The organism is Methanosarcina sp. MSH10X1, assembly GCF_004099695.1.
Taxonomy (GTDB): domain Archaea; phylum Halobacteriota; class Methanosarcinia; order Methanosarcinales; family Methanosarcinaceae; genus Methanosarcina.
Genome location: NZ_SCHL01000005.1, coordinates 57,672 through 115,342, shown reverse-complemented (window position 1 = coordinate 115,342; position 57,671 = coordinate 57,672). Strand labels below are relative to the sequence as shown.

43 protein-coding genes, 3 tRNA genes, 1 pseudogene and 1 CRISPR repeat array (2 of these 48 cut by a window edge) are annotated in these 57,671 nt (G+C 42.1%); of the genes and pseudogenes, 28 read left to right on the top strand and 19 right to left on the bottom strand.

Annotated elements, in window-relative coordinates:
* The 11 genes from EQO05_RS06100 to EQO05_RS06050 form a co-directional block, all read left to right on the top strand.
* A protein-coding gene (locus tag EQO05_RS06100) for a molybdopterin-dependent oxidoreductase (protein ID WP_128504739.1) crosses the window boundary here: on the top strand, nt 1-267 show its final stretch. The gene continues 399 nt to the left of window position 1, outside the view; 267 of the gene's 666 nt are visible here — the last part of the coding sequence; its start codon lies beyond the left edge, outside the window; the stop codon is at nt 265-267.
* 187 nt (nt 268-454) lie between these two features.
* Nucleotides 455-1,402 carry a phosphotransferase gene (locus EQO05_RS06095; protein ID WP_128504737.1) on the top strand — a complete coding sequence of 316 codons (948 nt, stop codon included), beginning with the start codon at nt 455-457 and terminating at the stop codon, nt 1,400-1,402.
* A 120-nt stretch (nt 1,403-1,522) separates the two neighbouring features.
* The gene (locus tag EQO05_RS06090) at nt 1,523-2,287 is read left to right on the top strand and encodes an HAD family hydrolase (protein ID WP_128504735.1); all 765 of its coding nucleotides are present in this window, start codon (nt 1,523-1,525) and stop codon (nt 2,285-2,287) included.
* Between the two features lie 460 nt (nt 2,288-2,747).
* Nucleotides 2,748-3,401: an HAD family hydrolase gene (locus EQO05_RS06085; RefSeq protein ID WP_128504733.1), complete on the top strand. Its 654-nt coding sequence runs from the start codon at nt 2,748-2,750 to the stop codon at nt 3,399-3,401.
* 453 nt (nt 3,402-3,854) lie between these two features.
* The gene (locus EQO05_RS06080; RefSeq protein ID WP_128504731.1) at nt 3,855-6,464 is read left to right on the top strand and encodes a valine--tRNA ligase; all 2,610 of its coding nucleotides are present in this window, start codon (nt 3,855-3,857) and stop codon (nt 6,462-6,464) included.
* A gap of 592 nt (nt 6,465-7,056) precedes the next feature.
* Nucleotides 7,057-7,425 (top strand): DsrE family protein, encoded by a 369-nt coding sequence (locus EQO05_RS06075; RefSeq protein ID WP_128504730.1) that lies wholly within the window; start codon nt 7,057-7,059, stop codon nt 7,423-7,425.
* A 640-nt stretch (nt 7,426-8,065) separates the two neighbouring features.
* Nucleotides 8,066-9,322 carry a hydroxymethylglutaryl-CoA reductase (NADPH) gene (hmgA, locus tag EQO05_RS06070; RefSeq protein WP_128504728.1) on the top strand — a complete coding sequence of 419 codons (1,257 nt, stop codon included), beginning with the start codon at nt 8,066-8,068 and terminating at the stop codon, nt 9,320-9,322.
* A gap of 339 nt (nt 9,323-9,661) precedes the next feature.
* Nucleotides 9,662-9,919, top strand: coding sequence for a hypothetical protein (locus EQO05_RS06065; protein WP_128504726.1), 258 nt, complete (start codon nt 9,662-9,664; stop codon nt 9,917-9,919).
* A gap of 766 nt (nt 9,920-10,685) precedes the next feature.
* Nucleotides 10,686-12,425 carry a 2-oxoacid:acceptor oxidoreductase subunit alpha gene (locus EQO05_RS06060; RefSeq protein ID WP_128504724.1) on the top strand — a complete coding sequence of 580 codons (1,740 nt, stop codon included), beginning with the start codon at nt 10,686-10,688 and terminating at the stop codon, nt 12,423-12,425.
* Nucleotides 12,412-13,263 (top strand): 2-oxoacid:ferredoxin oxidoreductase subunit beta, encoded by an 852-nt coding sequence (locus EQO05_RS06055; protein WP_128504722.1) that lies wholly within the window; start codon nt 12,412-12,414, stop codon nt 13,261-13,263. The genes EQO05_RS06060 and EQO05_RS06055 overlap by 14 nt, the downstream gene beginning before the upstream one ends.
* A gap of 487 nt (nt 13,264-13,750) precedes the next feature.
* Nucleotides 13,751-14,344 carry a flagellin gene (locus EQO05_RS06050; RefSeq protein ID WP_128504720.1) on the top strand — a complete coding sequence of 198 codons (594 nt, stop codon included), beginning with the start codon at nt 13,751-13,753 and terminating at the stop codon, nt 14,342-14,344.
* A 195-nt stretch (nt 14,345-14,539) separates the two neighbouring features.
* Here the strand turns inward: EQO05_RS06050 and EQO05_RS06045 are convergent, their stop codons facing one another.
* The 3 genes from EQO05_RS06045 to EQO05_RS06035 form a co-directional block, all read right to left on the bottom strand.
* On the bottom strand, nt 14,540-14,722 hold the full coding sequence (locus EQO05_RS06045) for a hypothetical protein (protein ID WP_128504718.1): 183 nt from the start codon (nt 14,720-14,722) through the stop codon (nt 14,540-14,542).
* A gap of 336 nt (nt 14,723-15,058) precedes the next feature.
* On the bottom strand, nt 15,059-16,333 hold the full coding sequence (gene hacA, locus EQO05_RS06040) for a homoaconitase large subunit (RefSeq protein ID WP_240664383.1): 1,275 nt from the start codon (nt 16,331-16,333) through the stop codon (nt 15,059-15,061).
* A 557-nt stretch (nt 16,334-16,890) separates the two neighbouring features.
* Entirely contained in the window at nt 16,891-19,254 is a 2,364-nt protein-coding gene (locus EQO05_RS06035) for a disaggregatase related repeat-containing protein (protein ID WP_128504944.1), read from the bottom strand.
* A gap of 754 nt (nt 19,255-20,008) precedes the next feature.
* On the opposite strand from EQO05_RS06035, the gene EQO05_RS06030 reads away from it, so the two are divergent.
* Nucleotides 20,009-20,680 (top strand): hypothetical protein, encoded by a 672-nt coding sequence (locus EQO05_RS06030; protein WP_128504714.1) that lies wholly within the window; start codon nt 20,009-20,011, stop codon nt 20,678-20,680.
* Between the two features lie 453 nt (nt 20,681-21,133).
* On the opposite strand, the gene hdrB is transcribed toward EQO05_RS06030, so the two are convergent.
* The 3 genes from hdrB to hdrA are packed head-to-tail and all read right to left on the bottom strand — an operon-like array spanning nt 21,134 to nt 25,147.
* Complete coding sequence (gene hdrB, locus EQO05_RS06025; RefSeq protein WP_128504712.1) at nt 21,134-22,078, bottom strand: ferredoxin:CoB-CoM heterodisulfide reductase subunit HdrB; 945 nt, start codon at nt 22,076-22,078, stop codon at nt 21,134-21,136.
* A complete protein-coding gene (gene hdrC / locus EQO05_RS06020) occupies nt 22,032-22,742 on the bottom strand; it encodes a ferredoxin:CoB-CoM heterodisulfide reductase subunit HdrC (protein ID WP_128504711.1) in 711 nt (236 codons plus the stop codon). Before hdrC ends, hdrB begins: the two co-directional genes overlap by 47 nt.
* Entirely contained in the window at nt 22,739-25,147 is a 2,409-nt protein-coding gene (gene hdrA / locus EQO05_RS06015) for a ferredoxin:CoB-CoM heterodisulfide reductase subunit HdrA (protein WP_128504709.1), read from the bottom strand. Before hdrA ends, hdrC begins: the two co-directional genes overlap by 4 nt.
* Before the next feature lie 551 nt (nt 25,148-25,698).
* On the opposite strand from hdrA, the gene EQO05_RS06010 reads away from it, so the two are divergent.
* Both EQO05_RS06010 and EQO05_RS06005 read left to right on the top strand, forming a co-directional pair.
* The gene (locus tag EQO05_RS06010; protein ID WP_128504707.1) at nt 25,699-26,100 is read left to right on the top strand and encodes a transcriptional regulator; all 402 of its coding nucleotides are present in this window, start codon (nt 25,699-25,701) and stop codon (nt 26,098-26,100) included.
* A gap of 732 nt (nt 26,101-26,832) precedes the next feature.
* Complete coding sequence (locus EQO05_RS06005) at nt 26,833-27,246, top strand: transcriptional regulator (RefSeq protein WP_128504705.1); 414 nt, start codon at nt 26,833-26,835, stop codon at nt 27,244-27,246.
* 361 nt (nt 27,247-27,607) lie between these two features.
* Here the strand turns inward: EQO05_RS06005 and EQO05_RS06000 are convergent.
* Nucleotides 27,608-27,681 (bottom strand) — tRNA-Ile (locus EQO05_RS06000).
* Nucleotides 27,682-27,741: 60 nt separating this feature from the next.
* Nucleotides 27,742-27,818 (bottom strand) — tRNA-Ile (locus EQO05_RS05995).
* A 224-nt stretch (nt 27,819-28,042) separates the two neighbouring features.
* On the opposite strand from EQO05_RS05995, the gene EQO05_RS05990 reads away from it, so the two are divergent.
* Nucleotides 28,043-28,114 (top strand) — tRNA-Ala (locus EQO05_RS05990).
* Between the two features lie 282 nt (nt 28,115-28,396).
* Nucleotides 28,397-28,859, top strand: a pseudogene (gene tnpA, locus EQO05_RS05985) (IS200/IS605 family transposase).
* Between the two features lie 660 nt (nt 28,860-29,519).
* On the opposite strand, the gene EQO05_RS05980 reads toward tnpA, so the two are convergent.
* Nucleotides 29,520-30,848 (bottom strand): PGF-pre-PGF domain-containing protein, encoded by a 1,329-nt coding sequence (locus EQO05_RS05980; RefSeq protein ID WP_240664380.1) that lies wholly within the window; start codon nt 30,846-30,848, stop codon nt 29,520-29,522.
* Nucleotides 30,849-31,471: 623 nt separating this feature from the next.
* Between EQO05_RS05980 and EQO05_RS05975 the strand changes: the two genes are divergently transcribed.
* Complete coding sequence (locus EQO05_RS05975; RefSeq protein ID WP_164888480.1) at nt 31,472-32,455, top strand: glycosyltransferase family A protein; 984 nt, start codon at nt 31,472-31,474, stop codon at nt 32,453-32,455.
* Between the two features lie 146 nt (nt 32,456-32,601).
* Here EQO05_RS05975 and EQO05_RS05970 read toward each other — a convergent pair whose 3' ends face one another.
* Complete coding sequence (locus EQO05_RS05970; RefSeq protein WP_128504702.1) at nt 32,602-33,126, bottom strand: hypothetical protein; 525 nt, start codon at nt 33,124-33,126, stop codon at nt 32,602-32,604.
* Between the two features lie 258 nt (nt 33,127-33,384).
* Here EQO05_RS05970 and EQO05_RS05965 point away from each other — a divergent pair, with 258 nt between their 5' ends.
* From EQO05_RS05965 to EQO05_RS05930, 8 genes are all read left to right on the top strand, one after another.
* Entirely contained in the window at nt 33,385-33,864 is a 480-nt protein-coding gene (locus tag EQO05_RS05965; protein WP_128504700.1) for a hypothetical protein, read from the top strand.
* A gap of 242 nt (nt 33,865-34,106) precedes the next feature.
* Nucleotides 34,107-34,766 carry an SdpI family protein gene (locus tag EQO05_RS05960; RefSeq protein ID WP_128504699.1) on the top strand — a complete coding sequence of 220 codons (660 nt, stop codon included), beginning with the start codon at nt 34,107-34,109 and terminating at the stop codon, nt 34,764-34,766.
* A gap of 93 nt (nt 34,767-34,859) precedes the next feature.
* Nucleotides 34,860-35,378 carry a peptidylprolyl isomerase gene (locus EQO05_RS05955; RefSeq protein ID WP_128504697.1) on the top strand — a complete coding sequence of 173 codons (519 nt, stop codon included), beginning with the start codon at nt 34,860-34,862 and terminating at the stop codon, nt 35,376-35,378.
* Nucleotides 35,375-35,944 (top strand): peptidylprolyl isomerase, encoded by a 570-nt coding sequence (locus EQO05_RS05950; RefSeq protein ID WP_128504695.1) that lies wholly within the window; start codon nt 35,375-35,377, stop codon nt 35,942-35,944. Before EQO05_RS05955 ends, EQO05_RS05950 begins: the two co-directional genes overlap by 4 nt.
* Nucleotides 35,945-36,067: 123 nt before the next feature.
* Nucleotides 36,068-36,538 (top strand): peptidylprolyl isomerase, encoded by a 471-nt coding sequence (locus EQO05_RS05945; protein ID WP_128504693.1) that lies wholly within the window; start codon nt 36,068-36,070, stop codon nt 36,536-36,538.
* A gap of 27 nt (nt 36,539-36,565) precedes the next feature.
* The gene (locus EQO05_RS05940; protein ID WP_128504691.1) at nt 36,566-36,982 is read left to right on the top strand and encodes an OB-fold nucleic acid binding domain-containing protein; all 417 of its coding nucleotides are present in this window, start codon (nt 36,566-36,568) and stop codon (nt 36,980-36,982) included.
* 134 nt (nt 36,983-37,116) lie between these two features.
* On the top strand, nt 37,117-38,295 hold the full coding sequence (locus EQO05_RS05935; RefSeq protein WP_128504689.1) for a sugar phosphate nucleotidyltransferase: 1,179 nt from the start codon (nt 37,117-37,119) through the stop codon (nt 38,293-38,295).
* 251 nt (nt 38,296-38,546) lie between these two features.
* The gene (locus EQO05_RS05930; RefSeq protein ID WP_128504687.1) at nt 38,547-39,143 is read left to right on the top strand and encodes a diacylglycerol/polyprenol kinase family protein; all 597 of its coding nucleotides are present in this window, start codon (nt 38,547-38,549) and stop codon (nt 39,141-39,143) included.
* A gap of 202 nt (nt 39,144-39,345) precedes the next feature.
* Here EQO05_RS05930 and EQO05_RS05925 read toward each other — a convergent pair whose 3' ends face one another.
* The 7 genes from EQO05_RS05925 to EQO05_RS05895 form a co-directional block, all read right to left on the bottom strand.
* On the bottom strand, nt 39,346-41,829 hold the full coding sequence (locus EQO05_RS05925) for a VWA domain-containing protein (RefSeq protein WP_128504685.1): 2,484 nt from the start codon (nt 41,827-41,829) through the stop codon (nt 39,346-39,348).
* Nucleotides 41,826-43,706: a VWA domain-containing protein gene (locus tag EQO05_RS05920; RefSeq protein WP_128504683.1), complete on the bottom strand. Its 1,881-nt coding sequence runs from the start codon at nt 43,704-43,706 to the stop codon at nt 41,826-41,828. Before EQO05_RS05920 ends, EQO05_RS05925 begins: the two co-directional genes overlap by 4 nt.
* Before the next feature lie 3 nt (nt 43,707-43,709).
* Nucleotides 43,710-44,591 (bottom strand): DUF58 domain-containing protein, encoded by an 882-nt coding sequence (locus EQO05_RS05915; RefSeq protein WP_128504681.1) that lies wholly within the window; start codon nt 44,589-44,591, stop codon nt 43,710-43,712.
* A 114-nt stretch (nt 44,592-44,705) separates the two neighbouring features.
* Nucleotides 44,706-45,680, bottom strand: coding sequence for a MoxR family ATPase (locus EQO05_RS05910; protein ID WP_128504679.1), 975 nt, complete (start codon nt 45,678-45,680; stop codon nt 44,706-44,708).
* Nucleotides 45,681-45,855: 175 nt separating this feature from the next.
* The gene (locus EQO05_RS05905) at nt 45,856-46,821 is read right to left on the bottom strand and encodes a hypothetical protein (protein ID WP_240664379.1); all 966 of its coding nucleotides are present in this window, start codon (nt 46,819-46,821) and stop codon (nt 45,856-45,858) included.
* Nucleotides 46,822-47,083: 262 nt separating this feature from the next.
* Nucleotides 47,084-48,034 carry a prephenate dehydratase gene (locus EQO05_RS05900; RefSeq protein WP_240664378.1) on the bottom strand — a complete coding sequence of 317 codons (951 nt, stop codon included), beginning with the start codon at nt 48,032-48,034 and terminating at the stop codon, nt 47,084-47,086.
* Nucleotides 48,035-48,350: 316 nt separating this feature from the next.
* A complete protein-coding gene (locus EQO05_RS05895; RefSeq protein WP_240664377.1) occupies nt 48,351-49,826 on the bottom strand; it encodes a DUF4139 domain-containing protein in 1,476 nt (491 codons plus the stop codon).
* A 444-nt stretch (nt 49,827-50,270) separates the two neighbouring features.
* On the opposite strand from EQO05_RS05895, the gene EQO05_RS05890 reads away from it, so the two are divergent.
* Entirely contained in the window at nt 50,271-51,785 is a 1,515-nt protein-coding gene (locus EQO05_RS05890; RefSeq protein WP_128504675.1) for a PGF-pre-PGF domain-containing protein, read from the top strand.
* Between the two features lie 154 nt (nt 51,786-51,939).
* Here the strand turns inward: EQO05_RS05890 and EQO05_RS05885 are convergent, their stop codons facing one another.
* Nucleotides 51,940-52,881 (bottom strand): nucleotidyltransferase domain-containing protein, encoded by a 942-nt coding sequence (locus EQO05_RS05885; RefSeq protein WP_128504673.1) that lies wholly within the window; start codon nt 52,879-52,881, stop codon nt 51,940-51,942.
* 438 nt (nt 52,882-53,319) lie between these two features.
* Between EQO05_RS05885 and EQO05_RS05880 the strand changes: the two genes are divergently transcribed.
* Together EQO05_RS05880 and EQO05_RS05875 are read left to right on the top strand one after the other, a co-directional pair.
* The gene (locus EQO05_RS05880) at nt 53,320-54,597 is read left to right on the top strand and encodes a M20 family metallopeptidase (protein WP_128504671.1); all 1,278 of its coding nucleotides are present in this window, start codon (nt 53,320-53,322) and stop codon (nt 54,595-54,597) included.
* 36 nt (nt 54,598-54,633) lie between these two features.
* Nucleotides 54,634-55,092, top strand: a complete 459-nt coding sequence (locus tag EQO05_RS05875; protein WP_128504669.1) for a GNAT family N-acetyltransferase — start codon at nt 54,634-54,636, stop codon at nt 55,090-55,092.
* Between the two features lie 159 nt (nt 55,093-55,251).
* Here the strand turns inward: EQO05_RS05875 and EQO05_RS05870 are convergent, their stop codons facing one another.
* A complete protein-coding gene (locus EQO05_RS05870; RefSeq protein ID WP_128504668.1) occupies nt 55,252-55,518 on the bottom strand; it encodes a hypothetical protein in 267 nt (88 codons plus the stop codon).
* Between the two features lie 25 nt (nt 55,519-55,543).
* A CRISPR array of direct repeats spans nt 55,544-57,671; the repeat unit is 37 nt; unit sequence GTTTCAATCCTTGTTTTAATGGATCTTGCTCGCGAAT; it runs 1,537 nt beyond the window's last position.

Sequence of the window (57,671 nt, the reverse complement as noted above, 5' to 3'; positions counted from 1 at the left end):
AGCGCGGATGGGTATTCTACCTCTCTTGACAGGGATTACCTGCTAGAAAACGATATAATCCTTGCATACAGGCTCAACGATATAACCCTGCCTCCGGACAGGGGTTTTCCTCTTCAGCTCGTAGCCGAAGATAAGTACGGGTACAAATGGGCTAAATGGATTGTAAGAATCGAACTCCGAGATTCGCCTTACAGGGGATACTGGGAGGAAAGAGGGTACAATAACACGGCTGATGTCGGCGGTCCTGAGCTGGAAAGAGAGAAATAAACCCCTTACAGTCAAACACCAATAACAATATAATATATCCAAACTATAGTATACTGTTGCCAGTTTATGAAATTGAAACGTAGAACTGGAAGCTTCTTTGTTAGAAAACTCATTGAGATGAGAGCATACTGCGGGGAGAGAATATACAACATCGTGAATATTTCCGAAAAAGCGGGGGTAGTTTGAGTTGGCATCTCGCTATGTTAACACTTTAAAACCTGGAGATCCTTTCAGGGATTGGCTTGCTGAAGAAGTTGTGGAGCACAGGCTCCGAAATAAAAAATGTTCTGTTAACGTTTTTAAGTATGATTCCTCCCATACTGTCTGCAGGTATCAGTTTATGGGTGAAAACTTCAGCGTAATGGCAAAGTTTTTTGCCGAACCTACCGGCAGGATGAAAGATTATAACCCTTATAAAGGCATGATGAATGAATACAGGAACCTTAAAAAGGCTGCTTCCGTAATAAACGTTGCAAAGCCTCTTGCATTTAATAAGAAGTTCAATTGTGTCCTCGTAACCGAGCATATACCTGGAAAATCCCTGGCCTGGTACTTCAACCATGAAGAAAAACTTTACGAGAGGCTTTCTGCAGTTGCACACATGCTCCGAGAGCTCCATGAAAATACGAAATCCTCTTACAATAAGGAAAATGAGTTCAGAAACTACCATGAAGTACTGGACCACCTGAATCTGGATCATGAAACCAGAGAGGGTTTTAACAAACTGCTCGGACAATGGTGGTACAGTTCCCTGCTTAACAGGGAGCAAGGCTGCATGGTTCACAGAGATGCTACCCCCTCCAATTACATTTTTTGCAAAGGCAAGCCCTATGCCCTCGACTTTGAAAGTTCCTGGTACCAGGCGCACCCGGTAAGAGACCTGGGGATCCTTACTGCAGAACTTAAAAATGAATTCGAACTGCACCGGGGGGGAGGATGGAGAGCCGAACCGTATATAGGGAACTTTCTCTGGGAATATTGCACTGGTGAGAAGGATTTTAACTATGTTACCGGAGTATTGCCTTTTTTCATGAGCATAGGACTTATTCGTTCGGCCAGAGTCCATCAGGGCAACTATAGAAACTATTTGATTAAGGAGGCACATGAGTGCTTAAAAGCCATTAATAAAAAATAAAAGCCTATTAACTAAGAATTAAAGCCAATTAGTTGAAAACAAAAAATGATTAATTAAATAAAAAAGGGAATTGAGTGGAAATCAAAGCCAATTATGTAAGAAGGCTTTAAATGAAGGGATATAGGAGGAAGGAGCATCTCGGACGATTACAACCTCGAAAAGGATGAAGCCACGACCACATTTCTGAGCTATTCTCCAAGGAAGGGAGAGGAAGCATTTGAAAGCTGTCATATAAAAGGAGTTATTTTTGACTGCTACCAGACCCTAATCGATATCCATACTGATGAACATAACCTGCAAACTTATGAAGTTTTGAGCGCCTGGCTCGCCTACCAGGGGGTAAAAATTAGCCCTGAAAAGCTATGGGACACGTATATTTTTAAAGTAATGGAAAAAATGGAGAATTCAAGGGAAATATATCCCGAGATAAGGGTCGAAGAAATTTTTGCAGAAATTTGCAGGGAAAACTCGATCTGGAAAATTGACGAAAAAAGCCTCGGAATAGAAACCTCAAGGGTTTTTCGGTCAGCCTCAATACGGAAACTCCGTCCCTTCCCTCAGAGCATAAAACTTATTGAACATTGCATAAACACTCCCAAATGCATAATCTCCAACGGGCAGAGGGTTTTCTCCGAACTTGAACTACGGTTCCTGGGGCTTTACGATTATTTCGATTTTGTTATCTTCTCATCGGATGTGAGGTACAAGAAACCCGACCTCAGGCTTTTTATGACTGCACTTAAAAAGATGGGCCTTGAGCTTGAACCCAAATGTGTCATGTCAATAGGAGATTCTTACGAAAACGAAATAGCGCCTGCAAGAAAACTGGGAATGCGCGCCATGCGTATTGAGGAAGCCTGGGAAAAATTCGGCTTGGCGGACTAACTGGCGTAAAAAATATCACCCTCTCAGGACGGTAGTAAATCTCCAGAAGCCTTGCTTTAATCTTTTTTCTTTTTATGAGAATCCCTTACTTTTTTGAATTTAAATATGGATTAACTTTATACCGGTTATTTTACCAGGCGTCTCAGGAAGATGTTTTTCGCAAAAAGCATTTTAAGAGGGTGTTTGAGATTTCGGTTTTGAATATTACACTGCACCGGACTGATTTCTGCACTCAGCCAGTTACGGTCCGATCGGGATATTGATTGGTCAGGCATCGCCCGAAATAAAGTCTATATAAATTAAAACTATATATTGCTATTTGTGCAATATATAGATATTTACATAAAATCTATATATGATGGTTATCATTAAGCGACTAATTGAAGATAGGATTACGGAAATCAGAATGTAGGAACCCAAAAAATGTTAAAGGTTACGGAAAAAACGAAGGAGAAACCCTATGCTCCAGAACGGAAAAATAAAAGGTTTGATTTTTGACTGTTATAAAACCCTTATTGATATCAAGACTGACGAAAAAAGTAGGGAAACAAACGAAAGGCTGAGCAGGTGGCTGCTTTATCAGGGAGTGAAAATCGAACCTGACCGGCTCAGAGAGGAATACAGGTGGAAAGTAATAGACAGGCTCGGAAGTTCAGGTCAGCAGCACCCGGATATCCGCATAGAAGAAATCTTTGCGGAAATCTGTGCCGAGAATGCATACAGGGAAATCGATCCTTTCTGGCTTGGGATTGAAACGGCGAAAACCTTCAGGACTGCTTCCATAAAAAAGCTTGAAGCCTACCCCCGGAGCTTGCGCCTGCTTGAGAAATACCGAAATGTCCCGAAATGTATAGTTTCCAATGCCCAGAGGGTGTTTACTGAACAGGAACTTCGCTTCCTGAACTTATATGACCGTTTTAATTTCGTAATTATGTCTTCCGATCACCGTATCAAGAAACCTGACCCCCGGCTCTTTAAAATTGCACTTGACCGTCTCGGGCTTGAACCCTGGGAAGTGCTTTCAATCGGCGACACGCCTGAAAATGATATTTACCCGCCGCAGAGCCTCGGAATGAATGCAATGCATATCCGTGAGGCATGGAAATATGCATAACTATCACAGATTATATGAAGGAGAGAAATCAGAGCTTAAAATGAAGGAAGCTAACTTATTTAAGCTCAATTAAAGCTAAATCTGAGCCGGTTCCGAGCTGAATCCAGACTGGAATTCATTTATAAGTTTCGTCTCGAAACTGCCTCTTCACCCTTTTCTGCCATTTTAATGGATTTCATAATTTTCATGAAAACTAGAATCTTCTGACAGTACTACTGTACTTGATAACCTTTGGATTAGCAATGAACCGACAATAAATTTTCTTTTCTGTAAACTGGTTTCTTGGATTGAAAATGGAAGCATGAAACACGGATGTATATTCCTGACAAATCCGGGATGATTACTTAATAATAAGAAATTCCACTTCAATTAAAACCAGATATATTTAAATAATCGCAAGCACTCTAAAACCCCAAGAAATTCTTACACTATTCCCAATCATGGAGTGTCTTTATGACAGAATCAGAAATTCCGAAAGAATATAATGCAAACGAGGTTGAGGAAAAGTGGATGGAGAAATGGAACCTCTCCATGTACCACTTCAACTGGGGAGAGGATACCCGCCCCCAATATATTATTGACACCCCACCTCCCTATCCTACAGGAAATTTCCATATCGGAAACGCGCTTAACTGGTGCTATATTGACTTTGTTGCCCGATACAAACGTATGCGCGGGTACAATGTAATGTTCCCTCAGGGCTGGGACTGCCATGGCCTGCCAACCGAAGTTAAGGTTGAAGAGATTCACGGGATAACGAAAAACCAGGTTCCGCGTGCCGAGTTCCGCAGGTTGTGCAGGGAACTGACTATAGGGAACATTGACAGGATGCGCAAAACAATGCTGCGCCTGGGCTTTTCCGTGGACTGGAGCAACGAATTCGTTACCATGGAGCCCTCATACTTTGTAAAAACACAGAAATCCTTTGTCAGGATGTATAATGATGAACGCATCTATCACGAAGAACACCCTGTAAACTGGTGCCCCCGCTGTGAAACTGCCATCGCGTTTGCAGAGGTTGAGTACGAAACCAGGCAAACAAAGCTTAATTTCGTCCATTTTGACAAGGTAGACATTGCAACCACCAGACCGGAACTTATGGCAGCCTGTGTTGCAGTTGCAGTAAATCCCAAGGATAAGCGTTACAGCCAGTATATTGGCCAGGAGATTACAGTACCTATCTTTGAGCAGAAAGTGACTTTGATTGCCGATGAGGACGTTGAGCCTGAATTCGGTACAGGCGCTGTAATGATCTGTACTTTCGGAGATAAGCAGGATGTACGCTGGTGGGTGAAATACGGACTGCCGCTTATAAAAGCAATCGACAAGCAGGGAAAGATGACAAAAGCGGCAGGCAAATTTGAAGGCTTAAGCATTGCCGAGTGCAGGGAGGCTGTCATTGCTGACCTGAAAGCCGCAGGTTTCCTCTATGACCAGAAACCGCTGGAACAGAACGTCGGACTCTGCTGGCGCTGCGACACCCCCATAGAGATCCTTTCTGAACCCCAGTGGTTCGTAAAAATTGACAATGACGCTATTCTGAAAGCTGCAGACGAGATCAACTGGTATCCCGAATATATGAAAGTCAGGCTTCAGAATTGGACAGGCACCATGGAATGGGACTGGTGCATTTCCAGGCAGAGAATTTTCGCAACCCCTATCCCGATCTGGTACTGCAAGGATTGCGGGGAAGTCATGATTGCGGAAGAGAGCTGGCTCCCTATTGACCCGAATGAAGCCGTTCCGAAGAAGGCCTGCGTCTGCGGCTCAACTGAATTTGAACCTGAAACCGACGTGCTGGATACCTGGATGGACTCCTCAATTACGGCGTTACATGTGACGGGCTGGGAAAGCAAGCACGAGCTCCGCCTGCCCGCTCAGATCCGTCCACAGGGACATGATATTATAAGAACCTGGGCTTTTTATACGATCCTGCGGAGCCTTGCCCTGGAAGGCAAGAAACCCTGGGATTCCATAGTGATCAACGGCATGGTGCTCGGGACTGACGGGCATAAGATGAGTAAGTCCCTTGGAAACGTAATTTCCCCGGAAGAAGTGACCTCACAGTACAGTGCCGATGCTTTCAGGCAATGGGGTGCGGTTGGCGGCTCCACAGGTTCGGATGTAATGTTCCGCTGGAAAGATGTTGTCTCAGCTTCGCGCTTCCTTCAGAAAATGTGGAGTATCTACAGGTTTTCGATGTCTCACCTGAAGGGCTTTGGGTCTGAAGATGCAGAGAAAGTCCCACTTGATTCTCTCCTTATAATTGACAGGTGGCTGCTTAGCAAGCTTAACAGGCTTGTGGACACTGCTACAAAAGAGCTTGACGCGTATCAGTTTGACTCCACTTTCAAGGCCATAAGAGGCTTTGCCTGGGAAATCCTTGCTGACAACTATCTGGAACTCGTAAAAGGCCGGCTTTATGGCGATGAGCCTGAAGGCAGGAGAGCAGCCCAGTATGTACTCTACCGGACAATGAAAACGCTCTCACTTTTACTTGCACCCTTTATACCCTTCTTTGCGGAGGAACTGTATTCCAGATTTAGCGATGAAAGTGTCCATACACAATCCTGGCCGGCAGTCGATGAAAGCCTCATAAACGAGGAAGCCGAAGCTGCAGGAGAACTGATCAAGGATATCACAGGTGAGGTCCGCAGATACAAGTCCGACCTGGGAATGGCTCTTAATGCCCCCTTGAAAAAGCTTGAAATCTACAATTCGAATATCGATACCGGGGATATTGCAGGTGCTACGAACTCGGAAGTCGAGTTGATGGAAGGTACCCCTTCCTTTGAATATGTACCGGTGGAAGTTAAACCCAATATGGGTGTTCTGGGTCCCAGATTCAGAAAAGATGCAGGTGCTGTCGTGAAAGCTCTCAAGGCAGAGGACCCTGCTGCGGTTGAAGCCCAGGCAGCTTCGGGAAAAATAACCGTTATTGTAAACGGCGAGCCGATCGAACTTGAACCCGAAACCATAGAGATAAGGAAAGAAGTAATCTCAGGCGGCAGGGAAGTCGATGTGCTTGAAGTTAAAAGTGCGGTTGTTGTGATTGTAAGGTAAGCTTCTGCTTACCTTTTTTATTAAAGTCCGTTATTATCCGGATTATGCTTATTGAGGCTTTTTATGTAAGTCTGAAAACAGGACATCTTGAAATCAGATTTCGTAAGTTCAAACTTTAAATTAAACTCAGGTTTCAATCGGAATTCCGACTTCTCCTGCGAACCAGTTATAAAACCGATTATTCTGGCATTATTCTTCTCTTTATTGCCTGGCTGCTACTTTTAAGGATGGCAAACCGAACTCTCAGTTTACAACACTGATAAAATTTACAAATTACTCAGCCCGGAATGATCGTTTTTACAAAGCCGGGATCTTGAGAAACAAGCATTTAGAATTAGCCTCGAACTTTAAAAAATTTTTGCCATTACAAAAGCTCAGGTTAGCAGGGTAGCGGCAAAATAACTATCTAACTTTACACTTCGATAGAATTAGTTAACCATGTGTAAGTACCCGAATTTCACAAATTCCCTCATAGATGAGCAGAATTATTTAAATAAAGTGAAAAAATATTAACTCCCCTTTTCCAATGTGAAACTTTATATACATCTAGGTAATCTGTTTCAGAAATGTATTAATTAGACCTGGAGTTCTTATGACAAAAGTCGAAAAGGTACTACTGCTGCTTAAAAATATGGTATACGAAAGCACCAGCCCGCAGGAAACTCTCAAATTTGCGAAGTATTACCGGAGTAAAGGGCTCAATGTGCTGGTTATTCTATGGGGTCCTATGGGAGTGTTACTTGCAAAAAAGGATAAAACGAGAGGATCACCCAAATACGATGCTACAGTTAAGGAGTGCATCGAGATGGGAGTAGAGTTCCGATGCTGCCAGCTTGCCTCGGACATGATCGGCCTTAAGGAAGAAGAGTTAATTCCTGGAATCGAATTTATCTGCTCAAAAGACGTCGCCGAACTTTTTCTGAAATACACTGAAGAAAACCAGCTAATCATTAATTTCTGAGCCTGACGGATTTCTAAAAATTAAATCAGGCGTTTAAGATATAAGGGTTTTAAGTAATTAGATATGTATTACATAAGCTTTTTTTTAAGATGGTTTATTCAATCTGATTATACCCTTCCCAGCCTGTTCTTTAACCGGGAACATTTACCTGAGACCGGTCCGTAGAATCTCTGATCTACACCTCAACCCGATTTTAGCCACTTTATTAAGGATTCATTGAGTATTGGATGACTCTGAGAATCTTCCTGTAAATTTTGGTTTTATAAAAAATATTTATAAAATAGTTTTTAACGCTTGCGTAGGACCGACAGAGCCATTAATGCCTGGTGCAAATCATTTAGACAGTTTTGGATAACAAGAATATTATGTCGAGGAATGAATTATATGCCAATATGCACATAATTAGAATAAAATTATAAAAACGCGGATCAAACAGGCAAACATTTGAGCGGATCAAACGAGCGAACGTTTGTGAATTCTATACATATTAGCATACGCATATTAGCATATATTAGAATAAAAACGGATTTTAATACAGATATACAACTTTAAAGTAATGAATTAATATTGAATATTTCAGCCCTTCTGTCAATCAATTTAAAGATACGGAAATAAAATAATAATTTAAGCAGGTGATTTCATGTTTTTACAGGATTACGAATTAAGTGAGGAAGAGAAAATTCTTTTACAAAAGGTTCTGGATGGAGATGTGGCTCTTCGCAAGATTGAGGAGTTCGCAGACCCGCTAACTTCAGTAAAAATTAGAAGGCTTGCTATACAGGAGTTTGCAAAACTCGAGTTTGATCATATCCAGAATTTTTCCTTTGATGTGGAAGCCGTATCGAAAAAAAACATTGAAAACATGATAGGCGCAGTTCAGATCCCCCTCGGGGTTGCCGGGCTTCTGAAGGTAAACGGTGAGTATGCAAACTCTGATTACTATATCCCGCTTGCTACAACGGAAGGAGCCCTTGTTGCCAGTATAAATCGCGGCTGTTCCGTTATCACGAAATCGGGAGGAGCAAACGTCAGGATTTTTGAAGATGAGATGACCAGAGCGCCTGTTTTTAAACTTGATAGCCTTGAAAGAGCCAAGAAATTTTATGAATGGGTAAAATGTCCTGAAATCTTCGAACAAATGAAAGCCGTTGCCGAAAAAACGACACGGTTCGGAAAATTAATTTCCGTAAAGCCCTTCGTAACCGGGACGTATGTATATCTCAGGTTTTCATATGATACAAAAGATGCCATGGGTATGAATATGGTGACCATTGCTACTGAAGCAGTCACGCACCTGATAGAAGATGAATTCGGCGCACATCCCGTTACCCTTTCAGGAAATATGTGTACTGATAAGAAACCGGCTTCGATAAGCACAATTCTCGGAAGAGGAAAAACGGTTGTAGCCGAAGTTACTATTCCAAAAGAGATTGTCAAGGAAACCCTGAAATGTACGCCTGAGTCAATGTTTGAGGTAAACTATAGCAAAAACCTGCTTGGTTCAGCAAGAGCAGGAGCACTCGGCTTCAATGCACACGCTGCAAACGTTATTGCTGCTATGTACCTCGCCTGCGGGCAGGATGCGGCTCATGTTGTTGAAGGAAGCACTGCAATTACGAGTATGGAACTTACAAAATATGAGGAGATACACTGTTCTGTTACTCTGCCTGCCCTGCCTGTGGGAACCGTCGGTGGAGGCACTGGCCTTGGGACCCAGAGGGATTGCCTGAATCTTCTTGGCGTTACAGGCGCAGGTGATATTCCCGGAATAAACTCCAGGAAATTTGCAGAAATTGTAGCTTCTGCCGTACTTGCAGGAGAAGTTTCCCTTATAGGCGCCCAGGCTGCAGGACATCTGGCACGTGCCCATGCCCAGCTAGGCCGTGGAAAGTTCTAACGCAAGCCTTTTCAAAAAAGGCTTGAGCGAAAACCTTTTGAGAAAAGGTTTTATTGCAAACTTTTTCAAAAAAAGTTTGATCACAAGCCTTTTACAAAAAGGCTTGAGCGAAAATCCCCACGTAACGGCGTGATCAACCGGCGCAACGCAAACTTTTTCAAAAAAAGTTTGATCACAAGCCTTTTACAAAAAGGCTTGAGCGAAAATCCCCACGTAACGGCGTGATCAACCGGCGCAACGCAAACTTTTTCAAAAAAAGTTTGATCACAAGCCTTTTACAAAAAGGCTTGAGCGAAAATCCCCACGTAACGGCGTGATCAACCGGCGCAACGGTTGTGCTTGAGCGAAAACCTGTTCTCAAAAGGTTTTATCGCAAACTTTTTCAAAAAAAGTTTGATCAAAAATGCATGCTTTATCGAAAACAACGTAGCGGCGTGGTCAAGCGGCACTAAACAAGCCCTTTCAAAGAGGGCTTGTGGAGATCTTCGAGGGGAGGTACGACCTGAGGGTTTGTTAGTAAAAGCTGGATTTCACCTGATAGGTTTCACTTCAGGCAAGAGAGTCTGTAACCTTCTTGAGTGTGCAGGAATCGCCTGAGGAACTGAATCTCGGCTTATCCTTTTGCCGGAAGCTTATATTTTCATTTTTTATCCGGAGACTTATATCCTATTCTGCCAGAGAACTGCGTTTCGTATCTTTTATGGAAAATTCGTGTTTTCCTTTTACAGAGTTCAACATTATTTAAGTTCAGGCAGAATGGGAGATATATTGCCAGCTTTTTATATAATTTTCAAATAAATTAGAAACCCTTATTATGCGTATTTGTAAACTTAACTTAGAGACGGCATGAGCAATCCTGTAGATCTCCTGGCCTGTGCGATTACTTCATTGCTTTGCTTTTTAATAGTGTATACCGTGCTGCAGGCAGATATACTGATACTCAGCATTGCCCTCGTTGGTTGTATTCTTCTTGCAAAGATTCTATATTTATTTTGAAATCCAGATTTCCGGTTTGTTGAAGTGGTAAAATTATTCTGGCAAGGGGAGGAAGCAAGATTATTTAAAGTTTAATAATAATATTTCCTCGGGGAACTCAAAGGAAGGTAAGGATAACAGGGTCAGTGGCTACAGGATAAGGAAGATTGGCCAATAAAATTTCTATTTTGCTGTTATCGTTTAAAGCAGCTGCAAGCTCAAGTTTTAGAGTATTCCATCCATTTATAAATGTTCGTACAAAATACTTATACAATTAAGTCGGCACAGTTAAGGCTGGCGCAAATAAGATCCGACAATTAACACTCACTGAGAAAGTGAGGTTAAGCTTAGCAAGCCAAAGATTTGAAGATAGAAAGTAAGAAAAATATTGGGGGTTAGGTTTCTGGACTACACGCTTCGAATAGGAGGAGAGGCCGGGCAGGGGCTGCAAACAGTAGGAGGAGCTCTTGCAAAAGTTTTTTCCCGGATAGGATATCATGTATTTACGCACCAGGACTACATGTCCAGGATACGAGGGGGGCACAACTTTTACCAGATCCGGCTTTCTGACCAGAAAATATCAGCCTCAAGAGAGATGGCCGATATTCTTCTGGCTCTTGACCTTAACACTGTAGAGATCCACAGGAAGGATGTGAAAGACGGAGGATTTATTCTCTATGATTCCGAAGTTGCTAAAAAGAAGTTTGAAGAGCCGGAATTCATAGATATTCCTTTCCGAAAGATAGCAATGGATGTAGGAAAGAATAGTGTTATGGCAAATACCGTAGCAACCGGAGCGGCACTTGGGCTGCTTGATCTGGGACTGGAGGCCCTTAAACAAATCCTGAGAGAGACTTTCGGTAGAAAAGGGGAAGAAGTAGTCCAGAATAATATAGCCTGCGCAGAAGCGGGATATAAATACGCTCTTAAGAATTGCCCCAGATGCGAAGCTTTCGGAATCCGTGAGCCTGATAACGAAAAACTTATGCTTATAACCGGGCTTCACGCCATCTCGATGGGAGCAATTATGTCCGGATGTAAGTTTTATTCGGCATACCCTATGTCGCCTTCAACAGGAATTATGGAGTATCTTGCTTCCAGAGCAAAAGAATATGATCTCGTTGTTGAGCAGGCTGAAGACGAAATTGCAGCAATTAATATGGCCATAGGAGCCTCTTTTGCAGGCGTAAGGGCTATGACCGGAACGTCGGGTGGAGGATTCGCCCTGATGCAAGAGGGTCTTTCCCTTGCGGGAATGACCGAAACTCCTCTTGTGATTGCGGAAATGCAGCGTCCGGGCCCGGCAACTGGCTTTCCCACACGTACCGAGCAAGGCGATCTGCTTTTTATTCTTCATGCAGGTCACGGGGAATTTCCAAGAGTTATTTTCGAGCCAGGGACTCCAAAGCAGGCTTTTTACCTGACTAACAGGGCTTTCGAACTTGCGGAAAAGTACCAGATCCCTGTGTTCATCCTGTCAGACCAGTATCTAGCAGAAACCGAATGGACCTTTGAGAATTTCGATTTAGAGAACCTGCTTTATAATGATTACAGGATAAGGGAAGAGGATCTTAAAGGCATTGAGGAATATAAACGCTACAAGTATTCCAGTACAGGAATCTCCCTACTTGCTGTCCCCGGAGAAGCCGGAAAACATCTTGTAGTAGCCGATAGTGATGAACATGATGAGGAAGGGCATATTGTAGAAGATTCCGAGACCCGCGTAAAAATGGTCCAGAAAAGGCTGCTGAGCAAACTGCCACTTATAAAGAAAGAAATCGAGGCTCCGTTTTTATATGGGGATCCCTCTCCGAAAATAGTGCTTGTAGGGCATGGATCTACCTATGGTGTGATTAAAGAAGTGGTTGATGCCGCTTCAAAGGATAAGAAGGTTGCAATGCTGCACTTCAGCCAGATCTATCCCCTTTCCGAGAGGGACAGATTCGATTATATTAAGCTTCTTGAGGACGCAGACCTTACTATTTGCATCGAAAACAACGCCACCGGACAGTTTGCAAAACTCATAAGGGCGGAAACGGGGTTTAAATTTTCCCACCAGATCAGCAAATACGATGGAAGACCATTTACAATCGAAAACCTGAAGGAGGAATTACATGCCTACATCTGAAGATTATAAGGGCCAGACTCCGGCCTGGTGCCCAGGATGCGGGAATTTCCAGATTCTTTCGACCATCAAACAGGCACTTGTCGAACTCGGTATTGAGCCCTGGGAAGTCCTTATGGTTTCGGGGATAGGGCAGGCTGGAAAACTACCCCATTATATCAAATGCCATACTTTCAATGGACTGCATGGAAGAACTCTTCCTGTAGCTACGGCTGCAAAGCTTGCCAACCATTCCCTTCACGTAATCGCAGTTGCAGGCGATGGTGACTGTTACGGGGAAGGAGGAAATCATTTTCTTCATGCAATCCGAAGGAATCCTAATATTTCCCTGTTCGTGCATAATAACCAGGTTTACGGACTGACAAAGGGACAGGCATCTCCCACTACAGCCGAGGGAACCTATACAACAATTCAACCTTACGGCGTTCTTCAGGAATCAATGAATGCCCTTGCCATGGCTATTTCCCTGAACTGCAGTTTCGTAGCCAGAGGTTTCGCAGGCGACCAGGAACATCTTAAGGAGCTTATGAAAGCTGCCATAACACACAGGGGTTTTGCCCTGCTTGATATTCTTCAACCATGTGTTACCTTTAACAAGATAAATACATTCAAATGGTATCGGGATAGAGTTTATAAACTCGGGGATGACTACGACTCTTCCGACCGTATAAAGGCATTCGAAAAGTCCCTGGAATGGGGGGATAAAATCCCTAACGGGATATTCTATAAGTACGAAAGGGATATCTTTGAGGAGAGAGTGCCGGCAATTCAGGAGAAACCGCTTGTAAGGCAGAAATTTTCTCTTGAGGAAGCAAAGCACGAGATTGAGAAATTTTATTAAACTCACTCTTTTAATTTTTATTGCGTACTGGTGAAATTCCACCTTTACTCAGAAAATATTAAAATAAGGAATCGTTATCGCAATTAGAGATTTGTTTCAGGGTGAGGCTTTATTACAGGACATATCCTGTAAAGATCCATTTATTTTTCCCAAATTTAAGGATATCATTTTTAAATTTCCCGGTTCTTATTTGCTTTTGGAGCAGTTTTAAGTTTTTAAAATATCAATATAAAATTAAGGACTTAACAGGAAAAGTTAATAAATTAAGAGGGGATATTTCTCTTTTAAAATTATTAGTGTGTAGGGCGACTGATGAAGGCTACGTAGAGTGAGCAACTAATAAAAAGCCTGATAACCACGCAAATTAGCCTCTGCGCGTCATCTCTTACAGCCGATTTCTGTCCAGAGAGAAGATAGAAGAATCATGGGACATAATTTTCAAATTTTTTAATAAGTCCATTCGGAATAAAAAGAGGAGAAATATGGAATGAAAAGAATTTCCAGTATTTTAAAAAACGGTGAAATAGCCTTCACTGCACTTGAATCTGCAATCGTGATGACTGCTTTTTTAGTGATTGCAGTAGTATTCTCTTATGTGATTATTGGGGCAGAACATTCTACATTCAATACAGTTACAACAACTAACAGGGATGTGGAACCGGAAGGTCCTTCCATTGAACTTGTGGGAAGCGTGATAGCAAAAGCGGGTGACAATAAAGTAAACAATATTATCCTCACGCTTCAACTCACGAAAGATCAGCGGCCAGTAAACGTGGGAGCTGATAGCAGCCGGGGAATGATGATCATCTCTTATCTGGACAATGCTACTTATGTCGCAAGTACAAACTGGACCAGGAATTTTATAGGAGAGAATGATGGGGATGAATTGCTGGATCCATATGAGAGAGTAGAGATCAACATATCCGCACCGGCCAATTCGACACTACAGAGCACAGAAGCAGTTAATAGTAAATTCAGGCTTGAGGTAAAGCCTGAGACTGGTGTAATTACACCTGTATCAAGCACTATACCTGCCAGGATAGACACTGTTATGAACTTGAAACAAGCTTCAACGAGTTAAACTGGTTTTCTTCCCTTGAAGCCTTAAAAGAAACAGGCAGCACTCAAATAAAAAGACGAAAGAATACCTTGCCTGAGCATAAACCTGGAAGTTTGTCCGCAGACAAAAAAGAAAAACAAAAAATAGTGGCGGGAGAAGCCCGTCACAGTCACAGAGATATTAAGATCAGTTCTCAAGTTTCAGCTTTTACATCTTTCAACGTAGATGGAAAAGCCCTTCTTTTGCCTTGTTGAGGTGCTTATTGGCTTCCTCAATTTTATCGGCAGCTTCAAAGATATCATTAGAAGCATCGAGAAAACCATCTTTTTTGGCTTTCTGAGCCCATTCTCTGAAGCTCTGTATATGGCTTTCGTTATGCTCGATCCAGTGTTCAATCAAATTCGAAAGGTTTTCGTGACTGAGTTCTTCAGTAATAGTTGTCCCTCCTGTTAAAATATATGCGATTCATGGTATAAATGCCCGCTGGATATAATTAAAATTTTAATAATGCCGGACTGAAAAAATACAAGATAGATAAAAAATGGGAAATAAAAACAGGTAATAAAAAATGGGAAATAAAAACAGGTAATAAAAACAGGGAATAAAAACAGGGAATAAAAACAGGGAATAAAAACAGGGAATAAGAAATAGGAAATAAAAAACAGGGAATAAAAAACAGGGAAATAAAAAATAGGAAATAGAAGAAGGATAAATTCCTGGTCTTGCTTCCCGGATTCAAACTGTTCTCGGATCTGTAATCTCACCTGAAAGTGCCGAGGCTGCTGCGGTCGCAGGGGAGGCAAGGTAGATAAAACCACCTTTTCCCATCCTGCCTTTGAAATTTCGGTTTGCGGTTGAAATACAGACCTCTCCTTCCCCGAGCACTCCCTGGTGAGCGCCAAGACAGGGCCCGCAGCCAGGGGTCGCAAGCGTGACGCCTGCTTTGAGCAGAGTTTCCATTGTCCCGTTTTCAATTGCCGCAAGGAGAGTCGTGCGGGATGCAGGAATTACAATAGTCCTGACCGCAACTTTTTTCCCTTTAAGGATTGCTGCCGCGACCCCAAGATCTTCAAGTCTCCCATTCGTACATGTCCCTATAAAAACCTGGTCTACATGGATACCTTCGACCTCTCCCACAGGTTTTACATTGTCCACCTGATGAGGGCAGGCTACCTGAGGCTCGATATCACCAGCAGAATAAGTCAATTCTTTTGAATAGGCTGCGTCCTGATCGGCATAAACCGGTTCATAGGGAGCAGCCGCCCGATTATTCAGGAAATCGAAGGTTTGCTTGTCAGGCGGAACAATTCCGGTTTTTGCTCCCATTTCGATTGCCATGTTGCAGAGCGTCATTCTGCCTGAAACCGACAGTTCGGAAATAGCCGGTCCGTAGAACTCTACAGCCTTATACGTGGCGCCATCAATTCCGGTCTTCCCGATAAGGTAAAGGGTCAGGTCTTTCGCATAAACCTTTTCTTCGAGCCTGCCTTCAACTATGAACCTGAAACTCTCAGGCACCTTAAACCAGAGCTTGCCTGTGGCGAAAATCTCAGCCATGTCCGTGGCTCCCACACCTGTCGCAAAAGCCCCGAAAGCCCCATAGGTGCAGGAATGCGAATCAGCTCCCACAACCAGTTTTCCAGGCAGGGCGAATCCGTTTTCAGGAAGCACCTGATGGCAGATTCCTTCCCCCATCTCATAAAAGTTCGGAATGCCCTGCTCTTTTACCCATTCCCTGATTTCTTTTTGCAGGGTTGCCGATGTCTCACTGTTTGCAGGCGCAATATGGTCGAAGGGAATTATTATCCTTGAGGGGTCCCAGACCTTTTTCATTTCCATTTCTTTAAAAGCATTAACTGTAAGTATAGAGGTGCCGTCGTGCGCCATCGCATAATCGATATCTGCCAGAACGAAATCATTCGCCCTTGCCTCTGTTCCCGCTGCCCGGGAGAAGATTTTTTCGCTAATTGTTCCCAAAAGTAAGTCTCCTGTCTGATGATCAAATAACAATGTGGTATGAGGAAAAATTCAGATTCCTGAACTCACTATAATGAGTATAATATCCTTTTGATCTCTTTGAGATAAGAGGAGTTAAATAACTTCCCACTTTTCAACGGTTGCCAGGCATGTTATATGAGCATTGCCAGTAATTTTGCTTACTTAACTTGTTTTTAAAGCATTAATTACAAGTTTGCTTAACCGGTCAATGCCTGCTCCTTGCTTGCGAGAGTACCCTACTCTTGATATAAGCATTTACCTGATTAATGAAAGCATTAAGTGAATTAATTGCTTCCTGTGATCAATAACAAATCTTCATGCACCATAAAATTGTCCATTAGCGTCCCTTAGAATCAATATGGTAACATAAGCATAAGTCTCAGCATGCGTAACGGACCATTAATTAATTCAGGAAATAATAAAGCAAAACAGAGAGATATATTTCATTAAGTATCAGATCATTGATATTTTGTTTTGGATTCCTTTATTCATCAAAAATTATCTGCCTGTTCATTGTCATACATTTATCAATAAATCTCTATCAGAGATCAGTAAATAAATATTCTTTTTCAAATCTGGATAATATGCCGTATTAAAGATAAAAAAGCCTGCAGTAGATTATCTACTTTTAAGCCATTACTCACAATTCCCTCGCTTTGAACAAAAGTAGTATCTAGTTGAATTTTTGGCACTTGACTTTCGTTTCCGCAGTCACTACTGTAGAACGCAATATAATCGTTGCTTTCTGTGCGGGCTTTTATCAAAAAGCCAGTATTTTCATACTTTCCACTTGTATATTCTTTTACAAGATCAGTTACATCCAGTTCATAGTATCTGTTGTCAGGGATAACATTGCCTTTAAAAGTTAGAGTGGCATACGGGGTGCTACCTTGCAAGACACCGTTTTTATCGTACCAGTCTCCTCCTTGGTTATTCCATGCAACATCTTTATCCCTTTCATTCCAGCTTACATAATTTGAGTTCCATGCAGAAGCAGGCCTGTAAATTTCAACTACAGTGTCCTCAGATCTTGCATTTCCTGCAGGGTAATACCAGTAGAGAGAAAGGATCGCTTTACCAATTTGAGAGTTACTGGTATATTTGCTCAGATCAAACCACATTATGTCTCTGTACTTAGCACTCTCCTTTCCACCAATATCAATAAAGGGTGAACTCGGGTAGACGAAACCAGGAGAAGCCTCACGCAAGCGATTGTTAGATACTTCTATTTCTGAAACTGCGGGTTCCTGAGACATAGACTCTTCGGGCGGTTTTACATGAGCAGTACCTGTTACGGTACTGCTGCCTTCTGCATTGTTTGCAGTAATTTCTGGGTTTTGAACGTTTTTGATTGTGATTCCGGAAGGAGAATTAGATTTACTCACATTTATTAAGTCATTATTTTGGATTTTCACAACATTATTTGTGAAAGAATTTCCGTCTATATATATCCCATCTTGTTTTATATTTTCAAAAGTATTATCTGAGATTTCCAAGTTAATCCCATTTATCAGAAACTTCTGATATACTCCTTGATGGGAAAGATTACTAAAAGTATTTCCACTTATCAATATATCCCTGAAACTTCCTTCAAAGGGGAAAATAATTCCATGCATTCCACTTTTTTGAATATTATTTCTAATTATAAGCTTGCTGTCGGTTCCATTTCCTCCCTCGTACATATTACCCAACATACCATTAAACTTGTTATTTTCGTAAGTATGTACTCCATCATTTACAGCACCGCGTTTGAATATTCCTCCAAATCCGCCAAAAACTTCATTGTCGGAAAAGACAGACTGTTGTGTACCATCTGAGAATGCAAAATAGTATGGAAGCTCCTGTATGTACCTGTAATCATAAAGTGTACAATAGTACAGGGTATCAGGTGTTATTTGCGGGTATATCTTATTTCCAGTTACTACGAAATTAATAGTATCAGCATGAGCATCAATAACATTAGAACCAGTGATTTTTGCCCCTATCAGAGTGTTATCGGCAATAAAAATGTCTCGATTTAAAGATTTGAGTTCAGCTGAATTGGCTGTTATAGCATGCCTGCAATTTTCTATATGATTATTTTCAATATTAATAAGAGCCGTACCGCTGGCTACATTTACACCATATCCGCTTCCGGGAAGAAGTGAATTGTAAATTTCGTTATTATTAACATCCATGTTAAAACAGGAATACAGACAAATAGCACCAAATCCACTGTTATTGAACCAGGAATTCGTGATCGAACTGTCCTTGCAATATTGCATAACCAGTCCATGATGAGGCATCGTCTCACCCGTATCCTCCAGCCTTATATTCTTTATATTCACCTGGATAGGTCTATATACTTCCACCTGTACGGTTTCGGGCAATTTGTAGTCTCTAAGAAGTGGTTCATTTAAAGTAATGACATTTCCATTTACACTTTTAACAGCATAAATCTCACCTGTCATTTGATCAGGATAATTATCAGGATAATCTAAAGGACACCATCGAACATTTTTCCAGATCTTAATCAGATCATTCTGTCGAACCTGTGAAGCGTCAGTTAAAACCACCTGAGATGAACCTTCTTTAGCGTCAGCATATAGGGTATTGCTTGTGACCAGTGACCCGCCGAAATAGATCTCGTTAATTTCTTTATCAGAAGTCTGAATGTGAAGAGTTACTTTTCCTTCTCCGATTATGTTCAGACTTTTATCCTTTTGGACTATTCCTTTTGTGATATAATAGTCCCCTTCGCGGACAGCTATCGTATCTCCACTTTTTGAGTAATCCAGTGCCGCCTGAATACAGGCTGCATCGTTTGCATAGTTTGGTGCATGAAAAAGACCGGGTTCAGCGGATCCGGATTGTTTGTCAATCACGATATTTGCCGCCAGAGCTGCAGGGCTACTTAATGCGAGACAAAAAAGAGTAAGGATAAGTATTATCATAAAAGTTTTTAAGTTTTTCACTAGAGATTACTCCTTAACCTTTTTTACTTAGAGCCTGGACAAAAATTGCTGTGATAACTTAATAACCAATTATTATAATGACATATTCAAAACTGGAATAGATACTCAAAATCAGAGTTCTAACGTAGCTTTACGATACACCATTTTGACTTTTGGGAAGGCTCTAAAGGAATTTCAATAGGTTATTTTAAGAAGTTCGTGTTTTACTTTAATTAAGCCTTATTAATTATTTCATTAATTATTTCATGAATTATCAAATTTCCTATTTTATCTAAAAAGATATCTTTAGAAGTTTTTTGTAACTGCTAAAACAAATTGAGTGAGATTTTACTAAATCAAAATAAAATTTTGACCTCTAATGAGCCTTATTACAGCTTATTAAGAAATACTTTTCTGGCTTGAAGATATTCACTTTTATCTTTCACGGCCCCCATTATTTAACTAGTTTTATAAAATAGATAACTAAAAAGGAAAAATTTAAAAGCATTTTGTAAAATATGTATGAAGCTAATTCATTTTTGAAAATTATGATATTTTATGAAAAGGGCCAGATGTGAATGTCATTATTAGGGAAATCATATTCAACTTATTTATCTACAACGCCTTTATTTTAATTTTAATTATTTCTCTATTAATTATGCCATAGCTCGTATGTGTATGTTTTTGTATTTCGTTATGATGCCATATTTAGATTATACAAATTATCTGCAACAGATTGAAAATAGGAGTTAAAATGGGACTGCCAATAAAAATAATATATGTGTTCTTGATCTTCGTTTTGCTGACATCGTGTGAAGCAGCAACTGAAAATAAAGATATGCCTACTGAAGAAGAGGTAACTACTTTTATCGATAATTTTGAAGCTCCTGAATCTGGAGACTTCATAAGTTCAGCATATGATGCTTTTATAGAAGAGTATCCAGCCGGACACTGTGATGTGTGGTCTAATGGTATGATCAGTTTTTATTATTACGATCCTAACTCCCCTAAAGAGTACGGCGCAATATACCTCGGTAGTAATGGGGATAAAGCAAAGCCGGGTGGAACTGGCACAACCTATATAAAAAGTTATGAAGGCGAATATGATTCTGAAAAAAATACTCCTGTAGACCCCATACCTGCTTCAATTCAAGAACAACCTGATACGGCTCAGGAACAGCATGTCACAGCTCAGGAAGAGCCTGATATGGATGATGAACAGCAAGTTACGGTTCAAGAACAGTATGTTACGGTTCAGGAACAGTATGTTACGGGTGGAGAGCAACCTGCTAAAGACGAAGAGCAGCCTGTTACAAGAGAGGAACAACCTACTAATGATGAGGAATCATTCTGGAAAGACCCAATCATTAGTGGCATTACTGCTACAGTGGTTGGAGCTCTTATACTGAAAGTGATACGCTGTTGAACTTATTAAGTAAGGATTAAACCTATATACAAGTTACATAGCGTTCAACAGTAAGGCTGGATTAAAAGGCGATTATCTCTTGGTTGATATCTTTCCTGTAGATTTTAGTTGTTAACCTTCTTTATAAAGCTGGTGTTTTTAATATTTAAGGTGCTAAAGATAAAGAGTGAACAGCGCGAAGGCAAGTAAGGCCCCTAAGTGGGTAGACACAGATATTAAGATTAAGCAGGAATATAAAAAAGTAATAGATAAAGTATGACCGCAGATGACCGAACCCCACGAGATTTGAAGTGATTTAGGATTAAGGCAAAATCCTGAAAAAAGGAAAGCCTTAGAGAGCAAAGCCTGCAAGAACCGTAGAAATTGTACTCAAAAAACGGAATTTTTTTTATAAATTGCAAGAGGTCCCAAAAAGAGTAAAAATGTGACAGGCTCAACTCAAAGCCTGAATTTTTAAACTATTCCTTTCTTTTCCAGAAATTCCTCAAGAGGCACGGAATGGGTCTGGAAACCGCATACTTTGTAGGGGTGAGCCCCCATAGAAAGGGCTACGAACTGGGCAATATTCATGTGAACCATATCATACTTTACGTCAAACTCTTCTTCGATAACTGGCTGATAACGGTCATACTGGATATGGCAGTTCGGGCACATATGAATCATAAGCTCCACGCCCGCTTTCTGGAGGCTGTCGAGTTTTGTCTTTGTTACCTGAAGCGAGGTGTCTTTGTTAAGATGGAGCTGGGAAAAGCCCATCCCGCAGGTAAGAGTGCGGTCTTCGTACCAGCGCACGGGTTCGGCTCCGCAGGCTGCGGCTATGGTATCTATCAACTGGGGGTTTTCAGGGTTTCCGAGGACATCAAGATACTTAACTTTATAGTAATGGCAGGCATGGTGGGCTGCAGCTTTGACCCCTGAGAAGTCGAACTTCTTCTGCTTCTGGATCTCATTGACCTTGCTAAGGAGAATCTCTACTGCATGGTAGAAGTTTGTCCTCGGGTTCATATCGTCTTTTTCGTAAACAAGATTCTCAAGGCCCTGTTCCCGGAAGATGGAGTTAACTTTTTCCCGGATCTCGGTATTGGTATTAAGTACTTCACAGGCTTCCTTATTTATGGCATAACAGGTTGAACAGAGACAGGTTATATTGGGATAGCCGCAGCTTCTTGCGACTGCGAAGTTCCGGGCTGCAATTGCTGTTGTTGTCAGTCCTTCAAAAACATCAGTATAGTGCCCTATTCCTGTGCAGCAGGATTGTTTATCGTTTATGCAGTAATCTACTCCAAGCCTATCAAATACATAACGCGTTGAGGTTTCCACCCCTGGATACTCCTGCCCGACCATACAGCTTTTAAATAGTAAAAGCTGGCTGTCCGGAATACTCTCTATCGCTTTCAAAGCTGAAATCTCCGCTTTTGTTTTCCTTATTGATACACTGGTTCTTCAGGAGCCGGTGCAAACGTTTTTCCTGTATTTTTGCTTTGATCCATTTTTCCCTTTCAAAATAGCCAGTAGCCTCAAGAATTGCCTGAACTTCCCCATTGGTATTCCTGATATCCCTGGAACTGAGCCCCAATTCAACGCGGGTTGATTCAAGATTCTTCTTGAACCTGATCCAGCGTTCTCCAAGGTCTCTTTCCATATTCTTAACTCCGGCTCCAGGTACTTTGCTGGCTCCATTTTCTGCAAGATACTCTCCTATCTCAAGGAAATAAGCAAGCTTTTCAACCCCGATGCCCTCATTAATAGCCATCTGCCTGAGCACCTGCACAATTGTTACAGGGCTGTTATTCCTGGGACAGCGCACGTTGCAGGAATAGCAGTAGAAGCAGGACCAGATCATCTCGGACTCAAGCACACTGCGGTCATTTTCCATAACCTTTTTCACAATCTGGCGCGGGCTGTAATCTGTAAAGCGGGCTGCAGGACAGGAAGCCGTGCAGGCTCCGCACTGGATGCAGCGGTCAAGCCCCAGAGAGGCAGGTGTCCGGATGCTTTTCTTTGCGGTTTCTGCAAGGGTATTACATTCCGGGGTATCGTATTCGTTTACATATGGAATCATTTAATCATCTCTCCTTCCCGGGCAAGGCTGGTAAAAGTGCCTGCGAGCCCTTTTGTGTTTGGAACATAAGCTTTCTTGAAATAGAGTTTGCTTCCTGAATCTCCGATTTCTTTTTTCAACTTCTCGAAATGTCTGACAGTTAGAGGATATATAATCTCAGCTCTCGGGCTATCTGGCGGATCTTCTATAAAGAGGACAGCCGATGCCCCGCATTTGAAGGCTTGAAGCAGCAGGTCTTTATCTACTACCAGGTTTGTTGGCACCTTAATTAACTTGACATTTGAGGGATAGCTAAGTGCGTTATTTCCGATATTGTCGCAGGTTAAGGACGCAACCCCGCTGTTTACAAAGCCCAGCAGATCTCCTTCTTTAACCACACCTTCGATTTCGGCTTTTAGCTGGCTTTTTGTAAAGCTTGCAATCTGGATAGCCCCATTTTGGCAGAGTTCAGTACAATATCCGCATCCCGTACAGACAAGTGGGTCTACAGTGATCTTTCCACTCTCACTTAAAGAAAAAGCCTCGAATGGACACCTGAGACATTCCTGGCACTGGGTGCAGAGAAGCGGATTTATAGTCGGGATTTCGTTTACAAGGGCTTTCGGGCTGTCCGCAATAAAGGCCCTTCCCCTTACAGCTGCAAGCCCTGCCTGGGAAATAGTATCCGTAACATCCTTGGGGCTCTGAGCAGTGCCGCAAACAAAGATCCCATCCAGTGAGCTGTCTACAGGTTTCAACTTCGAGTGCCTTTCCTTGATAAAGCCGCTTTCGTCCTGGCTGATATTCAATATACTGGCAATTTTCCGGGTTCCCCTGGAAGGAATCATGGCAGCAGAAAGTACAACGAGATCGGCAGGCAGCTCTTTTATCGTCTGGGTAAGCGTATCTTCGAGTCTGACGACAAGGCTTTTATCTGGCTTCTCCACAACTTCGGCAGGTCTTCCCCTAACAAACTTGACCCCCGCATCCTGAACCGCCCGGTAGTAGTTCTCGTAGAAGCCAAGAGCCCTCAAATCGACGTAGCAAATCGTGATTTCAGTACCCGGATATTTTTTCTTTATCAGGTTGGAGTGTTTTAAGGCTGCCATGCAGCAATATCTGGAGCAGTACCGGTTCCCGCCTTCTTTTTCATCCCTTGAACCCACGCACTGAATCATAACTATCTTTTCAGGCCTTTCGGAGTCATTATCAGAAAAATCCTCATATGAACTCTCGTTTCCACAGGTACCTGTTGAGCTGACGGTGCGGGAATCCAGGCTGGAATCCGAAGGCCTTAGTAGTTCCCCTTTTGTAGGGCCATTGATCCCGAGCATCCTGGCAAGTTCCATCTGGGTAATCACATTTTTGAAAATTCCGTACCCATACTGGGGTTTCTGGGATGCATCATATTCTTCAAAACCTGTAGCTACAATAACTGCACCGACATTGAGCTCTATAATCTCTTCCTTCTGCGAAAAATCAATTGCTCCGGACTTACAGGCTTCCGCACATTTCCCGCAGGCTTCGCCATTCAGCTGCAGACAGTGATCAGGATCAATACAGTAGGTTTTTGGAACGGATTGCGAAAATCGCAAAGAAATTGCTTTTTTGTCCGTATGACCGCAGTTGAACTCATTTTCAACCAGAACAGGGCAGACCATGCTGCAACGGCCGCAGCCCGTACAATTATCTCGAACATATCTCGGTTTTTTCCTCAGCCGGACTGTAAAGTTGCCCGCACTTCCGCTTAAGCGTTCTACCTCAGTCCAGGTTAGAAGGGTTATGTTAGGGTTAGCTGCCACCTCATTCATTAGCGGGCTTAATGAGCACATTGCGCACTCTTCTGCAAGCTTGTCAGGAGAAAAAACCTTGCCTATTTTTGCCATATTCCCGCCAATACTTGAATCCTTCTCAACGAGGCAGGTGGAAATTCCATTATCTGCAAGGTTCACTGCCGCAGTTATCCCTGCAATTCCTCCGCCGATAACAAGGGCTTGCGGAACGATATTTACTTTTATTTCTTCAAGCGGCTCGAGATTTTCCAGGCGTCTCAGTTTTCCCCGCAGAAGTGAGAGAGCTTTTTCAGTCGCTCCGGCTCTGTCAGGATGTACCCAGGCACAGTGCTCCCTGAGGTTTGCAATTTCGAGCATTGCCCGGTTCAAACCTGCTTCCTGAATACATTTTTTAAATAGAGCGCCGTGTTTGGAAGGAGTACACGAGCCTATCACTATCCGGTCGAGGTTCCTTTCAGAAATCTTATTTTTGATGAGGGTCTGTCCCTCTCTCGAACAAAGATACTCGTAGTCGAAGACCGGGACCCCTTCTGCCTTAAGGGTTTTCTTAATAAAATTAATATCAATACGTTCCGAAATGTTCCCACTGCAATGGCAGATAAATACAGCGGCTTTGTCCAGGGCAGCGTTCATTATACTAAACTTTAGGGGATTCGTATTTAATACTTGCCAGAATACCCGGAAAGAATGGCACAAAAAGGAAAGAAATCGGTCTGCACTCGCAAAATATGGCTAATTTCAGAAGAGAAGAGGACTTTAATCAACCATTGCTCTGTTTATTATTATATTATATTTTCTCAGCAAAGGAAAACTACATTGAGAGATGTGTTTATCCTATATAATATAAGCTAATGCTCGGGTACGGAGTTATAATCGGCCCTATTTTGCAAACTGCAGGCTTTCCATGTATAAGTCGTAAGATGTTTTATTGTCAGGAAGTTTTTATAGGCATATAATTATATATAAGGAGAAAGTATTATTATTTAAATCAACTGAGAAAAACAGATTTTGTGAGATACTCCCACAGATCCGAAACTCATATAAATAGAAATATATTTAATAAAGGCAATAAAAGATAGTTAAAAATAACATATCTAAAAAATATGTTTCTATTGATCTGATAATACTGGATGAGAAATGATATCGGAAGTGAACATAAACTATTCTTTCGGTATAAACGGTAGATGATAGTTGTGGCAGATAATGAGTTTATATTAGAGGGCAATGACTTTAAGATGGGAGAGGTTGAATACGAGATGGTAGAGCTTTTGAGGAGGCTTAATATCAACAGGCCAGTTGCTCTAACCCTTGCATGCCTTTCCAAAGGAGAGGAAATTTCTTCCCAATGTATTGAGATGGTATCAGGTTTGAGGCAGCCGGAGGTAAGCATTGCCATGCGCTACCTTCGCGAAAACGACTGGGTAGATATGCGGGAAGAAAAGAAAAATCAAGGCAAAGGCAGACCTGTCAAGTTGTATAAACTGACGGTCCGCATGGAAACGATTATCAATACAATAGAGGAAAGCGTAATGGCTGAAAGCAAAGCCGTCCTCCAGAACATCGAACGTCTCAAGAATCTTTCCTGAAACCGATTTAAAGCCTAAATATTACAGACGTTTCCATTAAATCTTCCGTACATTCGAAGAAATTTAATCATAATATTGAAGTCCGGGTTTTATAACCCTGATATGACTTCTTATAGATCACCCCGGAAGTAAAGGCGTTTAACGGCATTTCAGCACTCTTTTAGAGTTATGTGACTCTTTTTTCATCTTTATAATATCTTTTTTCCATCCCGGAAGTATTCCTTTTTCCATCCGAACCTGAATTTCAAAAAACGTAGAGCAGGAGAATTTCTTCGGATGCAGGATATAAATACAAATTGTACCTGGAAGAAACATCTAAATAGAGATAAAGAGGGCATCTTGCAGACTTGATAATCTTTTCTCTGAAGAAAATACTACAACTTCTTTTTACAACCTGATAACTTTAGAGAACTGGTGAGCAGAAAGTGCTGAAACTCATCTGTAGCCTTCCACAAAGCAGGACAGATTTTTTTATAATTTCAGATCAGGGCTGAAATTGAGGAAGAATCTTAGTTGAGAAAGAATGTTACTAATACTTTTAAAATTTGTAGCATATGGAGATAAAAGTCGCAGGCTCTGCCGAAAAGGACAAACAATGTCAACTGACCACTTGTAGAAGAGACGGGCATTAAAAACATCCTAAAATATGAGTATAAATCGATAAATATTAAAAAGAAAACATAAGTAAATATTTATATTAATTTACTCTATAATGGTTCTTCGGGTGATTAAATGATAGATGAAAGTGGTCCAGTTATGGATATTTCTAAAACAAAAGAAGATGTTCCGACAGCTATGGGATCAATAGAATACGAAATGATAGAATTGTTTAGAAGAATTAATGTCAGCAGACCAATTGCTCTTACGCTCGCATGCCTGGCAAAAGGAAGAGAAATTTCATCCCAGAGCATTGAAATGGTATCGGGCCTCAGGCAGCCTGAGGTCAGTGTCGCAATGAGATATCTCCGCGAAAACAACTGGATAGATATTCGGGAAGAAAAGAAATCAAAAGGTAAAGGCAGACCGATCAAACTATACAGGCTTACAGTGCCAATGGATTGCATTGTCAGCAAAATCGAGGAAGAAATTATAGCCGAAAGCAGAGTCGTGCTCAGAAACATAGAGCGCCTGAAGCACATTGCCTGAAATCCTTAAAGGGGATTTACCCCACTCAAATTTTCCTTGACGATCTACTCTTTTACTACATTCCTATTCATAAATTTCCTGTTTTGAGAATTTTCCTGTTACATACAATGTATTTGAAGTTCGTTTTTCTCTTAATTATTATTCTTCCGAAGTTTAGATCTTAAATAAAAACGAAATGAAAGACTTAAAATGAGATAATGAGTTAAAAGCGAAACAAAGAGTTAGAAACGAAAAAAAAAGCTGAAAGTGGGATAAAAGCTAAAAAATGAATAAAAGTTCAAATTATAAAATAAACCGATCAAAAACAGGATAACAGCACTAAAACGGGATGAAAGCGTGATAAAAACTTAAAAATGTATAGTGGGCCCGCTGCGATTCGAACGCAGGACCTCACGGTTATCAGCCGTGCGCTCCACCAAGCTAAGCTACGGGCCCAAATAAAGGACAAGTGTGATTATAAAAACCTGAAGTTTTCCTGTAAAGGATATTGAGGTATGGTGGGCCCGCTGCGATTCGAACGCAGGACCTCACGGTTATCAGCCGTGCGCTCCACCAGGCTAAGCTACGGGCCCTTATGTCAGGTTTTTTTGAATTATCGAAGTTGAAAAGCTTTTTCGGGAAAGCATCCCAATCCGACAACACTTCTAATACTCAATTTACTACTTATAGTTTTTGCTTGAAAATTTTAAGTTTCCAAGTTCCAAAAATTTATTTACAGGATGCCGAGCCATCATGGCGACAGGTTTATATAAGATACCGAGTGTATGAGGGTTGCTGATTCAAGCAAGCCTTATATGGGCCGGTAGATCAGGGGAAGATCGCTACCTTGGCATGGTAGAGGCCTCGGGTTCAATTCCCGACCGGTCCACTTAAAAACTTTTAATAATGCTAATATTTTTCGTTATCCTGATCAATATTACTATTTTTTCAGACTTCTTATTTTTCAGATCTCTCATTTTTCAAACTACTTACTACTATGGAAGAGCAGAGGGTCACGAATATCCTGACCTTTAGGTCGGGGATGACGTGAACCCTCGCTGGCTGTTTATCTCTGCATAACTGTGCAAATCATCAATTTTTTGTAAAATATGGTTTTTGGCACCATAGCCACAGGTGGTGCCAGCCACCTATGGCTAGGATGTGATATTCATTGGAACTACATATTTTTAGTCAGGGATATAGTCAGATTACCTACCACATCATATGGTGCCTAAGTATCGATACAGTATATTCTACAATAAGCGAATTAAAAAGCATTGCGAGTTGATTCTCAGTAATATTTGCGTGGAAAAAGGATACAAAATACATGCAACGGAAGTCGTAATAATCATGTTCACTTGTTTCTAGAATTCCATCCAGGTAATTCTCTATCTGAAGTAATTCAATACTTGAAAGGAGGTAGTTCTTATAGGCTATTCAAGCTTCATCCTGAGATGAGAACTCGATATTGGGGTGGAAGTCTATGGTCAAGTGGCAAGTTCTATCGATCCGTAGGAAATGTAATTGTTGACACAATCACGCACTATATTAAGGAATCGCAGGGAAAAAAGACAACAGAGTTTCAATCATATAGGTTAAAGTTATCTGGACAACGAAGAATTAACGATTTCTAAATACCGGAACAACCGGGCGGGCGGCCCGAAGCAGACCTTATCCTTTAAGGTGGGATGGTCGCCCACGATTGATTTTATAATTTCTCTATTATTTGCGTATTTCACCATTTCATCAAAGTTTTTTCCAAGAATTACATATAAAATCTAGTATTTGTCCATATATCTTTTGTAATGTCTTAACAGGTTGTATTATTGTGCTCGTTACCATCCCTTGTCGTATTTTATACAAATTTAGTTTTATAATATAGGATCCTGTATATATTTAATATTGAAAGTATACGTAAGACAACTCGGGATAATAGCTTGGTAACCAAGCTGCAATTGTTCTTAGAATAATCTTAGAAGGGTTCAGAAGTGTCAAAGAATAGCCTTAAGAATTGCTCTTAAGAATAATTAAAAGAGGATACAGTAAAAAAGGATACAATTGGTGCATTCGAACCTTTCCGAGAAACTTTTAAGAGGATACCATTAGAGTTCTAATGGGAAGCTATGAAAAAATTATAAGTATGTATAACAATGTCAATATCATACACAAAGCACTAAATAAACGATCCATTGGACTTGCTTGCCAACCCCAAAGAAATTTTAGAAACGGATAAAGACGATAAATCAAGCCCATCTTATGTGTTTCTCGTACATGCTGATCAGAAAAGGGCAATATTAATTGCCCTCAAGTATTTCAATAATAACTTCTAAAAGTTTTATTACCACATTCTTCGTTGGTTCATCTATTTCTTCTTCCTGTGGCGTATCTACGGTCTGCTTTAGAACTTTATCTACAGTTATTGCCTTACTTGTAATTGCAAACGTAGAATATTCATCCACTTCAGCTTTGAAATAGATATACTTAGAGTCCTCACTTGTTATCATTATTGGAACTTCTACCCATTTGCCACCCTCGTATATTTTCAGGACAATGGCAGAAGAATCCAGTCCATTTGCAATGAGCCATGACTTTTCTACCTTAAAGTCTACAGCTGCATTATCGATGTCAATTACCTGCTTATTGTCGTTATCAATGAATATGTTGAATGATTTGTAGACAACACCTGTGGGTGGTTTCTTAATATATTCAGGCTTCAGATCTTCTACTACAACCTTTGCCTTACCAGCATCTTTTGTAGGTACGAAGTATACATTATTGACAACTGAGTTGTCATTTTCGACATCAATAGATACTGTTTTGCTATTATCTATGTCTATCTCTGTTGATTCGATTGTCTGGATAACAGTTGTTGAATTATAAATAGATGTGTAATCTGAAGAATCATTATCGTATATAGTAGAATTTTCTACAATAGTTGTATCATCGTCTGAATATGTACTATCGATGTCTGTTATTTCAGTATTGTCAATATCAGTTATTTCAGTGTTTTTTTCTTCAGTATATATAACTGTGCCAGGACCATCGTTGGTAATAGTATCTACATCATTACTATCGCCAACAATAGTGGTATCTGTAGTTCCAATATCAGTTATATCAGTGGTAGTTTCTTCATATATAACAGGACCATCAGATGTAATAACATCATCAGCCTCATCAACTATTACTGTAGTATCTTCTTCTATGTTTGTTTCTTCGTAATCTATATTAGTTTCTTCTTCTATGTTTGTTTCTTCATAATCTATATTAGTTTCTTCTTCTATGTTTGTTTCTTCATAATCTATATTGGTATCTTCTATGTTTGTTTCTTCGTAATCTATATTAGTTATATCATCTGAATTCTCTTCACCTGTAGTATCAGTTGCAGAACTATCATCAGTAGGCTCGTCAACAGAATCATCTGAGGTTGTATCACCAGTTGATGCGTCATTAATAGAACTATCATCTGTTACATCAGCAGCAATATCATCTGATGAATCACCAGCTGAATCGTCGCTTGCAGGACTATCACCTGTTTCTTCGGCTGCCACAACACCTATTCCGATATTTGCCATTAATATAAAAGCGGCAAATATAATTGCAAGAATTCTTCTAGATTCGCACACAGAAAACACCCACACAAAATATTTTTCAATTCTTTATCTCAGATAGTAATCGCAGGAAGGAGGCTTTAAGCTTCATTGATTATTGATCTGAAATTGGCATTGATAGATCAGCTAAGGATCAATTTTAAAGCTCTTGATTAAATTTAAATCCCATTTAATAAAATAGTAAATAATATTTAATATTGTCGAATAGTTGTTATTCTATTGAAGACCTTATATATTTTATCAAGAGCTTGAATATTCATTTTAAGCCTAAAACGTGTGGGTTGCGATGCCTGGATTATATTAAACCAGTATTAAGAATCAGAAAAATCAATTATTATTTCTCCGCCAATCAACCTGTAACTTTTTTTTCACTTTTTTGCACCGATCCGTACATCATAAAAATACAAACGTTACAGGGTAAAAGCACTACTAACCAAACGAAAATTTTCTTTCCCAGTTCTTTCTCATAAAAACACATACTCTTATTTTAATATATGTAAATTATTATAAATTTTGATTAATATATTACTATTATTAAAAAGGGGAGAATTACGGTAATGGTTTTTTAGAAGATGGTTACTGCAAGGCTTTCCAAACTCTAGAAGTTAATTACCTCCCCTTTTTCAGAGCTAGTAGAATTGAATATTGAAAGGAGGCGTATTCTGGTTAAGTTTTCAGTTGTTATCCCTCTTTACAATAAAGAGCCGCATGTTAAAAGAGCGTTAAAATCTGTTATAAGCCAGACAATTCAGGATTTTGAAATAGTTGTGGTAAATGACGGATCAACGGATAAAAGTGCAGATATAGTAAAGAGTTTCAGTGATGCCAGGATTCGATTGATCAACCAAAAAAATGCAGGTGTCTCGGCAGCACGTAATAGAGGCATTAATGAAACTAAATCCGAGCTTATAGCCTTTCTGGATGCGGATGACGAATGGATGCCGGACTATCTGGAGACAATCCTGAGGCTGAGGGAAAAATATCCAGAGGCAGGCCTGTATGCAACTTCGCTAAAAACTGAATTTATTGATAATGTGCTAATAGATAAAGACGAAAAGTTAAGAGAGCTTATTCCGGATGAAGGATTAATACTAAATTATTTTAAAGTAAACCTGAAAGATATTTCCCATAAGGATATATTTTATACATCTTCAGTAACCGTTCCTAAAAAGATTTTTTTGGAAATTGGGGGATTTCAAACCGGTTTCTGGTGGGGTGAAGATATTGATATGTGGGGTAGAATTGCCCTGAAATATTCCGTTGCGTACAGCAGTAAGGTGTGCGCTATTTACTATCAGAATGTTGTCAACAGTGCCGCATACAGAAAAAAACCTGTAAAGGGTCATCCTCTTTTAAAAACGGGAGAAGAAGCTTTAAAGCTTGGCAAGGTACCACATTACATGAAAAAAGATTTAGAGGAATATATGAAATTTGTTGAGATGTGTACGGCAAAACATAATGTAGAAGCTGGTGACAGAAACCTGGCTTTCAACCTTCTAACCAGAAATGATTTCAATTTAGCCTATAAAAAAATCCTGCTTAACACGATCCTCTCAACAATCCTCGAAAACAATTTCCCAGCAGTTTCCCAGTCGGTTTGTCAATTTGTATTTAAAAAATAGTATTTTGCAGTAGATATATTTAAAACATAATTTGCAAGTTACAGACGTTGAAATAAAGGAAATGATTTAAGGAAGATATTCAGGGCATTTTCTGAAGAGAATCCGCATCTATAATAATAAAACTAATGTGGAAAACTAGCATAAACTCAATTGCAGATACCCCTTTCGAGTAGCTCCCTTTGCCCGATATTGTCTTCTCCCCATTTTTGCTTTACAGCATCGCTCCACTGGAGTTTAAAGTCTCCGATCATGGACTTTGGGACTGCAAAAACGTTTGCTCTCGTGATTCTGGAAACCCCTGACTTTGACAATTTATACCTGTTTGATTTCGTATCATACACCATCTGAGAATTAAACCAGAATGAGTTCAGTATCTCGGAAAATTTACAGTTAACCTGGCTCGGCACTTCATCCGGTTCTTTTCCTCGCCTTCGCTTCCTTTTTTCTATTTCAATCTCTTCTTTTCGTATGTCTTCCAGATACCATAAGCTTCTGTCAATCTCGCTTTTAAAAACAATCAAATGCCATTTCAGAGACAGTGAATACGGTTTTCTTAAAAGTTCCTGCAATTCGGCAATCAGATCATAATCATCTGTAGTACTTTCAATTTCGTCCATTATCCTTCTCATTCTTGCCAGATTTGCTTTCTGTCTTTCCTGACTCGTTGCCATAAATATTAACCACACAATAATTTTATTTATACTGTATACGCTGTAGCATATTTTAACCCTTCGTTTGCAGGAAATAAACGAAAAAGGTAGCCAAAAAATAGACATAAGGTTCTAAAATATGCCGGAAATAAATGTGTAAGAAGTTATATAATTCAGAAATCAAAAGCGATTTAATGAGCAAGTAAGCAGAAAGTTTTATATGTCTAAACTTATTAATTTATTAAAGCCTAGAAATTTTTTCTTATGTATGAGGCTTTTATGACTAATCATGAAGGTTTTCTATATATTATAATTTTTATTAATTTCTTTATGTTCCTGGTGGGCTGTACGACTCTTGCCCTTGCATACGTTATCCTGCCTCAAGTTAAAAATAAGCTACGTAGCGCAGCGATTATTCTTGCAGGAATATTACTCAATTTTGCCTTATTTATGGATGGTGAGATTAGCTGGCTGATCGCAGGAGCGATATGTTTTGCAGTACCGATGACCGTTCTTATCCCACTAGTTCTTGTTCCCGAGCATCTTAAAAAAATTCCGGATTTTCCCCAGGTTTTTATATGTTATTTATTTATTTTTATTCTGTACATGATTCTTCCCTTTATCCTTATAGAAACCGAGATTTCAATGATTCCATTTCTATACTGGGCTACTCCTCTTTCAAATGGTCTTGTTTATATCTGCCTTGTGATTGGCTGCTTCGGATTGGCAGTAGCCGTCTATAGGCTTATTAAAGAATAGCTTATTTTTTTAAATTGATCGGAGTAATGGGTTTAGCAAGCGTCTCAAAGTAGATTTATCAATAAAATTTCAAAAGATTCTTCTTCAGAGACTCTTAATTCTGGAAAATTTATTATTAATGATTTTTATGAAATATATCCAATAAGACATATTTATATTTCCGACAGCCTGTTTCCAGACATATATCAGCATACTTTCGGGTTTCCAATTTTTTAAATAATTGAAAAATCTTAATAACTTGTATGCGTAAAGCTACAGTTATAATTACAGGATTGATTCTCCTTTCTTTCATAGTTTCAATCTATTTTTACCCTCGTGTGCCTGATCCCATGGCAACTCACTGGAACTCACGGGGAGAAGTAGACGGTTATATGCCAAAATTCTGGGGAGCTTTTTTCATGCCTCTGGTGATTACAGGACTTGCAGTATTATTCCTTGCAATCCCCAGGATCGATCCTAAGAAAGAGAATATAACGAAGTTCAGGAAGTATTATGATGGGTTTATAATTCTTCTTATTCTTTTTATGCTAACCGTCCATCTCCAGGTGTTACTCTGGAACACAGGTATAAGAATTAGCCCGAATGCCGTGATTCCCGTAGGAATAGGGCTTTTGTTTTACTACATAGGAGTCCTTATGGAAAATGCAGAAAGAAACTGGTTCATTGGCATAAGGACGCCCTGGACCCTGAGCAGCGACAGGGTGTGGAGGAAGACCAACCGACTTGGAGGAAAACTGTTCAGGATTGCAGGGATAGCTGCTGTGCTAGGAACCTTTTTCCAGAAACTTGTATTATTTTTTATTCTAGGGCCTGCACTTTTTATTGCAGGTTTTACGGCTGTTTACTCATATCTTGAATACCAAAAAGAATTAAAAGAGACTGAATCCCCGATTAAAATCTGAAAGAAAAAGCTCCGGAAATCTGTGTGTTCACAGCTCCCAGAATCCCTATTTAACCGGTATTTAACTTTTATTTTAGCAGTACGTTTATGTAGCATGTTCTCGTTTGTCTTAATGATTCTTATGGCTGAGGATATAACAAACGATACAGGCAAAAGCATTGAGAAAGGGGATACTGTCTCAGTTAATTATGTAGGAAAACTTGAGGACGGCACAATTTTCGATACTTCCGTAAAGGAAGCAGCTATGGAAGCAGGAATATATAATCAAATGAGAGACTATAAACCCCTCACATTCACGGTCGGCGCAGGCCAGATGATAAAAGGGTTTGATGAGGGCGTTATCGGGATGAGAGCAGGGGAGGAAAAGACTCTTGAAATCCCACCTGAAGAAGCATATGGGGAACGCAGCGAAGAATTAACAAGAGAACTACCGATTGAAGCTGTTGATTTTACTCCCGAAGTCGGGATGAGGCTGGCTACGGACACCGGTCTGACAGGCACTATCACAGAGGTCAGTGAGAGCAACTTTGTCGTAGATTTCAACCACGAGCTTGCAGGAAAAACCCTGATCTTTCTGGTAGGAATAGTTTCTGTGGAGGAAAGCAAAGAATGAAGTCCGGCAGAGGAGCGGTTTTTTTCATAGCGTTACTGCTCCTGGTAAGCACAATTCTTGGCAGCGGATGCACGGATAACGGGAGTGAGGGAGGAGACAGCAGAGAAGTAAAATCCGGAGATACGGTCCAGGTAGACTATACGGGAAAGCTTGAGAACGGCACGGTTTTTGACACCTCAAGGGAGGACGTGGCAAAACAGGAGGGCATTTACATTGAAGGGAGAGAATATACTCCTCTGACCTTTACAGTAGGTTCAGGGCAGGTAATCCAGGGTTTTGACCAGGGCGTAGTAGGAATGAAAGTAGGGGAAGAAAAGAATCTCACGATCCCTCCGGAAGAAGCTTATGGAGAGTATGATGAAGCCAGAATTCTGGCTATTCCGATTGAGGAGTTAAACGTAACAAACCGATCCGAACTTCCTGAAGCCGGGCAAACTATTACGGATATGTATGGGAGATCATTCAAAGTAACGGCTGTAAATGACACGCATATTACTATTGATACCAATCATGGGCTTGCAGGCAAAACCCTGATTTTTAATATAAAACTCGTTTCAATAGAATAAATTTAAGTTCCTGAAAATCAAATTGAGAATTATAGCATTTCTTCAAAATGTGCATCCTTTCGGGATCCAGATAGATTTTGAGATGCCGTATGCCGGAGGGAAAATGTACAGGAGAAAAGAATAATGGAAAATTCTCGCACTGTAAAAAAAGGAGACTATCTTCTTATTGACTATACTGGAAAATTCGAAGATGGAACAGTATTCGATACCACCTCGAAGGAAAAAGCTCTCGAAGCAGGCATATATGAGGAAGAAAAGGGTTACAGACCTTTATTTTTCAGGATGGATGCAGGTCAGGTAATAAAAGGTATCGATCAGGGCGTACTTGGAATGAAAGAGGGGGAAGAAAAAACTCTTATAATCCCTCCCGAGGAAGCTTATGGAGAATACAAAGACTATCTTGTCCAGAAAATTCCCCTGGCAAGGCTTGAACTCCAGACACCCCCTGAGCCGGGAAAGAGAATAACAACACCCGGTGGCAGAGAGGTTAAGGTGCTCAATTCCACGGAAACTTCTGCCACCCTGGATTTTAACCATGAACTTGCAGGCAAAACTCTAATCCTTGAAATAAAACTTGTCTCAATCGTAAAGTAATTCCAGATCCAGAGCAGGAGATAGAGTATGGAAAAAGAAGAAAAAGTCATGGTACTGCTGCTATTTATGACATTAACTTCTCTTATGACAGCTTATCTTTGCTTTGGACCGGAACTTACAGCGTCTGGACAGGAGTCAGGGGAAGAAATCAGGCAGTACACAAGGGAATCCGGTGTAGGGGAAAAAGTATTCCTCGAAGCCGAAGTTTTGAGCAAACGGCTCACTTATAAAGGCGAACACCTTCTTTTACAGGTTGACTGTGACTCCGAAGTCCTGACCGTTTTTATCCCAAAGACTGCGGGTGCTGATGCCCTGAATAATTCGATCCGGGAAGGAGATTTAATCGGTTTAACGGGTACGGTCTCGGAATATGAAGGGAAAAGGGAAATCACGGTTGAAAGAAAAGAAGATATTCTTTTAAGTGATAGTCATTCTTCGGAGTAACTATATTTTTTTCTGAACAATTACTATTCTTTTGAGTAAAAATCGTTTTTCTGAGTCATCATTATAAATAACCTTTCAGATAAAAATAACATATCGTTAATAATATATTCATAAAAGAACATATGGGAAAAAATATGAAAGCATGTATCATGTGCGGAGGGGCAGGGACAAGACTCAGGCCTCTGACATTCAAGCACCCTAAACCGAGCATACCGATTCTTAATAAGCCGTCAGTCCGGCATCTGATAGAGCATCTTTCAAGAGAAGGGTTCAATGAGATAGTTATAACCCTGGGATACATGGGAGAACTCATCGAAGAGCAACTCGGGGATGGGCATATGTTTGGGGTACATATCGACTATGTGTACGAGAGAGAAAAGCTCGGAACGGCAGGCGGGGTAAAAAATGCCGAGGCATACCTTAAAGACGAGCCATTTATCGTGCTGGGGGGAGATCACGTTCTTAACCTTAACCTGAGAGAGATGTACCGTTTTCATGAATCGAATGACGCTCCGGTAACTATAGGGCTTCTTTCGATTGACGATCCGAGAGAATTCGGAATTGCGGATATGGACATAAATAACCGGATCCATCGTTTTCTGGAAAAACCAAAAGCAGGACAGATATTCAGCAACCTTGCGAGTACAGGAATTTACGTTTGCGATCCTTTGATTTTTGAATGGATCCCCAGACACAGAAAATTTGACTTTGCAAAGGACCTCTTTCCCTGCATGCTTGAAGCCGATAAGAAAATCAACGGCGTGCTTGTACGGGGGAAATGGACTGATGTAGGAAGTTCGGCAGCATACAGGCAGGCACAGCGCTGGATGCTCGATGCCCTTCCCGGAACGACAATTGAAGGGCATTTCACGACCCGGAACGCAAGAATAAAAGGCCCGCTCTCCATAGGAAACAACGTGTGCATAGGTTCGAATTCCTCCCTTGTGGGACCAATAGTCATAGGGGAAAACACAAGTATAGGCGATAATGTCCTCATCGGGCCTTACAGTGTTATAGGCTCGAACTGTATTATAGAGGACAACGCAAAGATTCTTTCATCGTATCTATTCGATAATGTGTCCATTGGAAAGGATTCCAATATTTCAGGCGGGGTAGTATCGGACGAAACCGTAATTGGGGAACACTGTTTCCTCGAAAACGGAACCGTTATCGGGCATAAAGTAACCATTGGAAACAATTCAACAATACACTCCGGGGTTAAGGTCTGGCCTGAAATCATAATAGAGGAAAACTCAAGCATAAAGGACACTGTAGTCAATTCCGATTATGACACTGCACATGAAGGCTCGTAAAATTAGCGTTTCAAAGGATGGAATCCGGCACGGATAAATTAACCGGATTCCCTGTCCGGTTTTTTCAGATTATGTCATATCTATCAACTGGGGTCTGAGTTTCTTATTCTTCTTTCTTATCTTCTGCTGTTTAAAGGCTTTTTTTTCGTTGCGTTTAATGTCGGGGATTACACCGGAAAAGATACACAGCAACAAGGAAAATACAGAAACAGATATAACTTTATACTATAACCTTCACAGATTCTTTTGCCATGCCGCCCGGAGAATTTATCCTGGAACTTCTGAGAAAAAGTGTGCATCTGGTCTCAATCTTTATCGTGCTCATCTACGAATTTTTCGGAAAGGAAGCTGTGCTGTGGGTGCTCATGTTATTTCTTGTGACTGTTCTCGTGCTTGACTATCTCCGGATTGAGCATAAGATTCGAATACCTTTTTTCTATATCATGTACAGAAAAACTGAAGCCGACAGGTTTGGAGGCCACGTCTTTTTTACGCTCGGAGCCATTTCCGTAATTTCACTGTTCAGCCGGGAAATTGCTTATGCTGCAATTCTTATGACAACCTTCGGGGATCTGGCTGCAGCTCTGATAGGAAAATTCTATGGGAAAAGGCGGGTCTTTCAAAAGGTATTTAAAAACGATAAATCAATTGAAGGTTCAGCCTCGGAATTTATTATTGATTTCCTTATCGGGATGCTTATAGTCGGAAACCCGATAGTCTCGCTGGTAATGGCTTTTCTTGCAACCCTTACGGAAACCGCAGCCAATAAAATTGATGATAACCTTATTGTGCCGGTCTTTGCCGGCTTTTTCGGGCAGGTGACGCTGATTCTTCTAACGTACATATAATGATTTTAAGAGGGCATTTTTAAAGAGTATATTATTTCTAATGGATCTTTCAAGAAATGTCTATCGTTAAAAGGGTTTTTCAGAAAGGACTCTGGAGAGAATTGTCTGAATGATAAAGATAAGAGTCAATTAAGAGTATAAGAGCCCGTTAAGAGAATAAGAACCCGTTAAGGGTAGTAAGAGCCCATTAAGGGCTCCATATTCACGATTCTACCTCAATCTGCGCATTTTTAAGCTTTCTCATCTCCTTTATGCGCCTGGCAAGAATCTCACCCAGGTAAAGCATAAGCGCTGCGAGGAGCACAGGCATTTTCAGGCTCACAGGTTCATCTGACTGCCTTTCTGAGTTCTGCCGCGCATCTTTCAGGAGAAGGGCTCTTGCATCCTTTTCAGTATAGATTTTCCCTCCGGTTGCAAGGATAAGAGATTCTATATCCTCATTGAGCCCGACATCCCGATACTCAAGCTGGTAGTTTACCGCAAGCGGGTAGCCTGAGATATCATGGACTCCGATTGAATCGGGATTTATGCTTGCCTCGTAGGTGTTCCTTCCTGTAAGTGCCAGGTCGAGAGGGCTTCCGTCCAGTTTAACCTCAGGGATTCCCTCATCGTACATGGTGAGAGTCAGGTCGGAAGGCGTACCCAGCCAGGTATCCGGGCTGTCCACCGCAGCCCCTTCTTCAGCTCTCGGGTTTCCTATTGCCCAGTTCGTGGTACCTGAAATAAGTCTTGCTGTTGAGTTGCCATAAAGGGCAGATGACCAGCGGGAACCTTCACCTTCCCCATTGTCCGTAGTAAAGGCTGCAACCCTGCCAAGCCCGAAGCGCCAGGTGGTAAGCACAGGCTTTCCGGTAACAGTGATAACAAGGCGTTCAGCCCCGGCTTTCGGAGTAACATCATTATATCCTGTAATACTGGCATTTGAGAGGTTCACGTTCTTTGTAATGAAGTGGTCGGGAGAGTACTCAAGCAGAGGGTAAGCATCAAGCTCGACGACTTCCTCTTCTTCTCCCTCTTCAGGAGGCTCTGCCGGCGGCTCAAAGCCTATATTAGCCCTTTCGCCTTTGTTAATGTGGAAATAGCTATTTTCAAGCCCGAGCTCTCCCATCAGGTTCTCAGCGTAATAGTTTCTGGTTTTATCAGCCTGGGAAGGAGCTACTGACTGAACATGGATAAAATACAGGTTTACACCGAGTTCCTGGAGTTCTCTTGCAGCCTGAAGGCTTGGCTCATATGAATCCTCAATTGCTCCGTCTGAAATAATAATAGCATCAAGTTCGCCATCGCTGCCTGCAAGCATAGCTTTTGCGGTGTTGAGCCCCTCGTTTAAGGAAGTTTTGCTCTGCTCGTCGGGAGTCAGCCTCGAAATCTTATCTTCCAGAATTTCCCGGTTCTGGGAAAGACCCAGAAATACAAACCCTCCGGAAACATCGTATCCTTTGCTTCCGAAAGCTATAACTCCGGCATTCGCATCCCTGAGATTTTCATTCTGGATAATATAGATAGCATTTGCCAGAATATCTGCCTGGGTTTGATGGGCAGCAGTACTCGGAGAAACATCAAGGATCAGGACGAGGTTCCTTCCACCTTTATATTCGGAAGGCTTTGAAAGCACAGGCAGGATTTCCTCAAGCGAGGAGTTAAGATAATTTCCATAGTTATAAGCCTGCTCACCTCCAACGACAACCAGCCCGCCTCCGTTACTGACATAATTCTTTATTTCTTTAATCTGGGTTTCGGAAAAAGAACTCATTAGCTGGTTATCAAGCACCAGAACCTTGCTGCTTTCGAGAGCCGCTGCTCCGGGATAGGTACTGACAATCGAGACATTGTAAAGTCTGTCAAGAACCCTCCCGAGAGGAGAATCGGGCTCATTCGTAACAAGGGTAAGTTTCGGCTTTGGAATAACATACACGGACTTGAAGAATTCATTATTAACCTCATTGCGGTCCTCCCCCTGCGGAGTGATTTTTACCCTGAGATTATGAGCGCCGAGGGTGGTAAAAGCCTGATTAATCGGGAGGGGTTTCTCACTATTGTTCCTTCCCTCCAGGGTAAAGTCCCTGCTCTGCGCAAGCTGTCCGTCCACAAAAACCTCAAGGAAATAGCTGGCGCTTTGATTTGAAGCCTGCCGGACAACTATCCCGAATTCATTCTGGTTATCCACGACAACAGTCTTGTCCCCGACCATCTCGACACTGAGGTCATTTGTCGTGAGTTCGGGCTCGACAAGATAGACAGGCGTGTCGGTTTCTTTTGCGAACTCAAGAGCTTCAGGGAGGTCTCTGCCTGCATTGTTGTTCCCGTCGCTGACAAGGACTATCTGGTTGCCGCTGCCCGCGTATTGCGTAACAGTATCTCCAAGCGAGGTTTTATCCCCGGTTAGCTGGACTAAAGCTGTCGGGGTACTGGCTACAAGAGCCTTATACAGATCACCGCCTGCTTCTTCAGTGAAAATACCCATGCTTGAAGTCTGGTCCTGAACCAGTACAAGCGAGGGGTCTTCTTCACTAATGGTCTGAGTTACCGTAGTATAGGGAGAAGCCAGGGCAATCACAAGCAGGAAAGCGACAAGCATTCTCCATTCTACGAGTTTCGTTTTTGTCTTCCGAAGGAGGTAAAATCCCACAACAATTACAGGGATTACCAGGAAGAGCATCTCGGGATGTTCAAGCGATAGATTCATAATTCACCCCGCTGGCGCACAATAAGGATTTCAAGCAGTATGAGCAGGAATAAAACTCCTATAAGGTAGCTGGTAATGTCATTTTTGGCCGTATATGTATCAGCCCTCACAAGTCCGGGTTCATCCTCCGAAACCGCCCTTTTCATCAATTCCGAGGCATCGGCAGTAGTATTCGATTCCCTGTCATCATACAGATTGACTGCGATTCTCTTCCCTGCAAGCTCGTAGATTCCGGCTTCGTCAAAGAGGATGCGGTTTGAAGTGAAAGTTTTTGTAGGTGTACGGATTTCCTCGGTCTTCGAAAGGGAAGTCAACGAACCGGTTTCGAGGTTGTATTCCGAGATGTCACCTGCTCCTCCGAGCCACTGGATGAGTTTTATCCAGAAGACCGGGTATTCGGGCAGGTTGTGGAAATTATTCCAGGAGTTTTCCCCGAGTTCATCACTCAGCCCCATATAGAAAACCGTTCCTCTGCCTACCTGCCAGTAACTTAATACCGGGACATCATTCTCTTCCAGGGCTACCAGGGTTGTCGAGCCAGTCCTCTCAGATGCATTCAGATATCTGCGGACTGAGATTTCTTCGCTTCTGATATCCTTCGTAATACTGCTCTTCAGGACTTCCTCGACCTCAAGCCCCTCCTCGGCATCCTCAAGCCTGAGAGGTTTCACAGGCAGGAGCTTTATGAGGCCAACCTCGGTTTTCTCGGGAACGAGGGCTCCGCTTACAATAAAGACCGCATTGCCTCCGTTCCTGACATAGCTTTCGATTCTCTCGACCGAACTGTTCCCTATAGGGGTCTCTTTCTGCGCAAGCACGACAAGAGAATAACTATCAAGCTCGGCAGGTACGGATTTTGAAACGGTAAGGTTACTGTTCGGGAGCAGGGAGAGTGCAGTTTTCGAGGGCAGTTTGCCGTTATCAGTCACATAGAGTATACGCTGGCTTGAGGTTTCAGGGATAGAGATGTAGGCTTTATCGTCAACAGGCAGGCTGTCTTCCACATTAAGCCGGACTGTTGTTATGCCAGGTCCAAGGTTTCCGAGAGTGAACTGGTTTGTTTCGCCTGCGGGGACATCAAGGGTAAAAGATGTTGAGGCATTTTCTGAAGCACCTCTGCCTGTCTCGATTGTAACACTTTCGTTCCGGTCCCTGTAATTCTTGATTACACCGGTGTATCCGTAATTACCATCCGTAGCTTCAATCCAGCCATTGATGATTCCTATATTATCGGCAGGCTTTCCTACTTTTACGAAATTCACCTCAATTCCATAGGATTCAGCCAGGTTCTTGGAAGCAACCGGATCATCGCCTTTTGAGTTGGTAAAGTCCGAAACAACGATAATCCGGCCCCCTTCCGTGGAAAGAGCCCGCATGCCCGTGGTTATTGCTGCAGACAGGTCGGCAGTGCCCGCTCCTGGCCTGACCTTCTGAAAAATATCATGGGCAGCCGAGGCACTTCCTCCTTCAAGAGCAGTCAAAGGCATATCCGAAGCCAGGATTATGCTGTTTTTCTTGCTCACGTAACCGTCAGCAATCCCAACCGCATCCTCAAAGCGGGAATCGACCTGCATGCTCGCAGAGGTATCCAGGATTAGCACGGTATGCTCCCCGCTCAGAGGCTCTTCCGAGTTGTAATAATAGCCTGCTGCCGCAATGGAAAGAAGGATAAGCATCAGAAGCTGGATAAGGAAAAGCGGATCCTGCACGATTTTGGTTAGTGAGGCATAAACCCGTTTTCTTTCCCTTTCAAGCTTAAGGACGAACATGAGTGAGGGAATTGAAAGCACCGCCGGCTTCGGGCGGAGCATGTAAATAATAATAAGCGGGATGACACTCAGGAGAGCGGCAAGAGCAAATGGGTTTTCAAAAGGCATTTTTTAGCGTCTCCTTCTCCTGATGGTATGGTAGAAAGCGTCAAAGATGGGGGTATCGGTTGTAAAACTATAAAATTCAGCACCTGCTTTCATACAGGCTTTTTTAATCCTTGCGCCGTGGTCGTCAAGCTTTTCAAGGTACTTCTCCTTGAACCTTTCACTGACATAAGTTCGGACCTCTTCTCCGGTTTCAAGGTCTACAAGTTTGCTATTACCCTGAAGAGGAAGTACTTTTTCTGTGGGGTCGAGCACCTGGATAAGGATCAGGTCATGGTCCGATAGCCTGGAAACTGCGGTTTCTATTGCCCCCGGTTCCTGAAGAAAGTCCGAGATAAGAATTACAAGGGATCTGGATTTGATTACCTGGCTGTATTTTATGACAGCTTCCTCTACGGAAGTACCTCCGGACAGTTCGAGCTCTCCAAGCCTGTCGATTGCACGCAGAAGATTTTTTCGTCCACGGCTTGGCTTGTTTATGTCGATTTCCTGTGTAAAGGTCGAGATTGCAAACCTGTCGTTATATTTTGTTACCATGTAGGCATAACCTGCAGCAAGCATGGCAGCGTATTCGAACTTCGAAGTCCCTTTTTCAGGGTAATCCATGCTCTTGCTGGCGTCCAGAAGGATGTGGGTCGTAAGGGTTTTCTCTTCCTCAAACTGGCGCACATAAAGTTTTTCTGTTCTCGCATAAGCCTTCCAGTCAATATCTTTCGGGCTGTCATTAAGGTCATATTCCCTGAACCCGATGGTATCGATGCCTCGTCCACTTCGGGTTGATGGGCGATTTCCGGCGTAAACAGTCGATACCCTCTTCCGGACAGAAAAGGTAAAGCGGTCAAGCTGCCTGAAAAAGTCCGTTTCGATATTTTGTTTTGTGCGAGTCATTCTGGATCGTCAATAAAAAAGCCCGGTTTATTCCGGACCCGGGAAAACCCTTCTGGGTTATTTAACTTATTCTGCAGTTCCTTTTCTGCCTGGAAATCGGCCAGAGCTCAGGTTTTACTTTACTTTCCTGATAATATCTTCAATAGCCTGGTCAGGAGTTATTCCGCTTCTCTCGGCTTCGAAGGTCAGGATAAGCCTGTGTCGGAGGACAGGATATGCCATGTAGTCAATATCCTCTTTGCTTACGAAGTTCCTGCCCTCTACAAGGGCTCTGGCTTTTGCGGCAAGAATGAGACCTATGGACGCCCGCGGCGAAGCTCCGTACTCGATACGTTCTTTGTCCTTTCGAGTCATACCGACAATAGAAAGGACGCGCTGTTTGAGTTCCTCGGAGATCGGAACCTGCCGTGTGAGTTTCTGCAAATCGAGAAGTGTAGTTTTATCCAGGCCCCTGGAAATTTTCGGAACTTCGGATTTCGTGTAGCGGTTTATTATTTCCATCTCTTCCTCATAGGAGGGATAGTCTACAAGAATTTTCAAAAGAAAACGGTCGAGCTGGGCTTCAGGCAGGGGATACGTGCCTTCCATTTCTATGGGATTCTGGGTGGCAAGAATGAAAAAGGGGCTGTCCAGCAGGAAAGTATCGTTTCCGACAGTTACCTGTTTTTCCTGCATCGCTTCCAGCAGGGCTGACTGGGTCTTGGGGGATGCCCTGTTAATCTCATCTGCAAGGACTACATTTGAAAAAACCGGCCCTGGCTGGAACCTGAACTCTTTTTTGTTGTCTTTCTCCTCAATAACATTTGTTCCTGTAATGTCAGAAGGCATGAGGTCAGGCGTACACTGGATCCTGCTGAATTTAAGGTTCATTGCCTTTGACACTGTGGAGATCATAAGCGTTTTTCCAAGCCCTGGATTACTCTCAACGAGGGCATGCCCTCCACAGAGTATAGCAATCACTATCTGCTCCATTACCTTATTCTGACCTACAATAACATTTCCGATCTCTTCAAAAAAACTTTTGAAAATCCTGCCCGCGTTCTGATAGGTCGTGGCAGCCTGCCCGGAGTCGGTAATATTCTCACTCATATCTGCTTCACCCTTTAGGTTTCTGTTTTTAGAGGATTAAAGTCCGCTTTTTTTCGGACTTTACCTGCTCCTGCAGCAGCGTGCTGGAGGCAACTGCCTGTTATTTAAAAACTGCTTTTAAATAACCTTGACAAATCCAGTGCAGGTAAGCCCGACTTTAGATAAATCTTCCAAATTATTCTTCTGCAAGTCCTTCAAAGTAACTCTGGATAACGTTCCTGTATCCTTCCGGTAAGTTCTCATAATAAGACTGGGAGGCAGCCGCTTCAGGATTTACCAGACCTGACTGGGTGAACGATTCGTTCGTTTGTTCCCCCGTTTCCTGGCTTGTAAAGCCCTGCCCTGCGCCCGGAGGAATTTTCAGGTCAACTTCCTTGCCTTCCACCACAATAACGGCAGGCTCTCCGAAGAGGTCTTCCTGGCTCTCGTTATTCGAGGTTCCGCCATTTTCCTCTACAGGGTAAAGGTCACCGTTCGAATCCGAGACAGAGGGAATGTTTTCGATCACTCCGTTGAGGTCAGTGGGGCTGAGAGTTGTCTGGTATCCGGTTCCGGCAACGTATGCAAGAACGGAAACCGCAAACACTATTACAAGCAGGTCTTTTGCAAGCTTTCTCCGGTTAAGAAAGGACGAGGACTTCACGGGTTTTGAATCGATTATTACCCCGCCTATAAGGTCCCGGACAATAATGTTGTCCGTGTTGCGGTTATCATATGCAGTCCTCAATCTTTCCCTGAGCACAGGATGCGTATCTTCTATGAAGTCAATCGCATCTTTTTTTTCAGCCCTGTAGTGCCTGACGGCTGTGAAGATAAGGGAGAGTACAAAAGCCACGAAAATAAGCCCAAGGGTTTCAAAAATAACCCCGAAGCCCAGAATATTGTATCTTGCACCTGTATAAGGTTCGAAGGTGCTAAACATTAGAAATAAATCTTGCATATTAAAAAGCACGAAAAGGATATACAGGACAAGAAAACTTGCAAAAAGGTCTGCAAGGGCATAGAGTCCTCTATATTTTTTCAGAGCCGATTCGTGTTTTTTCACAATTTCTTCAATACTCAGAGCCACCTCGCTCCTTTTTGCAGCCTGGAAAACGGCTGTGATATAAATAAACACAGGTAAGTATTGTGCACGAAACATGCAAATATACTGTAAGAAGATCTTATAGAAAGATAGTATAGAAAGATAGTATATAAAAGTACACGTTCCGCAATATGCATTTTTGAGATTCGCACACCAATGCGATTTTTGCGGGGTTTTGCTTTTAGATCCTCGTTTCTGAACATGCAGAGGCATACCTGCGTTACCGGGGTTCCGAGGACTCGGGTTCCGGTTTTTGCATTTTCAAAAGGGAGCCAGTTATAAAACTATAAAGTTGAATAATTGTGGTCTGAGCCAAAAATTACAGTGCTTTAAAAGCGGGATAAGACCCAAGTACCTTTAACGTATCGGTTTTACTTTTTATATCCTCTAACGCCTTTTTTATAAGTGTATCGCTGGCATGCCCTTCAAAATCGATATAGAAGTAATAATCCCCAAGCTCCTTTTTTGAAGGCCTTGACTCGATCCTTGTAAGGTTAATCCTATTTTTTGCAAAAGCCCCGAGAATTTCGTATAATGCCCCAGGTCTGTCTTTTTCCAGATATACTATAATAGAGGTCTTGCAAGCCGGAAGGCTGGAATTCTCAGACATGACTTCACTTTCAGAGTAAAATTCGTGCCCCGATCCCTTTTCAGGACAGAGGTGCGGTTTTGCTTTATCCGGTTCGTTTTTTTGGGAACTTGAAACCTGTTCAGCCGGACTTTCTTCTGCAGCTTGCAAAGCAATAAAACGGGTGTAATTCTCTTTACGGTCCTGGATATTTGAGAGAAGCACTTTTAACCCATAGCGCTCGGCAGCTTCGGGGGAAGCTATTGCTGCCATCTCTTCAAATTCTCCTGCAAGCCTTGCTGCATGGGAAGTGCTGCCCGTACTCCTTAGTTCGGCTCCAGGGAAATTCGTCTTCAGGAAGTGCCTGCACTGGGCAAGTCCCTGCGGATGCGAAAGTATGACCCTGATTTTTTCAGGCCCGCCTTTCGAGAGCAGGCAATGCTCGATTTTGACAACTACCTCTCCGACGATCTCAGCCCCGTTCTCAAGCAGCAGATCGAGAGTAACCCCTACCGAGCCCTCAATAGAATTTTCTATCGGGATTACTGAGAAATCGGATTTCCCCTGTACCACTGCCAGAAACGCATCCTCTATATCTGCAAAATACCTGATTTCCGCACCATCCAGCCCGTGTCTCAAAATCCATAACTTTGCAGCCTTTTCCGAGTATGAGCCTTCGGGTCCCATTACACCTATAATCATCTGAGGGGTTAATTGCGGGGATGGTAGTAATAAGTTTTTGCAGGCAGAATTGCCGGCCGAGTCCCGACTACGGAGGATGAAGCCATTTTCACAAACCATTTTGTAAAAGCTTTGATCGAAAAACCCTGGCAACGGCGTGGTAAGGCAGAATAAAAAAGAAATATTTATTGCTGTTTTTCCGTTTATCTGTCTTTCTGTTTTTTTGTTTTTCCGTTTTTTATGTCCTTATGAATAAAAAATCCCTGATGGATTTTTGGAGTTACAGGGTGCGTAGAATCCGGATATCTGGATTTATCAGTTCTCTGCCGGTTTTAATTCAGTAGCTTTGTTCTACAGTGTAGGTGACTTTCTTTGAGCTGTCCGCGGGCACTGTTATTTCCCATTCGGCAGTAAAGGCGTCTTTTTTCTCATATGGGTCAGAGGTGTTTGTGATTTTCCATTCACCGTAGAAATGTTCCAGAATCTTCACTTTCTGGGGCTGAGATTTGTGATTTTTGATCTCGGTCTCATAACTCTCTTTCCAGGCGTACAGGGTTACCCTGTTGTAGTTTGTCTGGGTTCTCTTGCCTGTCACATCAAAAGCGTTTCCGACAACAACCTCTGCCTCCTCATCTTTCGGGGTATGCTCTATCCTGTCTTCCCCGAGGAACTGGAGCTGACCCTGGGAATCGGCTTTATAAACTCTCAGGGTTCCGGCAGGAAGGGGCATCCCCAGACCTTTTTCTTTTGAATTGTTCAGGGTCAGGACAACCCGGACATCGTTACTTTTTGTAACATCGAAAAGAAGTTCCTTTTCTACGGGCACGGCATCGGCAGAGAGCAGGGAAAGCTGTTTTACCTGGTTATTTTTGAGGGTAGCCGGCCTTTCAAGAGTGTAGAGGTGGTATTCAAAAAGGGCTTCCTCAACAAAGTTATCTTTTGCCCCTGAGTATCCTTCTGCGACATCTTCCTCAACTTCTTCTTCATATCGAGGAGATGTGGGCGCGACTACGCGGTGAACTTCTCCTGCGACCAGTTTCAGCCTGGCATCTTCATAAGTTGTCCCTGCGGCATTGTTGATACTGACCCAGCCCTGAACGTCAGCTTTCGTATCGTCTGCACTGGCTTTTACGATATAGTCAGCCTTCCAGCTCATACCGCCCGTAAGATAGGATGTCAGGACATCCCGCGTGCCTGCCGAAGGCGAGTAGACCTGCCAGACCAGTGTAGGTTTTGTTAGTAAGTCTGCCGAATCCGGGAATTCTACTTTTGAGACCTCTGAAATCGTTATGACTTTTCCGTCACTTAACCTGAGCACTACTCCATCGTCATAACTTAACAGCGTGCCTGTGTATGTTTCTCCTTCCTTTTCGGTTACCGTGATTTCCCTGTCCAGAAATTTCTGCAGAAGCTTCTCGCTGCTTACAAGATCGTATTCGTAATTCTGTTCAAGCACGGCAGTGTCATTATCCCTTGTGTCTTCAAACACTACTGATGTCGGGTCAATAAGGGCAGCCACATCGCCGTATTCAACCCTGTTAACTCCGGAATCGAGCTCAAGTTCCCTTTTTTCCTTTATAAGGGCAAGGTTATTGTCATAAACAGTAACCTCGGTGCCTGAATCCGTTGTAGCAGCCCCTGCCTTGAGAATAGCCAGAGGGTTTGGAGATTCCACTTCAGTAACAACGCTTGAACTGGATTTGATCCCGTTGACAACAGTGTGAGACCTATCTGCCTGATTCCTGTTTTCCGTAAAATCATGATGTAAGGCAAAATCAGGATACACCAGAGTTGCCGATACGGTAAAAATCAAGCCTAAAGCCAGAATAAACCAGAGATAACTCTTTAGTTTTTTCATAATAGATAAATAGGCAACTGTGTTATTTATATTTGGCTTTGACTACAAATACGTTTGAAGTTATCCAGCCGGTTTTCTACTGGCCTGCCATAAGGTTTCCTGTAAGGTTTTCTATCTATCCCTTAATCAGTTACTGTTTTTTAGAATGAACCGGTATAAAAGATTCTATAGTATAATAATCGGGATAAAAACGCAGGAAACAGTTATAATAATATACACCAATACATAACTAATAATTTTTGCCTGTAAAAGAAAAACCCGAAGAAGAGGTCAAAATAAAAGGTAATAAGCCGGAATGCGGATTCGATTGCGGAAATAAGCTGGAAAGAATAAAAAAACGAGCTGAAGAGTGAATCAGGCGCAGGAAGAGATCTGGAAAATAATTAAGGACTTAGTATTATGAACATCACCAGGGTTTTCAGAACGAAAAGCCGGATTAAACTGTCAGGCTTTGTTTCAGGTTTGGCTTTGATTTTTCTGCTTGTCTGGATGGCATTCCCTGCCTCAGCCGCAGGAATAGAAGCAAACAGGGAGATCTCTGTCGGGACAGTTTATCCAGGCGAAAGTTTTGTGGTAACCGTACATATAAAGGCAGAGCATGAGCTTGAAGCCCTGAAACTGGATGAAGATCTCCCTGACGGATGGCAGGCAGACCAGCTGGAAAATGACGGGACTATGTTCCAGAACATCAGCACATTCAAAGCGTCCACTCTTGAGTGGATCTGGGTTGAGAACCTTTCAGCCGGGAAAGAAAGGACAGTTGTGTATAATGTGACCGTGCCTTTGAATTCCCAGCCCGGAAACTTTACAATCTCGGGTGCGGTTTCCGCTTATTCTGTTCCTGCTGCCCCTGTGGAAGGTTCTTCCGAAGTAATACTTACCTGCCCATCTCTTGAAGTTGATTTTTCCGCAAACCCTCTCACCGGAGCTGCACCCCTTATTGTCCGGTTCACAGACCTATCCGCCCCCGTTCCTGACTCCTGGGAGTGGGACTTTGATGGGAATGGAAGCATTGACTCAAAAGAAAGGAATCCGGTTTATACATATGAAAACCCGGGTACTTACACTGTCACCTTAAAGGCAATTAACAGTACTTATGGAAACAATACCAGGACAAAAACAGGATACATAACCGTAAGTGAAAAGTCTCCTGCTCCTGAAGGAAACGGAGAATACAAAGGAAGCGGAGGAAGCGGAGGCGGGGGAAGCGGGGGAGGCGCGGGTTCACCGGAATCAACCAGGAATATTGAATTAAAGGAAGTTTCAAACGAGCAGGTTTTCAAAGGTACCCACACCTGTTTTACATTTAAAGGCGGGATGAATGAAATCGTTTCTGTAGAATTCGATCCGAAAAGGAACTTTGGGAAAACAACCGCTATTGTAGAGATATTGAAAAACAGATCTTCAATCGTTAAGGAGCCTGCCCCCGGAAAGGTTTACAGGAACGTAAATATCTGGATCGGAAACAGTGGTTTTTCAAGCCCGGAAAACCTTGAAAATGCTGTTATAAATTTCAGAGTGAGCAGGGACTGGATTACCGAACAGGGAGTGAGCGAAAATACCGTAACCCTGTACCGGTACAGTAAAGACTCATGGAGACCACTGCCTGCAGCTCTCACTGGAGAAAATGAAAATTACTTCTATTTTACCGCAGAAACTCCGGGTTTTTCTCCTTTTGCAATTTCGAGCACTGAAGAGAAAATTCAATCGGTTGAAATTTCTCCAGCCAGAATAAGAGAAAACCAGGCCCTGAACGAGGAGAAAATATCTGATAGGGAAAAGGTCCCTGAAGAGGTAAAACAGGGAACTCCTGCTTCAAACATGGAAAAAGAAGAAAGCTCCCCGGGGTTTGAAGCAGCCTTTGCTGCCGCTGAATTAATGTTTTTGTATGTTGTATTAAAGAAAAGGATGTAGGCCGGGGAAAGAAGAAGCAAATGGGACAGAAGCCAGGCTATAAATAATTTCCTGTAAGGCCTTTTTTCCGGATTTCATTTTTCTTTCAAACCATTTCTTTCAGCCCGGACTGTCCGGAAAAGAAGTCAGAATTTCTTTAGTTACCTTTTGTTTTTCATATGTATCCGCACTGTTCAAGCCAGGTCAGAGACTTTATCCATTCCCCTTTTGGCTCTCTTGAAGTTCCCACGACAAGCCGCTTGATATCCCCTACTTCTTCGACAATGCCCCGGGCTTCTATAAGTTCTCCGGGAAGAGCCTGACCTGCATAGGTATGAGTATATGAGAGCACATGGTCTATTTCATCGTGTTCGATTTTATAATAAGCAGGGCTGTCAAAAGCGAAATCAGCATTTTCGACCCTTGCCTCGATTTTCAGATTTACGGTATCCTTTCCGCGCAGAAGAGGCTCTTTTATCTGGTCCCACTCCCTTACGAAAAGAAGGTCAAAGTAAGTACCCTCAACCATGCCCCTGTTACCTTTCCTGGATTCGTGCAGCATGAATTCGTCGAAAGAAATATCGGGAATTCTCTTCCTGTAGATTCTTTGCCACATCTCCTCGTCGATTTCCCCAACTGGACCTTCCTGCTGCTTTGCAGCAGTTATTGCATCCCTTGCCCTGAACCACATAGGACCGTATACAACAAAGTCAATGTCCGAGCTTTCGTTCTGGAGACCTGCAAGCATTGAGCCCGTAACTCCCATGCTGGTCCTGGGAATGCCTGCCAGATCAAGTGTTTTTACAATTGCTCTTACGCGGCTGTCCGAGTTTACAAGTTCGGGAATTACATCGGAGGGGCGAAGCACCTTTTTTACCTCAGCCTCGGGAACCACATGAACATCCTGCACCCATTCGGGCCTGTGCTCCCTCATGAATTCAAAAGCCGGGCCAAAATCGTATTTTTTGTATCGTAACCCGTTTAACTCCCTCTCCCCTTTTTCATCGGGCACATAGCGGAGCGTGGCCCGGATTCCATCAGTTCGGAAATAGTCGGAAACTGCAAAGAGCCAGTTGTCTTTCGTGACAAGAAAATCCCTCAGGCGTGTTTTAAGCATTTATACCATCTCTGTAATTTATAAGAGTGCCAAAGAGTACCCGGATTTTAAGGAATTTCGACGGCCGGGCTTTATAAGAATTTATAATAAATAGCAAGAAATGTATTGTACCATTCATGTATATAATTATCAGGTATCTTAGCTCAAAGCCTTTTGAAAAAAGGCTTTAGCGAAAAGCTCTGGTAAAAGCCTTTTGAAAAAAGTTCTGCGCTGAATAACTTAATAAAATGGAATAATATACCTGGATTTACTAATATTTAAGAAAATATAAGGAAGGAATTAAATAAAACACAAATAAACTATATTGAAATAGAACCTCCTGAAGTTAAAAACATGTAAGGTTACGATCAATGGATATTACGGACAGTAGATGTAACCGATAGTATACGTTACATACCAGTAGACGGAATAGACTGCAAGTGCAGAACATCCGAGGTAATGCTTTTGAGAGAGAACCCGAGTGCAGAAGCGCTTGAAACCTGGATTATACAGCTCAGGCGCGAATTTCACAGATACCCCGAACTCAGTTTTAAAGAATATGAGACCCAGAAGCGAATCCTGAAAATACTTGGAGAACTGGGGATAGAAGCCAGAAAAATTGCAGATACCGGCGTACTTGCAAGTATCAAGGGGACTTTACCCGGCCCCTGTATTGCCCTTCGCACCGATACGGACGGATTACAGGTACAGGAAGAATTAACTGAAAGAAATAGTGACTACATCTCAAGAAACACGGGAGTTATGCACGCCTGCGGGCACGACGGGCATATGGCAATGCTTCTTGGAGCTGCGCGGCTATTTCAGGAGAATCGGAATTTTCCGGGTGAGGTTCGCCTTATCTTCCAGCCTGCGGAAGAAATCCCTCCTGGCGGCTCGGCAAGGGTAATTGCAGAGGGAGGGCTTGAAGGTGTGGATGCGATCATAGGGATGCACATCTTTACCAATCACGAATCAGGAAGCGTGGGTTTCCGCCCGGGGCCTTTTATGGCAAGCACCAACCGATTTGAAATAGTCCTCAAAGGAAAAGGCGGCCATATATCACTACCTCAAAAATGCATCGATTCCGTCCGGATGGCAACGGATTTTATAAGCGACCTCTATCCTGCCCTGGAAAGGCAGCTCGATCCGGATAAGTATATCATTGGGGTGGGAAGGATTCAAGGAGGAGCTCAGTTCAACAGGTTTCCTGACACGGTAGAGATTCTTGGGAGTTATCGGACCTTTGATCGGGAGACTACAGACATTATTGACAGGACAATAAAGGAATGCCTGGACGAGATCGTAAAAAGATATGAGAAACCGGGAGAGGAATTTTCAGGCTATCCTGACTACGAGCTTGATGTACTGCACGGTTATCATGTCCTTGTGAATGACCCTGCTTTCACGGCTGCGGTAAATTCAAAATTGCAGGAGAGTTTCCCGGAACTTACGGTCTATCCTGAAATCGAAAAAACCTTTGCTGCGGAAGATTTTGCAAATTACCTGCAGAAACTTCCGGGAATTTTCATTTCCCTGGGCACCCGGAATCCGGAAAAAAGAATCGTGGAAATCAACCATTCGTGCACGTTCGATATTGATGAACCGATCCTTATTACCGGTACCGAAATATTTTATACCCTTTCGCTGGATTTCCTTAATAACCCGGAGAAATATCTCAATTCCCGGAACTACTTCAATCCCGAACCATTGAGAAAAAGCCTGAAAACCGACAGGTGAACAATAGCGGCACTGCCAGGTTTACGGAGGAAATGAATGATTATCGAGAGTTACGATGCTTCCAGAAAGGGAGAAGTTCGTGAGGTTGTCCTTGAAGTATTGAAGGAGCACGGTTTTGAGCCCGACAGGCTAAAAGATGCCGACCTCAACGACATAAATGGTTATTACTTTGGAAGCGGAGGCGCGTTTTTCGTAGGAATTGCCGACGGCAAAGTCATAGGCACGGCAGGCGTCCGAAAACTCGACCGGAACCAGTGCGAGATCCGGCGCATTTACCTTAAAAAAGCCTTCCGGAGCAAAGGCAACGGGAAACAGCTCTTCAGGACTGCCCTTGACTTTGCGGAAAAAAACTGCTCGGGCGTGATCCTTAAGACCGACTCAACCCTCACGAAAGCAATCGGCATGTATCTAAAGCACGGCTTCACTTTCCTGAAAGAAGAGACAGGGTACCTGTATTTCGAGAGAAAGTTTGATCAAAAACCTGAAACGGCATGATCAAACTTTTAATGGATTTTGCTTGCGAACATGATTTTACTGAGCGCCCAGGCGACCTTGCGGCTCAAATAATAGCAGCATACTCCGGAAACATGCCATTTCGATTCTATCAGATGTGTCCTGAGAGTAATTTTATTGTTTTCAGTAATCTTAAAGGGATTAAGATACCCTTAAGGAACGTATCATCCTTTCTTGAGATGATAGGGTTTCATCCTTTAAAATTTCAAGTTTTTTATATAATCCATCTACATGGATTTTTTTCTCTCTTATGATCTCCATTGTTTCGTCATAATAAGGCCCTTCTGTTATATTTTGGGTAGCCAGATCTTCTGTATAGCCTTTAATGTCTTCTTCGTCAAGCTCGATCAAAGTTTGAATGTTTTTTATCTGACCTTCCAATGCTATTTTATCCATGTCTTCAGTCATGTTTTTATTCCTCTTCCACAGTCCGGTTTCTATCCCTGTTTTAATATCTCGCTTATGAATAAATCTTTGCTATCTCCATAACTATCTGTGAGGATGTTTCAATCCTTATTTTAATGGATCTTGCTCGCGAATTTCTGCTTAGTGCCGGTCTTGAATTGTACTCCTAGTTTCAATCCTTGTTTTAATGGATCTTGCTCGCGAATATGTATGGGGGTACTCTTCTTCATTTTCTCTCAGTTTCAATCCTTGTTTTAATGGATCTTGCTCGCGAATTGTATATCGTTCCTACTGTGAAAAAGATCAGGACCACAGTTTCAATCCTTGTTTTAATGGATCTTGCTCGCGAATACTATTATCAGAAGGATAAAACATTCTACTGGAACGTTTCAATCCTTGTTTTAATGGATCTTGCTCGCGAATTCGCAATCGGTTAGGACATCCCCCACAGCATTAATGGTTTCAATCCTTGTTTTAATGGATCTTGCTCGCGAATATGCGACAATGGGAACATTGGCAACCTTATCTGACAGTTTCAATCCTTGTTTTAATGGATCTTGCTCGCGAATAACCAACAAGGGGAGCAACGGCAAGACGGTCGCAATTTGTTTCAATCCTTGTTTTAATGGATCTTGCTCGCGAATAATCTGAGCCGAAGTAGCAAGTGAAGCAGTTACATTGGTTTCAATCCTTGTTTTAATGGATCTTGCTCGCGAATGGGCGGTCATGGCCGCGACGTCGTACCCGGCACTTGCGTTTCAATCCTTGTTTTAATGGATCTTGCTCGCGAATCTCTGTATCTGTTACTAGATTGTTAGCTCCATCTTTTGGTTTCAATCCTTGTTTTAATGGATCTTGCTCGCGAATCGGATAACTTCTATATCGTCCTCTCCTTCGACTGGTTTCAATCCTTGTTTTAATGGATCTTGCTCGCGAATATCTTTTCAAGGACTTCAAGAATTCTGGAAAGCTGGTTTCAATCCTTGTTTTAATGGATCTTGCTCGCGAATTTCCCCGTATTCCAGGGATTTTACCATATAATCCGGTTTCAATCCTTGTTTTAATGGATCTTGCTCGCGAATCATAATGTTGTGATTATAGAATACATTCCTAATTAGTTTCAATCCTTGTTTTAATGGATCTTGCTCGCGAATCTTTTTATCGAGGGACTCGCTTTCCCTCTCAATCAAAAAAATGCGTTTCAATCCTTGTTTTAATGGATCTTGCTCGCGAATTTGTCTTTTCCTTCTGGTAGTACCTTTCCTTGATGGTTTCAATCCTTGTTTTAATGGATCTTGCTCGCGAATAACTTGAAGCAAGCAGGCATCTAATTACTAAATAGTTTCAATCCTTGTTTTAATGGATCTTGCTCGCGAATTTCTTCAAGCTTTTTAGTCAGACTTTCCTGCTGCTTTTGTTTCAATCCTTGTTTTAATGGATCTTGCTCGCGAATTTTTCTGAATTTCTGCTTTCTCTTCGTCCAGTTTCCGTTTCAATCCTTGTTTTAATGGATCTTGCTCGCGAATAGGCACAATTGAGGACCGGGCGCGGGCATATGAAGAGTTTCAATCCTTGTTTTAATGGATCTTGCTCGCGAATAGTCTGGGTTTTCTATGGTCCCGTAATCCCGCCACTGTTTCAATCCTTGTTTTAATGGATCTTGCTCGCGAATGCTCCATCCAGCCGGCTATCCTGCATACACAGCAAGTTTCAATCCTTGTTTTAATGGATCTTGCTCGCGAATTAGCCGTCTGTTAATGAAATCATTTATAATATTTGAGTTTCAATCCTTGTTTTAATGGATCTTGCTCGCGAATTCTATGAGTTTCTGGACTACGTCTTTTCCAGCATTAGTTTCAATCCTTGTTTTAATGGATCTTGCTCGCGAATTTAAGCAAGCCGCCAGTAGTGCAAAGAAAAGTTGTTTCAATCCTTGTTTTAATGGATCTTGCTCGCGAATGATTACTAACATTAATACAGGCATCAGACATTTTCTTGTTTCAATCCTTGTTTTAATGGATCTTGCTCGCGAATCAACGCCTTTAAAAAGAAAGGCTATAAAATGTCTCAGTTTCAATCCTTGTTTTAATGGATCTTGCTCGCGAATAGCTCCCTGCGCTTCATCTGCATTTTTACCGATTTGTTTCAATCCTTGT

Coding starts and splice junctions, on each gene's coding strand:
- EQO05_RS05930 (WP_128504687.1), top strand. CDS start 38,547: ATGCCGCCCGGAGAATTTATCCTGGAACTTCTGAGAAAAAGTGTGCAT.
- EQO05_RS06075 (WP_128504730.1), top strand. CDS start 7,057: ATGACAAAAGTCGAAAAGGTACTACTGCTGCTTAAAAATATGGTATAC.
- EQO05_RS05945 (WP_128504693.1), top strand. CDS start 36,068: ATGGAAAATTCTCGCACTGTAAAAAAAGGAGACTATCTTCTTATTGAC.
- EQO05_RS05890 (WP_128504675.1), top strand. CDS start 50,271: ATGAACATCACCAGGGTTTTCAGAACGAAAAGCCGGATTAAACTGTCA.
- hmgA (WP_128504728.1), top strand. CDS start 8,066: ATGTTTTTACAGGATTACGAATTAAGTGAGGAAGAGAAAATTCTTTTA.
- EQO05_RS05940 (WP_128504691.1), top strand. CDS start 36,566: ATGGAAAAAGAAGAAAAAGTCATGGTACTGCTGCTATTTATGACATTA.
- EQO05_RS05915 (WP_128504681.1), bottom strand. CDS start 44,591: ATGACTCGCACAAAACAAAATATCGAAACGGACTTTTTCAGGCAGCTT.
- EQO05_RS05885 (WP_128504673.1), bottom strand. CDS start 52,881: ATGCTTAAAACACGCCTGAGGGATTTTCTTGTCACGAAAGACAACTGG.
- EQO05_RS05960 (WP_128504699.1), top strand. CDS start 34,107: ATGCGTAAAGCTACAGTTATAATTACAGGATTGATTCTCCTTTCTTTC.
- EQO05_RS05880 (WP_128504671.1), top strand. CDS start 53,320: ATGCTTTTGAGAGAGAACCCGAGTGCAGAAGCGCTTGAAACCTGGATT.
- hdrC (WP_128504711.1), bottom strand. CDS start 22,742: ATGATTCCATATGTAAACGAATACGATACCCCGGAATGTAATACCCTT.
- EQO05_RS06035 (WP_128504944.1), bottom strand. CDS start 19,254: ATGATAATACTTATCCTTACTCTTTTTTGTCTCGCATTAAGTAGCCCT.
- EQO05_RS05950 (WP_128504695.1), top strand. CDS start 35,375: ATGAAGTCCGGCAGAGGAGCGGTTTTTTTCATAGCGTTACTGCTCCTG.
- EQO05_RS05900 (WP_240664378.1), bottom strand. CDS start 48,034: ATGATTATAGGTGTAATGGGACCCGAAGGCTCATACTCGGAAAAGGCT.
- EQO05_RS05955 (WP_128504697.1), top strand. CDS start 34,860: ATGTTCTCGTTTGTCTTAATGATTCTTATGGCTGAGGATATAACAAAC.
- EQO05_RS06005 (WP_128504705.1), top strand. CDS start 26,833: ATGATAGATGAAAGTGGTCCAGTTATGGATATTTCTAAAACAAAAGAA.
- EQO05_RS05910 (WP_128504679.1), bottom strand. CDS start 45,680: ATGAGTGAGAATATTACCGACTCCGGGCAGGCTGCCACGACCTATCAG.
- EQO05_RS06055 (WP_128504722.1), top strand. CDS start 12,412: ATGCCTACATCTGAAGATTATAAGGGCCAGACTCCGGCCTGGTGCCCA.
- EQO05_RS06085 (WP_128504733.1), top strand. CDS start 2,748: ATGCTCCAGAACGGAAAAATAAAAGGTTTGATTTTTGACTGTTATAAA.
- EQO05_RS05905 (WP_240664379.1), bottom strand. CDS start 46,821: ATGTTTCGTGCACAATACTTACCTGTGTTTATTTATATCACAGCCGTT.
- EQO05_RS05920 (WP_128504683.1), bottom strand. CDS start 43,706: ATGCCTTTTGAAAACCCATTTGCTCTTGCCGCTCTCCTGAGTGTCATC.
- EQO05_RS05870 (WP_128504668.1), bottom strand. CDS start 55,518: ATGACTGAAGACATGGATAAAATAGCATTGGAAGGTCAGATAAAAAAC.
- EQO05_RS06080 (WP_128504731.1), top strand. CDS start 3,855: ATGACAGAATCAGAAATTCCGAAAGAATATAATGCAAACGAGGTTGAG.
- EQO05_RS06050 (WP_128504720.1), top strand. CDS start 13,751: ATGAAAAGAATTTCCAGTATTTTAAAAAACGGTGAAATAGCCTTCACT.
- EQO05_RS05925 (WP_128504685.1), bottom strand. CDS start 41,829: ATGAATCTATCGCTTGAACATCCCGAGATGCTCTTCCTGGTAATCCCT.
- EQO05_RS06010 (WP_128504707.1), top strand. CDS start 25,699: ATGATAGTTGTGGCAGATAATGAGTTTATATTAGAGGGCAATGACTTT.
- EQO05_RS06030 (WP_128504714.1), top strand. CDS start 20,009: ATGGGACTGCCAATAAAAATAATATATGTGTTCTTGATCTTCGTTTTG.
- EQO05_RS05965 (WP_128504700.1), top strand. CDS start 33,385: ATGACTAATCATGAAGGTTTTCTATATATTATAATTTTTATTAATTTC.
- EQO05_RS05935 (WP_128504689.1), top strand. CDS start 37,117: ATGAAAGCATGTATCATGTGCGGAGGGGCAGGGACAAGACTCAGGCCT.
- hdrA (WP_128504709.1), bottom strand. CDS start 25,147: ATGAACGCTGCCCTGGACAAAGCCGCTGTATTTATCTGCCATTGCAGT.
- EQO05_RS05875 (WP_128504669.1), top strand. CDS start 54,634: ATGATTATCGAGAGTTACGATGCTTCCAGAAAGGGAGAAGTTCGTGAG.
- EQO05_RS05970 (WP_128504702.1), bottom strand. CDS start 33,126: ATGGCAACGAGTCAGGAAAGACAGAAAGCAAATCTGGCAAGAATGAGA.